This is a genomic window from Pleurocapsa minor HA4230-MV1, assembly GCA_019359095.1.
GTDB lineage: Bacteria > Cyanobacteriota > Cyanobacteriia > Cyanobacteriales > Xenococcaceae > Waterburya > Waterburya minor.
In genome coordinates, this window is sequence record JAHHHZ010000030.1 from 1 (window position 1) to 56,632 (window position 56,632).

The following is a 56,632-nucleotide window of genomic DNA, read 5'->3' on the forward strand; positions in this document are numbered from 1 at the left end:
CTATCCAGAAGTATTGGTTGAGATTGAGGCAACAGCAGCACTGACGTGACCCATCACGGCGATAAACTCGATTGGTGTAGCGATCGCCAATTCATCCGTGTGCCGATTGACCAAGACTGCTAGTTCTACACATTTATCGCTCGCTTGCTGGGGTGGCAAAATCTCTCCAATGGTAGAAGCATCGAGCGCAAGATCGTAATTCAATATTTTGATTGTCATGTTGCACTCCTGACTGCGAATTAAGTCTAGGATGGACTTTTGTCACAGGCTGAAAAAATCAGAAGCGTTTATTGTTTAGGCTAACTTGTACAATTAGATGAAGATAAATCCAATGACCAATACCCTTCTTAAACCCAGTGAACTGAGCCAACGACTCAATAGAACCTCGGCGCTGTCTAGTCAGCAGTTAGGCTGGAATGGCATTTTGGTTGAGCAGCACCAATATTCTTCAATTCCTGACAAAGCAGAAGAAAAAGAACTTCCTGCCTTATCCGATCATTGGCTGATCTTACCCCTAGGACATCCTAGTTACTTGAGCCAAAAATCGGAGAATTGCTTGCATGAATCCTTCTTTCAAAAGGGAGACAGCCTTTTAGTTCCTGCTCAAAAACCAACCTACTGGCGCTGTCCAGCAAGTCAGTTACCCTCGACAGAACTAAATATTCATATACAGCCAGAATTGATCGCACAAGTTGTTAAATCCTCTCAAATTGATACAGAGGAGATAGACCTCGCGAATAATTTTCGTAAGCAAGACTTGCAGCTTCATCAGATCGCAATGCTACTTTTAGCTGAGTTGCGATCAGGTGGCATAATGGGACGATTGTATGTCGAATCATTGACTCAAGCATTAATCATTCATCTGCTGCGACATTACTCTGAGGTCGCACAAATAATTACATCCCAGAACAGAAGCTTAACTAGCGTTCAGTTGCGGCAAGCAATCGATTATATTCACACGAACCTCGATCGCGATTTATCACTGGTTGAACTAGCAAGCGTTATCAATATCAGCCCAACTTATTTCGCGAGTTTGTTTAAACAAGCAATGGGAATTTCGCCACATCAGTATGTAATTGAACAGCGAGTGGAACAAGCGAAATTGATGCTCTCTAAAACGGACTTAGCGATCGCGGACATTGCCTTACAAGTTGGTTTCTCCAGTCAAAGTCATCTGACACAACAGTTTAAGCGATTTACTGGCATGACACCAAAGCAGATTCGCCCTCGATCGTAAGAATTTGAAAGAAGTCAAGCATTAAAATTCAGTAAGCTGTAGTTGTTATGCTTTTCCACGCAAGGACTTAGACACGATGAGAGAGCAACTGATTAATCCACCACAACTCTATGATGGAAGACTGCACGGACTCGGGGACACCTCACGTTTTTGCTGCTACCGGGGATCAGCCAGCACGGGGATTAGTCGTAGCTGCGCCCAGTGCCTTTGCTCGATTGGTTGCCACAGTTGAAACCCAAGAAAGGGCAGATACACTGGATATGGAGTTGTTTGATCGCATTTCTGCCGAGATCGGCGACGAGATTTTGGGACCGCCTGGAACCTTACCCCCACTGCTACAGAAATATAGTCATTGGAAAACCTTCAAAAAATCTACCCAGAAGCTTTATTTTCTAAAGTTTGGCAAGTGATATACTTTGGGAGAAGGCCGACAGTCCCTCGTCTGGGGAGCGTTTAATGATTACCCTGCCTAGAATGATCCATCTCGACCAATTAATTGCCACGTTGATGCAGGTGGTGATAGAAAATGCAGGAGCCGAAACTGGCGCTCTGGTTCTCTTGGAAGATGATCGACTCACCGTGGTTGCTCAATGCAGCCGAAATAGACAATGTAACCTGGAAAAGCTTGCTGTTGCTGACTGTGCAATGATTCCTGTCTCTGTCATTCACTTGGTAGAACGCACTCAAGAAGTTCTGGTGTTTGATGATGCAGTCAGCGAATCGTCTTTTTCAACTGACCCTTACATTCAACAGCAACAGACGCGATCGCTCCTTTGTATGCCAATTCTCAAGCAAAGTCAGCTGCTCGGCATCCTTTATCTGGAGAACAATCTTAGTATCGGCGTGTTTACCAGCGATCGCTTACAAGTCCTCAAACTGTTGATTTCTCAAGCAGCGATTTCATTAGAAAATGCTCGGCTACATGAACAGTTAGCAGACTATGCCAAAACACTGGAAAGGAAGGTAGAAGAGGGAACGCAAGCCTTACAGCAGCAGATCGCTGAACGTCAACAAACCGAAGCTACATTGAGGCAAAGTGAAGCAAATTATCGCAACCTGCTACAAACTGCGAATTCAGTCATCATTCGTTATGATCCGCAAGGACGGATTCGATACATCAACGATTATGGGATAAAACTCCTGGGCTATGAAGAACATCAGATTGTAGGGCGAACCGTATTTGAAACCATCATTCCAGAAGCCGAACTCTCTGGACGCGATATGAGACCCTTTGTCCATGATTTACTTCGCAATCCTCAATCGTACCCGAAAGGCGAGGGTGAAAACTTGTGTCGAGATGGGCGGCGAGTTTGGATGGAGTGGTCGAATCAAGCCATCTTCAATGAGCAGGGAGATGTAGTCGAAATCTTATCAGTGGGCAATGACACCACCCAGCGGAGACAAGTAGAAGAAGCATTACAACGCAGTGAAGCCAAGTTTCGCAATATTTTTGAAAACTCCCAGGTCGGCATATACCGCACCCGCACCTGTGATGGATTAATTCTCAATGCCAATCAACGCTTTGCCGATCTGCTTGGCTTTGATTCGCCAGAAGAGATCATTGGGCTTGAACACACTACAGACTTTAATGTAAATTCCAACGATCGCCAACAATTCATTGAGGTGCTGAAGCGGGATCGGGAACTGCGAAGCTATGAAATCCAGATGCGAAAACGAGATGGTACAGTGTTCTGGGGACTTTTTTCTTCTTATCTCAATGCAGGCGATGACTACATCGAAGGGGTGATTGCCGATATTAGCGATCGCAAACAAGCAGAAGCCGCTCTACAAATGAGTGAAGAGCGACTGCGCTTAGCCTTAGCCGCTTCAAATCAAGGACTCTACGATCTCAACATCGAAACTGAAGAAGTCGTGGTTAACCCAGGATACGCTTTAATGCTGGGCTACGATCCAGCAACATTTCACTTGACCAAATCTACGTGGATTGAGAGTTTGCATCCTGATGACAGAGAATCAATGGTTGCAATTGACAATGGTTTTATTACTGGAGAAGTCCCCAACTATCGAGCAGAGTACCGCCTGCGTACCCAGGATGGTCAGTGGAAATGGATTTTTTCTGTCGGCAAAATTGTTACCTGGAATGCATCCGGTGAACCCATCCGAGTGTTGGGAGTTTGTATAGATATCGATGATCGCAAACGAGCAGAAGCAGCGTTGCAAGCCTCTGAAGCAGAACTGCGAGCACTCGTTTCAGCCATTCCCGATCCGCTGTTTGTCCTTACTGCTGAAGGGCGACTGGTCGAAGCAGTCGAAGTGAAACCGAATCAGTTGTATCGACCTATTGAGGAGCAGATTGGTCAAACACTGCACCAAATTTTTGAAAAAGAACAAGCCGATGAATTTCTGGGTTACGTTCGGCAAGTACTGAGAACCCAACAAATGCTCACAGTTGAGTACAGCTTGCGGACAGCCGAACAAGAAACCTGGTTTTCGGCTCGCATTGCCCCGATTCGGCACGAACAGGTGATTTGGCTGGCACGAGACATCACCGCTTGCAAACGGGCAGAAGCCGCTTCAATTTTGTCAGAACGCAACCGCATGGCACGCGAAATTCACGATACACTCGCTCAGGCGTTTACAGGTATTTTGGCTCAGGTAGGTGCTGCAAACCAGGTGCTAACGGATGATTTAGAAGCAACTCAGGCACACCTGGATCTGATTAAAGAATTGGCACGAACTGGACTGTCTGAAGCGCGGCGATCGGTCGTCGCGCTTCGTCCTCAGCTTTTGGAGGAAGGCAGTTTGCAGAGTGCGCTACATCGTCTCGTGGCTCACCTCAGAACTGCCGCATTGGATGCCACATTATACTATGAGATCGAGGGTGCAGTGTATGCTCTACCCAGTGAAGTCGAGAGTAATCTACTGCGGATTGGGCAGGAAGCATTAACGAATGCTACTAGACACGCCAATGCTGACGAAATCAGAGTGGAGCTAGTCTACAATCGCGATCGGGTTTGCTTGTGTGTCAAAGACAATGGACGAGGCTTTGGAGTTGGGAGTATTCCATCTTCTGAGGGTTTTGGTTTACTCGGCATGAGCGAACGAGCAGAGCGCATCGGCGCACAACTCACGATTCGGAGTCAACCTGGACAAGGAACAGAGATTATTGTCACCGTCAATCGGGAGTAGCACGATGAGCCAAGCCACGACCATTCGGATTCTGATTGCGGACGATCATGCCATTTTTCGGCAAGGATTAGCCACGATTATTAACCGTGACCCAGATATGCAGGTGATTGCCCAAGCTGAAAATGGGGAACAAGCGATCGCGCTATTTGAGCAATACCAACCAGATGTTACGCTCATGGATCTGCGAATGCCAGAAGTGGAAGGAGTTGCCGCCATCAGTGCAATTTGTGCGATCGCTAAATCTGCTCGGATTATAGTCCTGACCACGTATGATAGTGATGAAGACATTTATCGGGGATTGCAGGCAGGCGCAAAAGGATACCTGTTGAAAGAAACTGAGCCTGACGAACTGCTGAATGCCATTCGTACCGTTCATCGGGGTCAGAAGTATATTCCGCCCCATGTGGGAGCAAAGTTGGTACAGCGCCTCAGCAATCCAGAACTGAGTGAAAGAGAATTAGAAGTACTCCGCTCACTGGCACAGGGGATGAGCAATGCCGAGATTGCTGATGCTTTGAGTATTGGTGAAGGCACGGTTAAATCCCATGTCAATCGAATTTTGAATAAATTAGATGTGAGCGATCGTACCCAGGCGGTGATTGTTGCGGTTAAGCGCGGTATTGTCAGTTTATAGGGTTGTACTTTCGATCAGATTTGGATTCTAACTTAAGTTAGAGCCAGCCTTCTACTCTACGATGGCAGGGTTACTCTATCAATTTGTACTGTAAAATTTTTAACTTGCTATAGACGACAGCTTGAAGGCGATTGCTTATATTGAATTTATACAAACACTGTAAGAATTTGAGAGAAGTCAAGCATTGGAAATTAATACACTCTTAGATAGATAGAGCCAGGAGAACTCAACATGGTTAAACAGCAATCTGTAGACAACCAAACTTCTTTACAGGCGATCGCCAACCTAACACCAGCCCAGGAGGTTTTGCAAGCAGTCTGGGAAGCGCATGTGCAGTCCGAGTTTGTCAGTCACAACACTGAAGATGCCCTCGCTACTATGGTTGAGGATGCTTACGTTAACCACATTCCGGTTATGACTGGGGGAGTCGGGAAACCAGCAGTAGGCGAGTTTTATTCCAAATACTTCATCCCACAGATACCGCCAGACTTGGAGCTAATCCCGGTTTCGCGCACGATTGGAACGGATCAACTCGTCGATGAAATGGTTGCTAAGTTCACTCATACTATCCAGATGGACTGGATGCTACCGGGTGTTGCTCCGACCGGGAAACGGATTGAGGTGCCAACGGTCGCGATTATTCGGTTCCGTGACGGCAAGTTAGCCCATGAGCACATCTACTGGGATCAGGCGAGTGTACTGGTTCAACTCGGCTTGCTTAATCCTGGTACGCTGCCCGTTGTGGGCATTGACAGTGCGCGTAAGGCGCTCGATCCGAACTTGCCCTCAAACACATTAATTCATTGCGCCAGCGATGGCGACTCAGGATGAAATACAACACCGGCATTTCTCACTAACAGATTAGTAACCTGGTAGTAGTGCCATCCTAGCTGTCTTGCGCCAATTTCTTGAAAACAACACACTGTCTATTTTGACTTAGCAGTCAAAATAGAGTTAAACATAAGCTCTATCTAGCTTTCAGTGATTGGGATCGCAAAACTTGTGAGCAATGCGGGTGATAGCACTGTGGGGGAACAACGGGCGGTGCTTGAAACACATCGGCAGGAGGTTAAGGAGCGACTGTGTGAACTCAGTTGCCATTTGGAAGCGATTGAGAAAAAAATCAATCGCTGTAAACAAGAGGAACAAATTAAGTACTTTAAGGAAATTGAAAGAAGTTAACTATGAATGTGCTAATTGTCTATGCTCATCACGAACCCAAGTCCTTTAATGGCGCACTGAAAGACATCGCTGTTGAGGTTTTGACCGAGGTAGGCCACCAAGTAAAAGTGTCGGATTTGTATGCCATGAATTTCAAAGCCATTGTCGACCGGGCTGACTTTAAGGAGATGCTAGAGCCCGACTATTTGAAGTACGGGATTGAGCAGCGACATGCTTACGAGAACGATGCGCTAGCTGACGATATCAAGGCTGAACAAGAAAAGCTGCGTTGGGCAGACTTGCTAATCCTCCAATTTCCAATTTATTGGTTCTCGGTGCCCGCCATTCTCAAGGGCTGGGTGGACCGGGTGTTCACGACGGGCTTTGCCTACAGCAAAGGTATGTCTTACGACACTGGCGGATTGAAAGGCAAGCGAGCAATGCTTTCGTTCACTACTGGCGATCCGTTCGATACCTTTGCCCACAACGGTCGTCATGGTGATATAGACATAGTGCTTTGGCCAATTCAGAACGGTATTCTCCGCTTTGTCGGCTTCGATGTTCTACCTCCATTTATTGCTTGGTCTGCTGCCAGCGGGGGTCAAGAGATTCGTGAGCGCCACTTGGTTGACTATCGTGGCAGACTTCTTGCCCTAGACAGGACGGAGCCGCTATTTTTTCATTTAGCAGAGGATTACAACGAGTCGTGGCGGCTTCGACCAGGCATTGAAGCACGTACACCGGGGCAGAGAACGATGACCCGAGATGAGTGTGTAAGCTTACGGAATGCTCAAGTCTTGCAACTAGGAAGTTCGCTTCTTGCAGAATAGCAATATCCGCGCAACTCTCGATTTAGCCCAATCCCTTGAAACCTTTGAGAAAGCTGTTGTCTTAGCTTTAGTGCTTAGAGATATATCTGAGTAGGATGGGCGAATACTCAAACAACGAGAACAGCAGATTAGACAAGCAGCTGGCATACTTCACCAAAGGACATAAACAGTAGCGACTGAATTATCAAAAGGTGGCTACAAGGTTCCATGTTTGATGCAGATGTATAAAAATGAACGACGATCGCAGTCACAGTTCCTTACTTGTCCCACCTTCAACCCAAGATTGGATGCAAGGTGTGCTGAGTGCCAAGGTCGTGCTGGTGATGTATGGAGATTATCAAGACTCCAAAAGTGCGGACATTTACAAGATGATTAAAGCGATCGAACGAGAGCTTAATGCTTCTTTAGGAGAGGATTATTTATGCTTTATCTTCCGCCATTTTCCGCAAACACAGATCCATCCTCATGCTCAACGGGCAGCCCAAGCTGCCGAAGCCGCCGCTGCCCAAGGACAGTTTTGGTTAATGAATGATACTTTATTTACCCATCAACGCAATTTGGAGAATGGTTATCTTGTCGAGTATGCCAATGATTTAGGGCTTGATATCCCTCAGTTTCTCAAAGACCTGTCTAAGCAGGTGCATATCAATCGTATCAATGAAGACATCAAAGGTGGAATACAGAGTGGAGTAACGACTGCCCCAGCCCTATTTATCAATCACATTCGATATACCGAACGCTGGAAAATGACAGAGTTGATGACAGCTATTGTTGCTGCAAGTCACTAAGCTCTATTCATATCTGACTTGTTTGTTAATGCTAGTATCCGCGATCGCCCTTACTACAAAAATCAGGAGGTTACACCAACATGGTTCAAGAGCAAACTGTAAATAAACCAGAAAATGTACAAGAAACTCCCAACCTGACACCCGCTCAGGAAGCCTTGCAAGCAATCTGGGAAGAGCACTTGGGGTTCGAGTTTGGCACTCACAGCACCGAAGATGCTCTCGCTACGATGGTTGAGGATGCTTACGTTAACCACATTCCAGTAATGACTAAGGGAGTTGGGAAACCAGCACTACGGGAGTTTTATTCTAAATACTTTATTCCACAGATGGCACCAGACACCGAGCTAACTCCGATCTCACGCACGATCAAAACGGATCAACTCGTCGATGAAATGGTTGCTAAGTTCACTCATACTATTCAGATGGATTGGATGCTACCAGGTGTTGCTCCGACTGGGAAACGGATTGAAGTGCCAGTGGTCGCGATTATTCAATTTCGTGACGGCAAGATAGCCGATGAACATCTCTACTGGGATCAGGCGACTGTCTTGGTTCAAATCGACTTGCTTGATTCTGAATTCTGAGAATTACAGATGATTAAATCCATGATTTTAGCAGGGACATATTGACATGGAAAAAGGAAGATTGACAGCATTCAGTGATGGTGTCATCGCCATCATCATCACGATTATGGTACTGGAACTGAAAGTACCCCACGAAGATAATTTAGCTACATTACGTCCGCTAATTCCCGTATTTCTAAGCTACATTCTTAGCTTTATCTATTTGGGAATTTATTGGAATAACCACCACCACTTATTTCAGGTAGTGCAGTATGTTAATGGTCGAGTTTTGTGGGCTAATCTGCACTTACTGTTCTGGTTGTCACTCATTCCCTTTGTCACTGCCTGGACGGGGGAAAGTTACTTCACCGCTTTACCCGTTGCCTTTTATGGTGGTGTGATGTTGTTCAGCGCAATTGCTTATTTGATTCTGACTGTGACTCTGATTGCTCATCACGGTCAACATTCGGCGATCGCGATCGCGATCGGGAGAGATTTTAAGGGCAAGGTATCAGTGGTGATTTATGCCGTATCGATTCTCCTCGCCTTTGCTAATTCATGGCTAGCTTTTAGTCTTTATGTATTGGTGGCAATGATGTGGTTGATTCCAGATCGTCGGATTGAAAAAGCAATGCGCTGATTAAAGTATCGTCAGACTGCCATCTATGCCAATAACCTGCAAGATTGACAATGAGGCTCAATCGCATAGACTCACGCAATTTGCCCATCTCAGAGGTAATCAATGACTACCACAGCACTCCATCTCATTCACGATTTCAAACGTACTCAACAAAGGAACACAATGAATAAACCAAAGTTTTTTGTCACCCCTGGTTATGGGGAACATATGCTGAATGAATTGCATTACTCGCAAGCGGTAAAAATTGGCGATCGCGTAGAGACATCAGGACAAGGCGGCTGGGATGACAATCTGCAAATTCCCGAATCGCTTGCGGACGAGATTGCTCAGGCGTTTCGGAACGTAGAGCGAACCTTGGCAGCTGCCGGTGCAGGTTGGGAGCATGTTGTTCATGTCAATTCTTACCATGTTGGAGGGTTTCCTCCAGAGGTTAACGATGTGATGGTCAAGCTATTTCGTCATTACATGCCCAACCATGCCCCAATTTGGACAGAGGTAGGAGTTGCAGCTCTTGCACTTCCAACGATGCGGATTGAAATCCGCGTTACTGCAATCACGAGCTAAAACTGATAAGGACGCGCTGAGAGAGAAACTGATCCGTTAAAGTATCCACTTGAACCAAGGAGAGATTCAAATGTCAGAGAAAAATAAAGCAATTTTATTAGAGGGAAATGCGGCGATCGCTGAAGGCAATAATGAAGGATTTTTGTCGTTCTGCGCCGACGACATGGAATGGACGTTTGTAGGCGACAAGACTCTTCAAGGAAAAGAAGCTGTTCGCCAATGGATGACAACGACATACCTAGAGCCGCCAAAGTTTATGGTCGCGAACTTAATCGCTGAGGGTGATTTCGTCACGGCAGTTGGCAACATCACAATGAAGGACGAAGACGCGAAAGCGGCTCATTACTCATACTGCGACATCTGGCGCTTTCACGGCGGTCAGATTATCGAATTAAGGGCTTTCGTCATCAAAACGGAGGTCAAGAATGAAACCAGCAGCGCGACGTAAATAATCTGCAGAAGATTACGTAGAAGTCATTCGTCAACAAACAAATGGACTGGGTGTGGATTTAGTTCTAGATACGATCGGCGGAGAAACAATTCAGCGTAGTCTAGAAATCATTCGTCTCTTCGGTAGGCTTATAAGCATTGTAGACATTGCAACACCGCAATCGCTTCTTGAAGCATGGAGCAAGAATCTGACGATTCATTTTGTTTTTTCACCCCAGTACCGAGCAAAATTAGAGGCTTTGACAAAACTAATCGAGCGTCATCAGCTTCGCCCAGTGATTGATTCAGTATTTTCTTGGGATCAGGTCGTTCTGGCGCATCAGCGTATAGAGCAGGGAGGAACACGGGGCAAAGTTGTGCTGAAATTTACAGAAAATTAGACCAGCTTTACAGCGTTGGTAATTGCTAAACGGATCGGAGTTTGATTGTGTGCTGAAGGTCAATATTGATTAGAACAGGAGAAACAGAATGATACTACAAGATAAAGTGGCTTTAGTTACTGGGGGAACATCAGGAATTGGCAGAGCAACTGCGATCGCTTATGCCCAACAAAAGGCAAAAGTGGTTGTTGTGGGTCGTCGAATTGATGAAGGTGAAAAAACGGTTCGATTGATTCAGGATGCTGGCGGAGAGGCTATTTTTGTGCAAACAGATGTCACGAAAGAAGCCGATGTTAAAGCAATGGTTGATAAAGCGGTTGGCGTTTTTGGTCGGTTGGATATTGCCTTTAATAATGCAGGAATGGGCGGCGAAAATCCCTCATTGATTGAGCAAACAGAAGCTGAATACGATCGCACTATGAATGTCAATGTCAAAGGTGTTTGGTTGTCGATGAAATATGAAATTGCTCAGATGTTGAAACAGGGAAGTGGTTCGATCGTCAATATGGCATCTGCGGTTGGAGTCGTTGCACTTCCTAACATACTCCTCTACACCGCGAGTAAACATGCGGTAGTAGGCTTAACAAAAGCTGCTGCGCTCCAATATGCCAAAGCGGGTATTCGCATCAATGCCGTTGCACCAGGGTCAATCCAAACAGATATGTTTGAAGCTGCTGCGCTCCAATATGCCAAAGCGGGTATTCGCATCAATGTCGTTGCACCAGGGGCAATCCAAACAGATATGTTTGAAGCAGTTACAGATGAAGCCAAAGCTTACTTGACAGGACTTCACCCGATCGGACGAGTTGGCACACCGCTTGAAGTTGCAAATGCAGTCCTGTTTTTATCATCTGAGATGGCATCGTTCGTAACAGGTGAAACGTTGATGGTAGATGGTGGGTATGTAGCGCAGTAGTCGATCGGCAGTGCGAGATGACAACACTTGCAGGCAAAGTTGCAAGCTGTAGCCAATTAGATTAGGACACAGACTATAAGTCAAGATAGTCGCCGTAAAACAACCATCATTAATCACGTAACTAAAAAGGAGTTTGCTTGTGCAGAACATCACACTTGACACTATCACTGAAGCCGTCATTAATCATGGCGATCGCGGCAAATCTCACCCGCGACTCTATGAAATTTACACGAGCTTGGTTCGACATTTGCATGACTTTGTGCGTGAGGCGAATCTAACTGAATCAGAATTGCAGCAGGGACGTAATTTTCTCAACCAGGCAAGTCATCACACTCAAGAGATTCCCACTGGAGAGATCCATATGTTGACGGATCTACTCGGAATCTCAGAGTTGGTAGAATTGCTGCACGATGCCCATCGTAGTACAGAAAGCAATTTAGAAGGACCATTGTATGTGCTGAATGCACTAGAACGGCAGATGGGCGATCGCTTGGGTATTGATACAGAAGGAGATTCGCTTTTCCTGTCAGGCAGGGTTTTAGATTTGAACGGTCAACCGATCGCCAATGCTCTGATTGATGTTTGGCAACCCAATTCCCAAGGATTATATGATGTCCAAGAGCCATCTCAGCCGTTGGGGAATTTTCGCGGACGTTTCAAAACGAACAAGAGTGGAAAGTATATGTTTGAAACCGTCGTGCCACTAGGTTACAAAGTGCCAAGCAGTGGTCCATGTGGCGAGTTGCTAGGACTCTTGGGACGGCATCCCTGGCGGGCGGCTCACATCCATTTCAAACTCAGTGCTCCGGAGTACACTCCGCTGACAACACAAATTTTTATTGCTGGCGATCCTCACCTGGATTCAGATACGACCTTTGCAGTGCGATCGGCGATCGTTCAATTGCAAAAGCACGAAGCACTAGACGAACTCAAGGCACACAATCAAAGTAAACCGTTTTACACGACTGAGTTTGATTTTGTGTTGAAACCCGCTACTCTCTAGGGGAGAATCATCAAGCAATGGTTGCACATTATGTCTACACCATCAATCCAGAACAATCTGCTAATTGGCATTTGGAAGTTAATTTCTGCAACTGCCATTTACGCTGATGGAACGGTGACTCCAGACGTGTATGGAACTCATCCGGTTGGCTACATCACTTACACATCAGATGGTCACATGATGGTGATGTTTTCTAGGAGCGATCGCTCACCGCTGAGTCAGGAGGTCAGATCACCGCTAACTCCCCAGATGCAATCTTTACCCGTGGAAGAGCTTGCTCAAGCATTTACAACATTCAATGCTTACGCTGGAACTTATACGTTGAGTGGCAACACAGTAACTCACCAGATCAAAATTGCATCAATTCCTAATCGCGTTGGTACAACGTTAGTTCGCACCTTTACTCTGAGTGAGAGCCGAGTGACGCTGAAAACGTTGCCAGTTTTGAGTGATGGTGTTGAGGCGGTTTTCGAGTTGGTGTGGGAGCGCATTTAATTGCTTTGTCATTTTTTGTCTAAGTCTTAACAAAACCGAACATTTGCAGGAGGTCTAATGTTTATCGATTACCTTACACTCATGCTGATTAATCTATCGGCTGGACTCGCTCTGTTAGCTGCCTATGTGTATTTTGGTCTTGGTACTTCAAATCAGAAACGCTGGATTCCTGGTTTTGGTGTAGTCGGCGCGATCGCTTTAGTCACTGGCTTACACATGACTTTTACCTGGCCCGTTATTGGTAGTTTCAATGTTGCCTTTGGTGAAACAACTGTTCTGTTTGGCATTTTGTTTGTAGGAACTTCCCTAACTCTGGCAATGGGTTGGGAATTATTTACCCTGGGCATTTATGGATTCTTTGCAGGACTGGTATCGCTTCTAATTGGCTTTCGTATCATAAACCTGGGAATAACACAACTTCCTTTGCTGTCAGGAATTGGGTTCATTCTCGTTGGCTTAGGAGGAATTTTTTCTGTACCAACCCTCTCTCTCAAATCAACCCGGCTCTTGCGAACTATTGGAGCAATTATGTTAGGTGTGGCAGCTCTCATCTTTGCTTATATCGGATTGACTGCCTACTGGGCACATCTTGCGGACTTTTCGGAGTGGACACCCCTGCCAAGATAGTCGCCGTAAAACAACCATCGTTAATTCTGAATAACATGCCTACACCATTGATTCAAAATAACCCGCTAATTGGCATTTGGAAGTTAATTTCTGCAACAGCAGAATCAAAGCCATCTTAGAGGCGGCAAACGATGCAACAGACAAAAACACATCATCAATTTACAATGGAGAAACCTCTCATGCCTTACATTACCGTTGGCCAAGAAAACTCTGCAACTATCGATCTCTACTACGAAGATCTTGGGGCAGGTCAACCGATTGTTCTGATTCATGGATTTCCATTGAACGGACATTCCTGGGAAAAGCAGGTCTTAGTGCTGCTAAATGCAGGGTATCGAGTGATTACCTACGATCGCCGAGGATTTGGTGCTTCTAGCCAACCTTCGTTTGGCTATGACTACGATACGTTTGCAGCAGATTTAAATACACTCATGACCAAGCTTGATTTGCAAAATACCGTGTTGGTCGGCTTCTCAATGGGGACAGGTGAAGTTACGCGCTATCTTGGCAAATATGGCTCAGAGCGGGTGCAGAAAGCCGTGCTGATGGCTCCAGTGCCGCCCTTCTTACTGAAGACCGATGACAATCCTGAAGGCGTTGACCAAAGCGTTTTCGATGGCATTATGAAAGCGATCGTTAAAGATCGTCCAGCTTACTTTTCTGAATTTTTCAAAGCGTTCTTCAATGTAGATGTGTTGCTTGGCGATCGCATCAGCAATGAAGCGATTCAGGCAAGTTGGAATGTGGCAGCAGGGTCTTCTGCTAAAGGGACTTTAGATTGTGTCCCGTCCTGGCTCACCGATTTCCGCGATGATCTGCCTCGCATTGATGTCCCAACCCTGATCGTTCATGGAGATAGCGATCGCATTTTGCCGCTTGAGTCCACCGCAGCAAGACTCCCGAAGCTGATCGAAAACAGTCAACTTGTTGTCATTCCTGGCGGGCCGCACGCCATCAATTGGACTCATGCCGATCGGGTCAACCCCACGTTGCTGGACTTTCTTCAGCAGAAATAATCGCTAACCTGCCGCATTTCTAACTTGTGAAAAAACTCTGTAATTCATCAGTTGAATCAGGCTCACACGCGAGGACGTGTCTGCAAAGTAAATATTGAATCTGAGAAGTATTAAATTATTTTTACACTCAAAAAATTTAGATAACAATGTCAAAACAGCTAAAACAAATAACTGAAAATCAGTGTCAAAATGCACCAGCAAAATATGACGACCTCAAGGCTCTTTTTTTAAACTGCACTCTGAATAGAACTCCTATTTTATCTCATACTGAGGGTGTAATTGATATTGCTAAAAACATTTTTGAAGCTAATGGAGTTCAGACTAAAGTCATTCGACCTGTAGACTACGAAATACCCGCAGGACTTGGGCTAGATATGTCCCAAACAAATGAATGGAATCGAGACGATTGGCCCATAATTCAACAAGAAATTGATGAAACTGATATTTTGGTATTGTGTACCTCAGTTTGGCTTGGAGAAAAAAGTTCTGTTTGTAATCGAGTTTTAGAAAGAATGTACGGTTACACTCATGTTTTAAACGCAAAAGGACAATATCGAGATTATGGAAAAGTCGGTGCAACCTTAATTACTGGTAACGAAGATGGAATTAAACATTGCGCTATGAATATTTTATTTTCTCTTTCTCATATTGGTTATACAATTCCTCCCCAAGCTGATGCAGGATGGTTAGGAGAAGTCGGTCCTGGTCCTTCTTATCTAGATCCTGGTTCTGGTGGCCCTGAAAACGATTTTACCAACAGAAATACAACTTTCTTAGCTTGGAACTGTATGCATTTGGCAAGAATGTTGAAAGATAATGGCGGAATTCCCCAATACGGAAACCAACCTGAAGTTTGGGATGCAGGTTGTAAGAGTGATTTTAAAAACCCAGAACACAAAGTATAGGGAGTTTTATTCTCAAAAGAAGACCTGAGTAATAAGTTGCGAGCGATCGCAATTATTGAATAAGCAGTACAAAGACTCAATCGTTTTTTTAGGAGTTAAAAATGAACAACGAAACTATTAACCATCTCATTCACGATCGCAATTTACGAGGTCTATCAAAAATCGGCTGGCTTGATAGCCGACATACTTTTTCCTTTAGTAGTTTTTACGACCAAAATCGGCTGGGCTTTCGCTCTTTGAGGGTGATTAACGAAGATCGGGTCACTCCAGGAGCGGGATTTCCCGCCCACAGCCATACTGATATGGAGATTATTACTTATGTTCTTGAAGGTGCGTTGGAACACAAAGATAGTTTGGGTACGGGGTCGGTTATTCTCCCAGGAGATGCTCAAATTATGAGTGCAGGCACGGGTATTACTCATAGTGAATTTAACCATTCTCAAACTGAACCAGTTCATTTTTTGCAAATTTGGATTGAGCCTAACGTTACGGGTATCGCCCCAAGATACGACCAGCGTACCTTTCCAGAAGCAGAAAAATTAGGAAAACTACGCCCAATCATCGCCCCAGACGAACGAGATGGAGCGATAAAAATCTATCAGGATGCTTATCTGTATGTTTCTGTACTCAAACCTGGAGATAAAATTGACTATGAAGTTCAACCCAATCGTTACACTTGGCTTCAGGTGGCTAAAGGCATAGTTTTACTCAACGAAGAATCCTTGAGAGCTGGTGATGGGGTGCAAATTAGTACCCCAGAACTGCTGAACCTTAGTACAGAAGTTGGGACAGAAGTTCTACTGTTTGACCTTGCTTGAAACTTTTTAGAAAACAACCATAAACAATATTAAATAGCAAAAATACTGATGAGCAAAATTGAACTTTTAACTCCTCAAAATTCCACACTATTAATCATCGACCATCAACCTCAGATGGCTTTTGGGGTGGTCAGTATAGATCGACAGACTTTGAAAAATAACGTTGTCGCACTGCTAAAAAGTGCCAAAGTATTCAAAGTTCCGACAATTCTTACTACTGTAGAAACGGAAAGCTTTAGCGGTTATATGTGGCCCGAAATTTTAGCAGTTTTTCCCGATCATGATGTATTGGAAAGAACCAGTATGAACTCTTGGGATGACCAAAAGGTTAGAGATGCTGTAGCTGCAACTGGTCGTAAAAAATTAATTCTTTCGGGATTATGGACGGAAGTTTGTATTAATATGTGCGCCTTCTCCGCTATGGCTGATGATTATGAGCTGTATGTCGTGGAAGATGCTTGTGGTGGGACGAGCGAAATGGCTCATCGTGCGTCTATGGATCGGATGATTCAGGCAGGAGTCGTGCCAGTAACCTGGCAACAAGTACTTTTAGAATGGCAACGAGATTGGGCGCGAAAAGAAACTTACGACACAACTCTAGCTGTAGTTAAAGAACACAGTGGAGCTTATGGAATGGGCGTGGATTACGCTTACACAATGATACACAAAGCACCCCAACGCGACAAACCTACGAACAAGATCCTTAGATAATAAATAATGGATAATTATCACAAGACTAAAAGACGTGATTTTTTTAAGTGGGCTTTAGCAGCGGGATTTTCTACTTATTTACTAGATCGAGGTCAATCTTGGGCGCAAAACCCTCCCGATCCCGATACCAATAAAGCCGATTTAATTCTTCACAATGCTACTATTGCTACCCAAAACGAACGACGATCTCTTGCCGAAGCTTTGGCAATCAAAGGTAATCGTTTTCTGGCGGTGGGAACAGAGAAGGAAGTGATGGCTTATCGGGGAGATAATACTGAAATTATCGACCTCAATCGCCGAACGGTAATTCCTGGGCTGAATGATACTCATACCCACCTGATTCGTGGCGGTTTGAACTACAACATGGAACTGCGCTGGGATGGTGTCCCTTCCCTAGCGGATGCCCTAAGAATGCTTCAAGAGCAAGCTCGTAGAACTCCAGCACCTCAATGGGTAAGAGTAATTGGAGGCTGGAGTGAATTTCAGTTTGCCGAACGGCGAATGCCAACTTTGACTGAAATTAATGCCGTTTCTCAAGATGTTCCTGTCTTTATTCTCAATCTTTATAATCGTGCCTTGCTCAACGGTGCTGCTTTGCGAGCTTTAGGAATCGATCGCAATACCACACCCCCTCCTGATTCTGTAATCGAGAAGGACAGTAATGGTAATCCGACAGGGATGCTAATTGCCAAACCTAACGCCACAATTCTTTATGCTGCGATCGCCCAAGGTCCTAAACTAGGTTTAGAAGACCAGTTAAACTCTACTCGTCACTATCTGCGGGAAATGAACCGCCTGGGAATCACCAGCGTAATTGATGCGGGAGGAGGAGGGCAAAACTATCCTGACGACTATCAAATTATGGATCGACTCCATAAAGCAGGGGAAATGACGGTAAGGGTGGCATATAATCTGTTCACCCAAAACCCAGGCGAAGAACAAGCTGATTTTGAACGCTGGATTAAGATTGCTAATCCTGGTCAGGGTGACGATTTTTATCAACTTAATGGCGCGGGAGAAATGTTGGTTTTCTCGGCTGCGGATTTTGAAGATTTTGCCGAACCTCGTCCCGATCTCAATCCGAATATGGAAGGAGAACTAACCGATGTTATTAAGCTTCTTTCTGCTAACAAATGGCCTTTTAGACTTCATGCCACCTATGACGAATCAATTACTCGGTTTTTAAATGTATTTGAAAATGTTAATCAGGAAGTTCCCTTTGCAGGGATGCACTGGATTTTAGACCACGCTGAAACAATTAGCGATCGCAACATTGAGCGCGTTAAAGCTTTGGGAGGAGGCATTGCCATTCAACACCGTATGGCTTTTCAAGGGGAATACTTTATAGACCGTTATGGAATAGAGGCTGCAACTCATACTCCGCCGATTAAAAAAATCATGGCGATGGATGTTCCCATATCTGGAGGCACAGACGGAACAAGGGTGGCTAGCTACAATCCTTGGGTGGGTTTGTACTGGTTGGTTTCGGGTAAAACTGTTGGCGGGACATCTCTATACTCTGAAGCAAATCGTCTAGACCGTATGGATGCTTTAAGAACCTATACTACTGCTGCTTCTTGGTTCTCCAATCAAGAAGGTAACAAAGGCTCGATTGTGCCTGGTCAACTGGCAGATTTAGCAGTTTTGTCAGAAGATTATTTTTCCATACCCGAAGAGAGGATTAAACATCTCGAATCAGTATTAACTATTGTCGATGGCAAACCCGTATACAGTTCGGCGGAATTTAATCAGTTGTCTCCTCCACCCTTACCTGTCAGTCCAGACTGGTCGCCCGTTAAATATTTTGGTGGTTATCACAATGATTCTAAGATAAGTTTATCCTCTCCCAAGCAGACGGCTAAGTATATTGGTTCTTACCATCAGCAGAATTTGAATTTATCTTCTCTGGGTACTGGCAGCCTATCTCGTTTTTGGGATGGCATAGCTTGTGCTTGCTGCTTTTAAAATCTAATATTTTGCTTCGTAGCTGAATTGAGAAAAAGTAATGAATACCGAAACAAATCTTCAAAATAAACAGGTTACAGCCGTAATTTCCCATTATATTCGTCCTGGTCGCGAATCAGGTTATGAAGAGTGGCTTGAGGGAATTTCTCAAGCAGCTAGTGAGTTTGAAGGTCATAACGGAGTAACTATCCTCAGACCAAAATCTAACTCTGGTGGTGAATATGTAATTATTTTACGTTTTAATAATTATAATAGTCTTCGTCAATGGATGCGATCGCCCGAACGTCGAGATTGGATCGAGCGAGCTAAACCCTTAATCGAAAAGCCCGAAAATGTTCAAGTTTTAACAGGATTAGAAGCCTTAGTATCTCTGCCAAATGTCGCCTCAACTCCGCCTCCTAAATATAAGACTGCCTTTGTTACCTGGATTGGGGTTTTTATATGTGTATCTACTCTAGGTCATTTTGTTGCCCCGTACTTGGCAGGTTTACCCTATCTATTGCGTCAGGCAATTATTACGGGAATAGTAGTTTTGTTGTTGGCTTATGTAGTAATGCCCAGATTAACCCGCCTGTTTCATAAATGGCTTCACCCATCATAAGATTTTTATTTAAGATCGAGTAATCTATACCTGCTGTTTGTTCTTATGACTAATATTACTCAAATACTTACTCCCCACATCAAAGATTTAGGCGGATTCAGCGCTCGTCGTAGCTTACCCCATGACGAACGGATGATGGTTGGCCCGTTCATTTTCTTCGACCATTTAGGTCCTGCCGTATTCCTCCCTGGCGAGGGGGTAGATGTGCGTCCTCACCCTCATATCAATTTAGCAACGGTTACTTATCTGTTTGAAGGAGCGTTGTTACACCGCGATAGTCTTGGTAGCGTCCGTGAAATTCAGCCTGGTGCAGTTAACTGGATGAGTGCGGGAACGGGAATCGTTCACTCGGAAAGAAGTCCAGATCGCGATCGCGCTATTAAAAGTACTCTTCATGCAATTCAAACTTGGGTGGCTTTACCCGAAACAGATGAAGAGAGCGAACCTTGGTTTCGTCATTACCCTAGTGCAGATATTCCAACCTGGACGGAGAACGGGGTGAAAATTACTCTCATTGCAGGAGAAACAAAAGATAAGATTTCTCCCGTCGAAACTCTCTCCCCTACTATTTATCTCGATCTAGTTTTTACTTCAGGAGGCAAATTTATGCTTCTTGCCGAATACAGCGAACGAGCAATTTATAGCGTTACGCCAGGAATTATTATCGATGGCAAAGAGCTAGAACAACACCGAATGGCAATCCTTGCCCCTAAAAATGAAGTCGAAATAACTGCCAAGACCGATGCTAGATGTATAGTTATTGGTGGTGAACCTGTAGGAGAACGCCATAAATGGTGGAACTTTGTCTCCAGTCGCCGAGAGCGAATCGAACAAGCTAAACAAGATTGGCAATCGGGTAAATTTTCTCAAGTACCACAAGAAACCGAATTCATTCCACTTCCTGAAGAAGAAACTGCAAGACCGCAACCTTTGAGCTAAGAGCGTTTATTAAATAACGTTATTTCATTGAGAATAGCCTTATGACGCATTTAATACTACAGCATGAAAATGATTTCGAGCCTGAGGGATAACCTCAGACTGATTTTCTCCATGACTCTAACGTTAATTATGCCCTGATTGCGATCGCGCAAGAAGTCGCTGAGTTGCTGAAGCAATCCTATCCAGGGGGAAAGCCGAGATACGTGTAAAAAAGTGCAAGATAGCCCTCAAGATCTTACTCAGACTGAGTTTCAAAAATATCAACTGGTAGATTAATCGCCCCCTCAAATGGTTGAGGAATGTTCTTCAAATCCACCACGTAATCCCCGTACCGCTTGAGATTGCGGTTGATATAAGGACTCATAGTTGCCAGCATTCGGCGAGTAATCTTAAATCCCTCTGCACTCAAAGAATGAATTACTCTGGTCATATCTACCGTATTCTGGAGAATTACGGCACTAGCGACTAAATCTAGATATTTTAATCGCTTTTCTTGTTCCACAGGGTCATTGTCTGTAATGACTTCATCTTTGCCAAAAAATTCATTAAACCCAATAATCCCGTTTTACGAATGGTACGACTGGTAACAAATTTTATTTCTTCAATCGTTGGGGTGTAAAGTTCGTGAAGCTCTTTATGGTCAGAATAACGTTTAAACTGAGGATAGGCCATTGGTCACAAGTTAAGGAAATAAGCAGAAAGTCAAGAGAGAGCAAGAATCGTGTGAAACTTAGAATTAACAAGTAATTGAGCGATTCTAATCTCTATGAGTAAGAGCAAAAAACTCAACATGTAGTGGCAGATTTGTATCGTAAACGATGGCGAATTGAACAGGCTTTTAATACTGTTAAAAGGTTACTTGGTTTAAGTTATTTATGGACTGGTTCACTGAACGGGATTAAATTACAGATTTGGGCAACTTGGTTGTTTTATGCTGTTTTAATAGACTTAGGTGATGCTGTCCTAAAGGACGACGCGAAGCTAGTCCTAAAGGATAAGCTCCGCAAATGCTTTAGCATACCGCTCCGCATATAGCTGATGAACTAGCCTTACCTGTTGACTGTATTTCTTTAGAGATAATTTATCGAGGTCTTTATCATTTTTCTGTAGCTAGTCAAAAAGGTTTAACTAACGACCCGATTAAATATTTTGCTGCACCAGAGAATCAGGATTTGGGCGTAGTTAAATCAATACGAAAACCTCCTGTTCGACTGATTATTGCTCCGTTTCCTGACCGACAGAAAAATTCAGCCGATTTCTTCTTTGCGCCAAATTCTCAAACCCTCTTGACAACTGCTATTCAAGCTTAACTTGTGACCAATGGCTCCAAACTCATTTTTGCTACTTCAATATTTCAAGGACTTCAGAAATTGGCCGACGAGGTTTTTGCGGCCAGTTTCGATCGGTGGGATATCCGACAGAAACTAACATGACTGGAATTTCATTTTTTTTTTAGGCCAAATTCGATTGATACAGCATCCCGATCGAATCCTATCATTGGCCCGGCTCCAAGACCCATACCTTCGGCCGCCAACATAAGCGTCATTGCACCTAATAAGGCACTTCGGACGGCTTCATCGCGTTGTCGCCAGCTTTGATTTAAATAAAGACTGCCAGCACCTGCTACCCAACCCTCAATCATATTTTCAGGCATAATCTTAGCATCTACTGCCGGACGAAGACGTTGAGGTAATGTCTTCTCATCTGCCATTTGACCACAAATTATAAAAGTGACAGCTGCTTCGGTTATCTTCGCTTGGTCCCAGGAAATCTTACGCAATTTAAGTTTTGCTTCATCACCCATAACGGCAATAAAACGCCAATTCTGGAGATTAAAAGATGTGGGGGCTTTTGTGGCGAGACGAATTAGCTCTTTAATCTGCTCCTCGTCTAATTTTTTTGTTTGATCGAATAAAGCCGTTGTTCTGCGGTTATCAATTAATTTCAAGATTTGATTGTTCATTTTCATCTCACTTTAAATTTTAGGTCTTGTATTAGGGATGGGTTGATTTCTTTGACCCCGATCGCTTGAAATTTGATGCTTTTGTAGGGTTTGAGTTGGTCGCGCCCAATGTTCAGCAGTTCATGGGGGCTGATGCCGTCGCGGGTGAAAAAACTGTGCGACTCGTGGGCGGCAGCATTGCGGGGATTACCTTTGTCGCAGACTAAGACTCGATGGCGACTTCTGCCCAAAAGCAGTGCCGCACTGAGTCCGGCGGAGCCGCCACCGACAATGACACAATCGTAAATCTCCTAATTTCTTCTGTCCTGATTTGCAGGACGATGCTAGACAATCGATCGCACCACGCCGCCATCGACTCGCAGTGCAGCACCATTAATCGCAGATGCCAGAGGACTGGCAACAAACGCCACCAGTGCAGCGACTTCAGATGTTGATGCAAATCGCTGGATCAACGAAGAGGGACGCATCTTGGCGAAAAACTCTTTCTCGACCTGTTCAGGCGTTGCGTGTTGCTCCCTGGCTAATTCCTGGATAAAGCCTTCTACCCCTTCAGAGCGGGTGGGACCCGGCAACACCGAATTCACTGTGACATTACTACCAACTGTGGTTTCAGCTAAACCACGAGCAAGAGCCAACTGTGCGGTTTTTGTGACACCGTAGTGAATCATTTCCATTGGAATATTCAAGGCAGATTCACTAGAGATAAAAATAATGCGTCCCCAGTTCTGGTTCAGCATCAGCGGCAGGTAATGGCGAGAGAGTCTGACACCGCTCATGACGTTTACCTGGAGAAATTTCATCCATTCGTCATCAGAAATATCTGTAAAGGCTTGAGACCCATAAATTCCCAGGTTGTTCACCAATATATTGACTTCTGGAACCTGCTGAAATAGCGCTTCGGCTCCCGCTTGGGTGCTGAGATCCGCTACGACTCCCTGCAACCTGGCATTGGGTGCGCTTTGCTTAATTCGATCGATGGCATCACTAACGCGCTCTTGACTGCGGCCATTGATCATTACCATTGCGCCTTCGTGGGCAAGAGTAGTGGCGATCGCCAGCCCGATACCCGCTGTTGAACCACTCACCAGAGCCGTTTTGTTCGCTAACTGAAAGTCCATAACTTAAGTTCCTTTATCCTTCATTTCAAATCGTTTCGAGTGGTAGAGTCTAACAGATGTATCTGGGTTGAGGCGACAGCAATAAATAGGACGACAATGCCCAAGATTCTCGTACTGCTAATCGGTTTGCTAGCAACCCCAAACCAGCCAAACATATCGATTGCAACTGACATTGAGAGTTGTCCAAAAATGGCAGCTAACAAGCTAGCTGCAAGCCCCATCTGAGAAATTGCTAACAAACTAAACACTACCCCCGCGCCACCCGCCAAACCACCGCCAAACATCCACCAAGGCTGTGTTGGTAGCTGATTCAGTTCTGGAAACTCGATCGCTCCAATGCCAAACAAGATGAGAAGAAACAGAGATCCACCCGCAAAATTAATCGACGCGGCAGCCAATGAATTGTCTAAGAAACTGCGAAGTCGACTGCTTGCAGTCAAAGATAGCGTGATGCACACGCCACCTAAAATCGCTCCTGCTAACGCCAGTAGTATTGCCATAATGTCCTGTCCTTATAAAAGTTCTGGTAGAGTCAGCAAACCGATGGCAAGACAAATTAAGATTGTCTTGTTGCCAATAATCCAGCTAGTGCTGAGCTTGCCACTAGCCCTGACACAAAAGCAGTAAAAGGAACCGATTGAGTCGCATGAGCAAGTTGGGCATTCAGTACAGCCTGAACAGGGACAAGTGCACCACTTACTAGAGCAAAAAGAATTGCAATCATCAGAACTTACGCAGTGAGAGGAAAAAAGATTCGGTAGCAGCCCCTCTAAATTGAGGTATGAGCTTTACGCCCTTTTATTTCCCAAATAAGAGGTAGTCAACTGAAAGAATTCCAGGACCGATAAAAACAAACGCGATCGCGATCGCCAAATCGATAATGGCTGGCTCATAGGTTGAGCCTGGGGTGTTATACGGTTCCTTTACAAACACGCTGTGGAACACGGTTAGATGAATGAACAATGCGACAGCCATTGCTCCTGCTAAACCTAAAGCGGCAACTGGTGTTAGGAAACCAGCAGCGATCGCAATCCCACCAAAGAAGATGCTGAAAGCGCCAATGATTTGCCAAATAGCAGGATAGCTGGGCAGTTTTCCTTCCTCCATCCAATGCTGTGGATTTTTGACCATGGGTAATCCATGCAGGGTCATGGCAGTACCCCAAATGATTCGGAGCAACAGAAGTGCCCAGGCCGCAAAGCCATCCAAAAATGGTGGTAAAAATTGTGTCAGAGTCTTGAGTTCCATAGTAAATCTCACAAGTAATGGATTCATATTCATCAAAACGTGGAACGATTTTTGAACGTTGTACAAGCGATATTAGGGAATCAGTCTGCAACTTGAGCAGATCGAGCAAGGCTTGTTAGTTTTCAGGGTCGATCGTTATTGAACACATCGATCGACGTCGCAACCCTACTGTTGACTTGAGTGGTTGCCGGAAGGTGTTGGGTAGCCATTAAGAGGTTCTCCAGTTTGAAACGTGAAACCGAAAGATTTTAGGGTGTCTATTCAGGCTTTGTGGTAACTGTTTTGAGTGTAGCGATCGCCTTGAGGCAAAAATTTTCCCAATTGATGTCCCTTTTCACTGCAAGATGAGATTACTGTAGTCCACTAACCTTTTGTGCAACATAGTTGAGCGCATAATTCAAGTGATGGCTGAGAGCATCTAAATCATCTAGACAATGAAAAAAATTACTTGACATCTATAGGAGCATCAACGCCCTCACTAGGCTTGAAGAGTAGACTCAGGAACCCAATCGCCATGAAAACCAAAAGGAACACGCTGAGGTAATCTGACTTCAGCAACGGGTGCGGCAGTAAAATCCAGCGCATCTAAAATCACTAAATCTGAGGTGTTAGTATTGCCGTCATACACAAACGTCAAAATCCATCCATCGTCTTCGCTCTTTGCATCTTGTCTGGGTATGAAGACTGGCTCACCTGCTGAATACCCCTCTCCATAGTTGTGAATTAGAGCAGTTCCCGTAACCAGATCCTGCTTAATTGTGCCAGCGTAGGAGCTTCCCTCTCCAAACGTTGCAAGATAGGCATATTGGTAAGGCAATGAGAGGTTGTGTGGATTGATTCTAGGGAACTCTTGATAGCGCTCGTCGAGTCGAGTTTCAGTCATTTTTCCATTACTAGGATCAAATCTCCATCGATCCAAAGTGGATAGAGAATCACCAAACGGTCCGTGTAAGTCTCGATCGAACATCCGTTCATAGCGACATACATCCATAATGACGCTACCATCCTCAGCATCGTAGGCGTTGACAGGATGATAAACATAACAAGGGCTGACTTCAAACCATTGAATGTCTGTAGCAAAACCCTCTCGCGGCATGAGTCCAATTCGTGCGCCGTAGTCATTGTTCCAGCGAAAAGGATTGGGATGTCCCGATTGCGCCATCTGCAAATTCAGTAACACTGGGAAATCAAACACGATCGCATATCGCTGAGTTAGCCCCATAGCGTGAAGCATGGTCATTCCCGGCAGTGAAATATTCTCCGTTCGACGTACCCGACCATTGTTACCAACGACAACGTACTGCACATAGTCCCAGGTGTCCCAGGAATAACAAAGAGCATGAAGCTCGCCTGTTTTGGGATCTAACTGAGGATGGGGGCTGAAAGCACCAGGTAAAGTACCGAAGAAATTGTTGCGGCAAACGCTGTTAAGTTCTCGATCTAGCTCAATTGGGTAAGTTCCTCCTTCGACTAATGCCCACAGCTTTCCTGCGAAACCGATGATGTTGGTGTTCGCAGCAAAATCATGGGCGTGAACCGGACCACCAATGTCAGATTCATCTAGAACCGCTCGTACCGTATCCCCTCTAACCCATCGATTGCGGTACCAAAGCGCCTTACCGTTTCTGAGGCAAACACCATGCACCATGCCTTCGCCCGCAAAATTGTGATAAGTGCTGGGTTCGGGTTTGCCGATCGCATTAGGACCATTCCGTAGAAATAGCCCATTCAGTTCGTCGGGGATCTTGCCTGCGGTCGGTAAATCAACTGCCGTTTTTTCCTCTTTGACGGGAGCGAAATTACCTTCAAGGTAGTGGTTGATGAAGTTTGCGATATCCATTGTAAAAGGCTCCTTTTTCTACTTTTTTCACCGCCAGTTCGCTTTCCGACGCAGAGCGACAGGAACGCGACTGGCTCACTTGTCCCTTTCTCAACATGTTCATGATTTTGTATCCTTTTATTGTTTGTCTTGCCGTGTTGAACAACCCAAATCCCGAATACTACTAACTTGGCAAAAGTACAATCGCACGAATCTCTAGGATCAGCCCTTCAAGAGCCAGTTCGGTGATCCCGATGGCTGTCCAAGCTGGGTTCCAATCGCGGAAAAACTTCTTTTTCTCTGTAGTTACCAGCAAAAGATGTTCTCGCAAGCCGACATGATAGGTGGTGATATCAACAACATCTCGCGGGCTGGCGGGAATTGCCTTAATGATCTCTCCCAAGTTAGCAAAGGCGCGCGCAATCTGTGTTTCCGCATCCTCACTCACGCTTCCGTTTTCTTCCACTCCACCTTGGCCGGAGATAAAGGCGAATCTGCCAGATGTATTTACACCAGGAACATAATCAAAGGCTTCGTAATTGGCTTTGTGATGATCGGTTTTGATCCATTGGGGTTGCATTGTTAAGATCCTTTCTTGATGAATAAGCTGATTGCCTAACGGCGGTGAATTATAGGTGGAACCCTCCACTCGCCTCAATGTATTGTCCAGTCATCCAATGACTATCGGGAGAAGCAACGAAAGCAACAACATCAGCAATGTCCTCCGCTTGACCAACCCGACCCAGCGCCGTCATGCTGGCAATGGATTGCTGTGACTCTGGTTGACGCAACCAGCTTGCGTTCATATCGGTGTCCGTCGCACTTGGCGCAACTGAATTAACGGTAATCCCGCGTGAACCCAGTTGGGCTGCCAGTGTCAATGTCAGCGTATTGATTGCACCCTTCGTCAAGTTATAGGCAGCAATACTTGGAGCTGCAACCCGGGTTACGGTTGAGGAGAGGTTGATGATGCGTCCACCATCTCGCAGTCTGGGTAATGCTTGTTGAATCAGGAAAAATGGAGCCTTCACATTAACGGCGAACGATTGATCGAAAATTTCCTCCGTTGTGTTTTCTATCGTGGCTCTGAGGACAATGCCTGCATTATTCACCAAGATGTCAAATTGTGCTATTCCTGTTTTCTCGATCAAAGCTGCATCAAGTGCATCATACAGAGCATATACACCTTTAAGGGTATCGAGTTCTGCCCGGACTAAAAACGCTGTTCCACCATTAGATGTAATGGATTGAACAACTTCATTCGCTGCATCCTGATTGCGACCGTAATGAACCGCAACCTTAGCACCGTCTTTGGCTAATCGCAGGGCGATCGCTCGACCAATGCCTCGACTTGCACCCGTGACCAGCGCTACTGAACCATGAATAGTCATATCTATCTCCTTATCATAAAACTAACGGAGTGAGAGAATCTTTGAATCTTTATACATCAAAGGTTTGAGGTTAACTGTGCAAATCAGCGTTTCACGGTTTAGAACGCATTACCTTTTGCGACACAACCCGCTAAACTCCCCCTGGTAGAACTGGTTGAAACTTTGCCTTCTTAGCGCCACAGACTGGACAGACCCAATCTTCCTGCAGATCTTTAAAAGCGGTTTCCGGAGCAATTCCAGACTTTGGATCGCCCTCTGCCAGATCATAAATGTGACCACAGACCTTACATCTATATCGTTCCATCAGTACCCCTTGAGTAGTATTAAAAAAGCTTGGAAGATTTGTCATTTGTTAACCGTCTAGTTCACTAACTTGATGGCGAATCCGTTGCAGCAGAAACTTAGCCTGTCGATCGGGTTGGAGTCGTAAAACTGGATTACTGCTAGAAATCGGGGAATTGTGCAGGTTATTATGCCGTTAGCGGTAGGAGATAGTGGTTTGCTAATTCCTTTCCCTTACGCCTTTGAACTTGATATCACTACATTAGGGCAGTTTTTTGAATTTGTCGTTACAGGAAAATTAAGGACTTTAGTCCCCTAGAATTAAGTTATCACTAAGTCTAAATACTCAGTTCTACCTTAACTTTCGATCTGATTTTGCTCAGCCTGGAGAAGCTGTAGCCCTCACTAGTACTCGATTGTGAACAATGTAATGCAGGATACCAAAAGTTAAGGTGAGTCGCGGTAAAATCGGGCAGTACTGATCAATCGGGTTGGGCAGCGATGGAGATTGAGCAGATGCTACAGATTGCCAATTCAGCCATGTTTGCCCACAACGGCAGACGACTCAGCGAAGTGGAAGCGGCACTCTTGCTTGGCTCCATACAGCGGCAGCCTTACGAGCAAATTGCCGAAGCGTCTGGGTATGCCGTCAGCTATCTCAAGCATGATGTGGGTCCCAAGTTCTGGAAATTGTTAGGGCAGGCACTTGGAGAACCTGTCAGCAAAACCAACTTTCGAGGGGCATTAGAACATCAATGGCGGCAGTCGCTGATTGGTGTGACCCAAACCCAGGCTCTAGCAGTTGAGCCGACTGCCTTACCTCCAGCCACCGCTGCTCAACCCGTCCTGCATCAGCCCCAGGCTGACTGGGGAGAAGCGATGGATGTCACCCAGTTCTATGGGCGAACTGGGGAACTGCAAACCCTAGAACAGTGGATTGTGACGGAGCGCTGTCGAGTCGTGGCACTGCTGGGAATTGGTGGAATTGGCAAAAGCGCCCTGGCTGCCCAACTGGGGCAGCAGATTCAAACTCAGTTTGAGGTGGTGGTGTGGCGATCGCTGCAAAATGCTCCGCCGTTTGAGGAGTGGTTAGAAACAGTGCTGCCTATCTTGCTCCAGTCACAGGGAGAGGACATCGCTGTGCCGAGTAGCCTGGATAGGAAACTACTGAAGCTAATGCAGGGGTTGCGTCAAAAGCGCTGCTTACTGGTTCTGGACAATGCTGAGACGATTTTGAGTGCGGGGCAAACCGGACAGTATCGAGCGGGCTACGAGGGATATGGTCAACTGTTCAAAGAGATTGGGGCGGTGTCCCATCAGAGTTGCTTGCTGCTCACCAGCCGCGAAAAGCCCAGAGAAATTGTGCCACCAGAAGGTCAGGAACAATCGGCACGAACGTTGCTACTGAAGGGACTGAACCCAGAAGCCGGACGAGAACTCTTTCGCTCCAAAGGAAACTTTGCGGGTACGGCATCGGAATGGGAACGATTAGTGGCACACTATCGCGGCAACCCCCTGGCGCTGAAGCTGGTGGCAGCCACGACTCAAGAACTGTTTAATGGCAGGATTGCTGAGGTATTGAACTATCTCCAGCAAGGGTTAGCTGTCTTTGATGACATTCGAGACTTGCTCCAAAGACAGTTCGATCGCTTGTCTGAGATTGAGCAGGAAATGATTTTTTGGTTAGCGATCAACCGGGAACCGAACTCGCTGCCTGAGTTAAATCGAGATATTGTCACCACGCTCTCCAGGCGCAGACTTCCAGATGCAATGCAGTCTTTGTTGCGGCGATCGCTGATTGAAAAGGAGGGTGAGCGCTTCTTTCTCCAACCTGTCGTGCTGGAGTATGCGACCGATCAGTTTGTTCAGTGCGTCTCTGAAGAAATTGCCAGACAAACACCAGAGCGACTCAGAACCCACGCGCTGATCAAAGCCCAGGCAAAAGACTATGTCCGAGAGATGCAGAAGCGGTTGATTGTCGAGCCGATCGCTGAACAATTGCTGCTCCAGTTTGGCAATTCACAAGCCCTTGAGCAGCAGTTGAAAACCCTGTTGGCGCAGCAACAGCAAGCACCTCAGCCAAACTATATTGCGGGTAACCTACTCAACCTGCTGGTGCATTTGCAAAGCGATTTACGAGGCTGTGACTTTTCGGCTCTCACCGTATGGCAAGCCGACTTACGGCAGGTCAACCTGGCAGGGGTCAATTTTCGCAACGCTGATTTGGCAACCTCTGTGTTTGCAGAGACCTTAAGTGGCATTGTGTCAGTCAGCTTGAACCCAGATGGCAGCTTGCTGGCAACCGGCGATGTGGATGGTAAGCTTTCCCTCTGGCGAGTGATCGATAGTCAACAGGTTTTGACATTGCAAGGACATTCTGGTTGGAGAACAGTCACCTTCAGTCCCGACGGAAAAACGCTAGCCAGTGGCAGTCATGACTCGTTGATTCGGTTGTGGGATGTGCAGCACCTCGATCTTGAGCCATCCAATCCTGCAAACCTGGCTGAAGTGAGTGATTCCAGCCCTCTCCCAGTCACCTGTCTCAAAACACTGCGGGGTCATTTTAGTCGGGTTTGGACGATCTCGTTCAGCCCCGATGGTCAACTGCTGGCGAGTGGTAGTAGTGACCAAACGATTCGGCTTTGGAATGCCCGCGACGGAACCTGCCTAAGGGTTTTGCAGGGTCATACGGGTGAGGTCACTTCTGTCAGCTTTAGTCCGAATGGACAGATGCTGGCAAGTGCCAGTGAAGACGCCTCGATCCGATTGTGGAGTATTGAGCATGGAACCACCCTCAAAACATTGCAAGGACATATCCGTTGGGTTTGGGCAGTCGCGTTTAGCCCGGATGGACAGACCCTCGCGAGTGGTGGTGACGATCGCACGATTCGACTGTGGAAGGTGGAGACGGGCATTTGCCGCAAAACACTGCAAGGGCATACTAGTTGGGTCACCTCACTCAGCTTCAGTCCCAATGGTCACAGCATTGCCAGTAGCAGCGAGGATGGCTCAGTGCGGTTGTGGAGTGTGCAGGATGGAACGTGCTTCAAACTGTTGCAAGGTCACAGCAGTTGTGTTTGGGAAGTTACATTCAATCCAGATGGTCAAATCCTCGCGAGTGGCAGTGCAGACCTTTCAGTTCGGTTGTGGGATATCCAGGGTGTCACCTGCCTCAAGACGTTTCAGGGACGAACCAATGGGGTTCGTTCAGTCAGCTTTAGTCCGGATGGCTCTATGCTAGCCAGTGGCAGTCATGATGCTCTCGTGCGGCTATGGGATTGGCAGCAAGAAACTTGCAAGGCTTTACCAGGACACACAAATTGGATCTGGGCAGTTGCATTTTACCCGAATGGTCAAATGGTGGCGAGTGCCAGTCAAGATCAAAGCATTCGGCTGTGGGATGTGCAGAACAGCACCTGCTGCCAAACATTGCAGGGACACACGAGTTGGGTTTGCTCGGTCAGTTTCAGCCCCAATGGACAAATGTTAGCGAGTGGCAGCCATGACGACTCAGTGCGGCTGTGGGATGTGCGAGATGGCACCTGCCTCAGAACCCTACACGGTCATACGGGTTGGGTTTGGGCAGTCGCCTTTAGCCCAGATGGACAAATGTTAGCGAGTGGCAGCAATGACGACTCAGTGCGGCTATGGGATGTGCGAAGTGGCATCTGTCTCAAAACCTTACAAGGACATACGGCTTGGATTATGTCCGTTGCCTTCAGCCCAGATGGTCAGACGCTAGCAACTAGCAGCTCAGACTTCTCAGTTCGATTGTGGAATGTGCAAGACGGAACGTGCTTAACAACGTTACACGATCATACCAGTGAAGTTGGCTCAGTTGCCTTCAGCCCCAATGGTTGTATCCTGGCTAGTAGCAGTCTCGACCAAACTATCCGGCTATGGAATGTCCGAGACGGCACCTGCCAGAAAGTCCTGCAAGGGCACACCAGTGAGGTCTATTCAGTTCAGTTTAGTCCAGTTGACGTTAGCCTGCCATCCGGTACAGGTCCGATTCTGGTCAGTGGGAGTCAGGATGAAACCATTAAGCTGTGGAATCCGACAACAGGTGAGTGTCTCAAAACGCTGAGAGCCGACCGCCTTTATGAGGGCATGAACATTCGGGGTGCTCAAGGATTAACAGCCGCGCAGCAAGCCACGTTGAAAGCATTAGGGGCAGTCGAAGCCTAAAGAGACGGCTTACGGCTGTCGCTTCTGTGCGATCGTTCTAGTAGTCTGTCAAGTTTGAAATGAGGGATAAAGTCGCTTCAGCTTAATCCGAGCATCCGCTGTGGTAGGCGTATGACCACGATTCGTGAATTAAAGGGTCATATCAACCTCAAATCAGCAAATAGCAATAGTTTTAGATGTAACATCTAGTGCAGAAGTTATCGGTAGTAAAAATAATTTTGAGTTGAAAAAAGCTTGATTTATATATAGGACTTACGCAAGAATCATTTCGAGAACAGTTTCACTTTATGTTCTTGAGGAAAACCTTTAACTTTGATTATTTTGCCTTTGCTTAGTTCTTCGTCATCCCACTCCAAACTATCAATCCTTTGATATAAATCAATCCCAGCAGAATCATCTACTTGACGATTATTTTTGAGAGGACAATAATAATACTTAGAGAGTGATTCAATCAATAACATTACTTTTTTCGTTGCGTACCAGGTATCCATCAAAACTCCTAAAAATGGAAGTTGCTTGTATGACATCTCCTTTAACGTTGACTTTTTTGGTAGCTTTCTTTTCAGTTGCAACCATTTTTGGCTCAACAACTTCAGAAACAACGGATTGAACTTTAGCTTTAAGAGTAATAGTAGAATTAGTCATGAGTTTAATACCTATTTTGATTAAATGTTTAATTTTAGTTTTTAATTCTTACCCGAAGGGTTCTTAAAAAGCTATTAATTATTCACGGGTAATTGCTTATTCTTCAAGCAGATCGGAAATTTCTGTTTTTAGTTCTCGAACAAATTTTGTTTCGATAGATAAATGACCTTGGGTAAGCCCTTGACCAATGTGTTTATTGAGCAAAGACTTGGTTAGTTTTTCCAAAGACTTGCTATGGTTAACTTGATTCCAGCTTGAACCGATTAACCAGTAAATTTTCAGTTCGTTGTTCTGCCAGAGCCACACTTCTTTGACGTTAAGATTTTGATATTTATCTAAATCCGTTATGCCACCACTGGAATAGATTACTTCAACAGCTAGATCTGGTATGTCCTTTTCAGTATTGAAGCAGTACTGAGCATCGGGTTGCTTGGCGCTATGAGGTGGATTTCGGATATCTGTAGAGCCTAAAGCAAAATATTCAATCCCGAACGCCCTGCAATAGGCATTAATTAATATAGTTATGGTTTGGGTAATACGTTCGTGGTTCCGACTTGGGGACATTAATGTAATTACTTGTTCATAATAAGAAATGCGATAATTTGAATTATTATTATTCGCCAACGACTCATAATCTTCCCAGGTCATATCTGAGAGAGCGACAGTGGTATCTCTTTCTTTGATATTAGGTTTTGATAACGGTAAATTTATTTGAATATCAATCATATTGCTTTAAAGTTTTTTACGTTGCCAATGCGCGATCGCTAGGAATATTATTAATATTGTAAGCTTTGCTTATGAATCTGATGAATCAAAGCTAGGACTCATTTATAGTGTTGTTAAGATGGTTTGGTACATATCTTGGTAACCAGCATTTTGACGAGAGCTTATCATTTTTCCCTGAAAGGATTGATTAATTTTTAGATTGTCAGCAATTTAGTTAAGCTACACTGAAACAATTAAATTGAGCATTTATTAGGACTTTTGCTGTGGCGATCGCTAACACCAAATCTAAAGCAGAACAACTTAAGCAAATTCAGGTACTATTATCTACGGCTACTAACTCTAGGCAGCGTGTGATGTACGAAGGAATGCTATCTAAGTTAAAAAGTCAAATAAAAGAAGAAGAGGCTGCGAAAAAGTTACAGCAGTCTGAGGCGAAGGTTAAAGCAAAGTTAGAACCCAAGCAGCAGGGGATAATTCAGTCAAAGGTTGCTGTTCAAAAAGAGCCTCAAGCAGACGATAATCGCGGAAGGCGGGAACGTAGAAGCCTTGGCTTTCAAAGCCAGGGAACGAGTGACCAGAAAGTCAAAAACAAGGGGAATAAAGCTTTAGAGAGAGCGTCCAAAGTTATTAAAGATTTGGCGTTGCTGAATGAGTAATGATTTAGGCGCTCGCGGTCACAGTTTTGAACTTAAGATAGTGGAGTAATAGACGAATCGAATATTTGAGCATTTCAATTGATTTTGAGGAACACAAAGTCTTTCGGTGCTTGCCCTTGCCCATGAGGGTAAACGAGCCAAATAGTGTCTAAGTCGAGTATTTTCTCCTTCGACCTGCGAAAGGCAGGCGGACGGCGCACAGCTTGAGGTCACCTCAAGCTTGCGTACCGCTCTTGTCATGTAAGTTTTACTCACAAGATGGTCTTCTGGTTGAATAAAACAAGGATAAACAGGATAACCATCGCTCACGTACCAAAAACTCTGCCAACATTTGATAGTCAACCAAAGACACTTAAATGTTTCGCTACTGCGATCGCCGACTGTCCATAATCGAATACCTGGTTGCCAATGATTCACCACAGTCCAAATCCAAACCTTTGGTAGTAGCAGTAAGTCTGATTTCATCCTTACCCGAACTAGGTGAAATATCACACAAGTCAATCTCTTATTTAGCGGGTTTAGCACCTCTTAACAAGGACAGTCCTAAAGGATACCGCTTCGCATATGGTAAATTCAGCGGTAAGCGAAGAATTTATGGTGGGCGAGCTAAAATTCGCTGTCCTAAAGGATACCGCTACGCATATGTATTGTATATGGCCGCTTTGGTGGCAGTTCGATTTAATCCTGTCATCAAAGCTTTTTATGAGCGTTTACTTGCTCGAGGTAAGCTCAAAAAGGTGAGGGGCTGTCGCCTGGGGTCTCCCCAGGCGTTTATAAGCCCCGTAGCCCTTACAGCTTGTATGCACAAGCTTTTGATCATTTTAAATGCCATGATGAAAAATAATCAAACTTGGGCAACTTCAAATAATTAACCGATTTTAACTGGATTCACTAATATCCACACATCAAAAAAACTTTGATGTTAAACTGCGATGTCTGAAAATCCAAGCAAGTTTAATTTAGCGATCACCTGAAAAGACAAATTAAACTTGACATTCAAGACAATCGCTTTAGGACTTTATCCACTGAAGCTAATGAACAACCCAAAACTAATGAAGTATTGGAAACTGATAGAAATAACCCTAGGAAAACTATAACCCCCAGTAAAAAGCGAAAAAAGGGTTATGGGACTGGATACATCGAATGTAAACCTATTCAACGCGGTGGCAAGAAGTATCAACAGTATTGGTATCACTATGAGGAATGGCGGTCGGGCGATCGCCTGACGAAGAAATCTCGTTATATTCCCAAGCGTTTGTTGGCACGAGTGGAGAAGTTGGAGGCGGAGAAAGCACCAGTGAGGGCGATTTTAGAGGTGTTGGGGATGAAGGGGTAGGGCGATCGCTCCGCGCAATCGCCAAGGCTTTTATTTCGGGAAGATATGTCGTCTAAGTCCAATACCTGGATTGAAAATACCTGCCACATCCTCATCAGACAATTGGCTGAGTTGAGCCTCTAAATCTTCGACCTTCAAGTCATAGCCTCTAGCTTTAGCCAGCTTAATGAAAGCTTTTGGATTGCCAAGGGCTTTCTGTCTTTCTTGTTGAGCATGGGCTTGTTCTACTTTTTTATAGATTCGAGTAGCATTTTCCTTAGCCATGATTGTGCCTCCTTTTGCAAGGATGAATTGTATAGGTTTTTCGGACTTTTCACACTTTGATTTAATATAACTAAAAATTATATTAAACATAATTTATTATAACTCAGAATTATTTTATAACTAACTTATTGTTGAACTTTGATCAGAATCGCACTAATTGGCATTTGAGTAGCAAGTGTGCAGATAATTACTCTAAGCCTGAAAGTTCTTGGCTCTCCAGTGTTCTAGAACTCAAAGTGGCGATCGCCCGTGGAAAATAGAGCGATCGCTGGTTGAAAGTTTTACTTCATCAGTAATTTGTAGAAAACACTAATAGCTAGAACAAAGCAAGTCAAATCACCAACACTGGTATTACCAGGAATGGGAATCGACGGGTTTTGTCCTTCAGAGAGTTTAGGATTAACTTCCACTTGAGCTATTAGGTTTTCTTTATTAATTTTTTTCATAATTTAAAAAATAATTGTTATTTAACAAATGATTGCTATTCAATATTGATAAGTTTGAAATAGATATTTATTTAAGCTTGGCGGATGATTACTCATACAAAATGTGCAATCTTTAATTTCCATTTCATTCACTACACTAAATAATCGATTCTCGCCCTTCAAACCCCATTTCAGAGTTTCGCCAATTCAAAAATACAAAAAGCCAAAAATACGGAAATCTAAAAATTTAACAATTTGCCAAGGTACAAGATTCGGCAAGTGACTATACACTTAGATGTCTGCAAACATTGAGGTATTCAAGTTGTTAATTACTGTGGCTGGATTCAAAGGAGGAATCGGCAAAACTACTACTGCCGTCCATCTTGCCTGTTATTTCTCTGGTTTAGGGCAGACTTTGTTAGTTGATGGCGACCCTAACCGCAGTGCTACGGGCTGGAGTAAACGGGGTGCTTTTCCCTTTAAAGTGGTGGACTTGATGCAAGCTGCTTTGTACAGTCCCAAATATGAGCATATTGTCATTGATACGGCTGCTCGTCCCGATGAAAATGAATTACAAGCTTTAGCTGATGGTTGTAATCTGTTAGTCCTGCCTACTTCTCCCGATGCCTTGGCGGTTGATGCCCTGCTGCAAACTGTGGATTTACTTCAAGAACTAGAAAGCGATCGCTATCAAATTTTACTAACAATGGTTCATCCTAAGCCCGTCAAGATGGCAGAACAAGCCAGATTAGCTTTGTCAGATGTACCGTTATTTGACACGGAGATTAGGCGGTTAATTGCCTATGAGAAAGCAGCACTGATGGGTGTACCCGTATACGAAGTTAAAGACCGTATGGCAAAAATCGCCTGGGGTGATTACGAGCAAGTGGGTAAGGAGATTATGTCATGAGCGATCCAACAAATATGTTTAAAAAACTGACTGAGGGGCGTTTGAAATCTACACCAGCTAAAACTGAAGAGGAAAGTAAGCCAGTAGATAAATCTAATCCTCCTGAACCATCTCCAGAAGAAAAACTACCAGAACCAGAAATTACGACCGAAGAATCTACTCCTAAGCGCGGTAGACCAGCTACAGGTAAACGCAGTGACCCAGACTGGATTGGCAGAACTTACTACGTTCGCAAAGAAACTGACTTTGATGTCGAAGATGAACTAGTCAAGCTTAAACGGGCAGGTATCAATTTAGATAAATCCGAATTGGTGGATTTTCTCCTGGCTGCCTGGGTGCGATGGCGAAATGGTGAAAATATAGATATTCAAATGTCCGAAATTTCACCAAGGCGAAAAGATGAATTGCCGTAATTACAGTTAATAACCCTGCCAAACTATGAATAAACAAATGTAATTTACTGTATTGCTTTTGTGTTTATTGCTGGATTAACTCCCAAACTTTAGATATTAATATCTTGATTTATTAAAGCGATCGCATTGATTTAGATTGCCAACAAAAAGATTGAAGCTAAAAATTAAAGCTGCCTTTTGACTAAGTTCCAACCTAATCCTGGAATTCCAGACTGATATCACAGAAAAATTTATTTGAGCGTTTCATAATATGGATACCGAATTAAAAAAAAAATTATATGAGCGACCAGAATTCCAGCCCAGATAACATTGTCCGTCCAGAGGACTTGATGGTTGAACTAAACCTAAAAAAAGTCAACTTACTATGATGACTTAAACTATCTGGGTATCAAAGCTGATAAGGATGAAGAGAAAAAAGTTTATCTAATTACTTGACTGGAGAACTGACGGTAGATTTTCCAGAAGATGTGAAGATTCCTGTTGAACCGAATCAAATGGTTACGGCTGAGTTAGTGGGGAGTAGTTTGAAGTTGAATTATTGTGAATTGGAGAGAGCGATCGCATATTTGAAAGAGCAGTATGCGGTGGGGACTGTGGAGATTAAGGTGGTGCAGCCTCAACCATTTTAAGGTTAGCGTTACTCTGCTGGTTCAAAATCTGATTGTTCTGCCCCACAGACAGGACAGACCCAATCTTCTGGTAAATCCTTAAAAGCTGTCTCTGGTTCAATGTCGCTATCTGGATCGCCTATATCTGGGTCGTATTCGTAGCCACAAACCGAGCAAGTATATTTCATGACGTTTCTTTTCTCACTATTTGTCATACTAGAAGAGATAATTTCAAGAAAATATTAAATTTAATTAAATTTCCAACGGTGCTAGTAAGATGCACGAGTTGATTAAGAATGGTGCTGCCACACTGAGTTTTTGATTTACCAACCCGTCCCCGAACTCAGATCGCACCCAAACATCACCCAATAGACTATGACAGTTAACAGAAGACCAATCTTGGTGAACTGTGATGAAGAGAATCAAAAACCTGTCTGTGTATAATCTATTGGGCTACCTCCTTTTTGGCATCGCTGCCTATGCCTTTGTTAATGCCAGCAATACCGATGTTATAGCTACTGCCCCAATCGCCCCAATCGCCCCAATTGCCCCAGAGCCTACACAATCTACCCCAAATCGTCACACCATCACCCTAGTTCTCAACCAATTGTCAGACCTCAAGGTAGAAGAAGGACAGAGAATTAATGTTGGAGATATCATCAGCGATCGCACCTCCGAAAAAGCCAAGCTACAAGCCAAAAAACAGCGATTAGTAGACGGACTCACTAGAGCTAAATTACCCCTCAACGAACTAAAACCCGTCCCAGTACCTCAGTTTCAGACAGAACTGGCGAACCTCAAACAGGCTCAGTTTAATCTAGATGCGATCGTTCAGCAGATAAATAACTTTGACCAGAAAATCTATCATAAAGACGACTGGCACGTTCAAGTATTTGAATCTGAGAAAGTGCAGGAATTAGCTGACCTTAAACGTAAAGAGTTAGAAGCTTCGATTAATTTAGAGAAAGCGATCGCCTCTCTTGATGAAGCTAAACTCAACTACCGTCGTCAGCAGTACGAACACTCTCTTAAAGTATCTGACTATCAAACCCTGATCTCTAAGCAGCAGGAGCAAGTTAACTCGCTACAAACTCAGTTAGATACAGTTGATGATGAATTAGATAAACTCACATCGGTTTATTCGCCTTATCGAGGGAAAGTACGACGGGTGAAGATACTCGGACAGAATGAGAGGTCAATTACTGCCGAGGTGACGCTAGATATTCGGGGTGAGAAGTAAGGGCTACGCTGAGTCTACGACTTGCTCCACAACCGCGATCACACCATAAAACTTATCGTTCATGTCAATAAATTATTAATTAAAATAAAGATATAACCAATATAAATTAGCGAATCTTTTCTAAGTTTAAAAGAGAAAAAACCTAGCTAAAGTTTGAAGTTTCAGTGTGGAGTGAGAGTGGTATAAGTTAAGTTATCATCACCTTGCTGGTGTTTAAAACCATGTTGAAAGCTATTATTTTTTTGGGCTTCATGATATTTTTCATTCTGTTTTGGCGTTGGGTGCTGTCGAATGATAACTAACTTGGGTGGTAGCTGATTTATCACCCAGCCAAACTAAAATCAACTCGCGATCGCATTGGGCATTAGTAACTTTGTTCTGACTAGTCATTAATACGGACGTATTGAATAATGTGCATCAATATTGGAGCTTTTGATGTATGTTCCAGGATTAATTATATTCATTCGTCGGATTGGGGAAAGTTAAGATTGTCATCTTTTTTCTTAGATACATGAAAAAACTATTTAACAGTACATGCGGACAAGTCCTTTGTGGCGTACTAATTGGTCTAATTTTGGTCTTGGTTGGAGTTCTTACTAACAGGAAATCTATTAGTGGCTCAACCGAGAAAGCGATCGCTAATGTCTTATTTAAAGATAATTATGCCGAACAATGGCAAGTCAAACCAGGATCAATCTATGATGGCGATACTCTACGAGTCGTCAGAGGTCAGGAAGAATTAAAAGTTAGACTCTGTGGCATCGATGCTCCAGAGATTAAACAACCATTGGGCATCGAATCTAGAGATTACTTGCGATTAGGCTCCGCCTAGCCGAAGGCATCGCTCATTGCCAAAAGCGACGGCAGAATCTATGTTTTACCTATTGAAAAAGACCGATATGAACGCACTGTAATGGGAGTCATCAGAAGCCTTGGGAATTTAGAGCATCTATAAAAGCTAACAAGTAGGAATGTCTTTTACTATTAAGGAATAAATCATCTATTGAACTTGGGGCAATTATGGATGACCGAGAAAAAGCCGAATTAAACAAGCAGAAAAAGTTAGTAGATTGTGTCAGTCATCTAAATTCGGTTTTAGAAGCATTCGAGCGTCTTGAAAATTACAAAGCCACAGTTTTGCCTATAATTGATGGGTTTGACCTGACTCATTCTGATACATATTTAGAGCTAACTGAAAATATTAAACGAGAGCTATTTTATATTAAGTTTTTTTCGAACACGCTACTAGCCAATTATTTAAATATCGCCGATTATGTCATCCAGAACCAGATATTTATAGTATTAAAGACAAGAAAAATCGAGAAAAGTATGGATTAAAACCTTTAGGAGACTGGAAAAAACAAAGCGAAGAGACACAATGTATTCTCAACGAGTCGCAAAAAAAGATAGACGAAATGCCTGCCAAACGAAATGAAGACAATTTAGACGAAGTAAAGCTTAAAGACTTAAAATATCTTAAAGAGAAATTAGATCTAGCGTCTGAAAAGAACCGAAAAAATAGTAAAAATTGAATCTAAAATATTGAGATTATAATGGGCAATGTTTCTTATATTTCTTTTACAAATTGCTATTTTTAGCAAAATAAGTATCAATTAAGACTTTACAATCCCTGGGAATTTAGGAGTAAAGTTAATAAGTAGGAATGTCTTTTAATATAAAAAAATAAATTATCTTGGCTTCTGAGTCATGAAGATATCGCCCTAGAAAAAAGCTGGTAAAAGAAAGCATGATTAGAGTTTATCTAGATACAAGTATTTATAATCGTCCTTTCGACAATCAGACCCAACCTAAGATACATTTAGAGACACAGGCGGTAATTTTGATTTTACAGATGGTCGAAGCCAAATTAATTGAATTAGTTAACTCTTCCGTCTTAGAGTATGAAAACAGTCGCAATCTCTGGACTTTGCCACAGCAAGCGATGAGTAGATATTTACAAATGGCTGGCATCAAACAAACAGTTGATGAAACTATTAGACAAAGGGCAGAGCAACTAGAGGGTATTGGAATCAAAGCAGTAGACGCGCTACACGTTGCCTGTGCTGAAGCATCGAATAGCGATTATTTTTTAACCTGCGATAAGCGATTAATCAATCGTTGTGTCGAGTTGCCAGTAAAAACCTTAAATCCAGTTGATTTTATTTTGGAGATAGAAGATGAAGATCGAGGTAATTAGTGAACAGGAAGTTTTACAAGAGGGATTGCAGGTATTGATGACTCATTTAGAACCATCCAAAGTTCTTCGTTTTTGGGCTGCTTGTAAGCTGAGTGAGGGGGATTATCTCAAACTCAAAGAACAGTTATTTGGCGAAGATTCTGTTGCTAGTCTTTATGAAAAGATAAAAGCTTTTCAGGACGAGACAAATAAGGAGTTGTAACTAGAATTACCAGATAAAAATAGCTAAAACAATTTTAACTGACCCTCACTAACTGAACTATATCTACCTCGATGTAAATTCAGATGGCAAGCAGCACAGACCGACAGCGTGCGATTCGTTTAGTGGGGAATCACGGTAACCAGTCCGTAAATAGCCACTAGAGTCAAGTCTCCTAAGACTACGGCGGCTTTTTTGTATACCACAAGGGTACAACGTGAATCTTCACACAAAAAACGCGCCGAACTTAACTGTTCTTCTGATGAGGGTGCAAGTCCCTCTCTCGAAACTCACGAGTAACTCCTTATCTGCCCACGCCGAACAGACTCGGAATTCTGTAGAGCGAAGCTGGGAACAGGACGCAATCAGACATTAATTGCAAATGACACTGGCGTTAACAGGGAGTCCCCATGATGAAACAGAACCTAGAAAAACAACCTAGTCTGAGGCAGACGCAATCCAAAGTCTGACCTCACCAGAGATTAGTATCCCGCAGCGCGTGTTGTCAGCAGCTGCAAGAGTAAGGGGTTCTGGTGGTTGAATTGGTTACATCTAAAGGGACGAACAACAGATATCAATCTGTATCAAAAGGACGGAACGAATAAAAACGAATCTAAGGTCTGTGGTCAAGTCGAATCCACGGTAGACCAGACGAGAGGATTAATTCCTTAGATTTGGGTAGGACAAGGCGTAATTGCCTTGAGGTATTCAGAAAACACAACTCGGAGCAGACTATGGTTAGACACAGCTTAAACGCTAGTGAACTTTGGGAAAATCAAGATTGGAAGAAATTCCATCAAGACCTTTTCAGGCTACAAAGACGAGTGTTCAAAGCAGTTCAAGTTGGCGACAAGCGCAAAGCTCAGTCACTTCAAAAACTGATTCTCAAATCCCAGGCTGCTAGATTTCTAGCAATCCAACAAGTAACACAGTTAAACACTGGTAGTGCGACCTGAAAGGTCAACTAAACTGAGACTCCGAAGTCTCTCTGGAATTTCTACTCCAGACCTTCATAGAGGAATCCGTAGGAAATACGGTACGTCACGGCTTAGTAGGCAACGAACCAGTCGGAGTGCAGACGCTAAAAGTAGCCGTAGCTGCCAGGGTTAGGCGGTGAGGAGCAAGAGGGAAATGTAGAAGGACGAACATAGACTAAGGTATTGATTAAATCACGTCACTTTAAAACAAGCTAAATAACTCCTGGTCTAAGGCTTGAAACCAAAATGGTAAATAGGTGGCTGTTACGTTTTCCAGTCGTAACAACGTAGAAACACAACTCCTATCGTGAAATAGATACCCGCCCTAACTACATTGGAAACTTTAGTTGATACAACAGGACAAATCCTACAGAGTCTAAAAGACAGTCGAATCTTCTAGTAAGCAAGCGAGCAATCAAAGCCGAATTCTCTGGAGGACAAAGGATGAGTGAAAAAGCAAAAGTCATCTTGTAATGAGGTGAATAGGGATTCAAGATTTGTCCCTGACCGAAAGGAAAGCTGAATTAACTTGGGTCATATACGGAAAGGAAATTTATCAAAGGAATGAACCCTCATGACAAGTTGGATACATCAAATTGATGTAAATGGACATAGGGAACAACTTTCAGACTGGAATCAAGTTAATTGGAAGAAAGTAGGAAAGATTGTTAATAACCTAAGAAAACGGATATTTCGTGCCAGAAAACTTGGGCAATGGAAGCAGCTACGCAGGTTGCAGAAATTGTTATCAAAGTCTTACGCAAATCTACTACTTGCAGTACGACAAATTACTCAAATAAACAAAGGAAAGAGAACAGCAGGAGTTGATGAGGAGGCAATTAACACTCCTGAAGAGAGAGTAAAACTTGTCAACAGTTGGAAAGAAATAACAGCCTCTCCTACAAGAAGAGTATATATTCCTAAATCCAATGGCAAGAAGCGTCCCCTCGGTATTCCCACCGTCAGGGATAGAGTCATGCAAGTAATAGTTAAAAACTCCTTAGAACCCGAATGGGAATCACAATTCGAGCCAAATTCTTACGGCTTCAGAATTGGTAGAAGTTGTCAAGATGCTATAGCGCAATGTTTCAATAAACTAGTAAACAATCCACGCGGAGCAAGACACACTTGGGTTCTAGACGCTGACATATCAGGATTCTTCGATAATATTGCACATGAATCCATCCTGAACATGATTGGTACTCATCCATCAAGAGAATTAATTAAAGGATGGTTAAAAGCTGGATACGTCTATCAAGGAATCAAAACTCCCACAGACAAAGGCACACCTCAAGGCGGGGCGATAAGCCCACTTTTAGCAAACATAGGGTTGCATGGTCTTGAAGAAGTAATCGAAGCAATCAAACTACCCAAAGATAAATGGGGAAATAGATTAAAGCTCGGTTTTATCAGATACGCGGATGACTTTGTTGTCACATCCAGAGAACGAGAAAACCTAGACAGTGCCTTAGTCCAGATTAAACAATGGTTATCAGAAAGAGGACTAGAAATCAGCGAGGAAAAAACCAGGATAGTTCACATACAAGATGGATTTAACTTTCTAGGATTTAACTTTCTAGGATTTAATCTACGCCAATATAAAGGCAAACTACTAATTAAACCTCAGAAAGAAAAGGTTCTGAAATTCTGCAAAGAATTAGGAAAAACCATATCTGAATGCGCCACATGGACGCAGCAAAATCTTATTGGCAAACTAAACCCGATTCTCCGAGGATTTGCTAACTACTACAAAGGAGTTGTTAGCAAGAAAACATTCAGTTACATCAATCATCGAGTAACAATGTATTTATATCGTTGGGCAAAGCGTAGGCATCCCAACAAAGGCAAAAGATGGGTGAAAAACCGATACTTCCACCTAATAGAAGGGAACGATTGGACGTTCGCCCGTCAAGGAATTGATAGCAGAGGAAGGAAAAGATTTTACTCCCTCTGCAACGTAAGTCATATTCCTATCATAAGGCACGTCAAAGTTACGGGGAGTAATTCCCCAGACGACTCAGAACTTAATGAATACTGGGAAACCCGTAAAAACAAACTAGGAAAGCAATACTGGGCAAAAGGCTCGAAATACGAGCCTTTTGCCAAAAACCAAAGCTTTAACTGTACAGTTTGCGGAACAGCCCTTTTTAACGGTGAAGAAATCGAAACCCATCATATAGTACCTGTGGCAAAAGGCGGACGAGACGACATCGAAAACCTAATGCACTTACACACAATGTGTCATAAGCAGTTACACAACACCAAGTTAAAGGCTTGAAGTATGGCTTGAGCCGTGTGAGGCGATGAGTCTCACGCACGGTTCTTAGGGGGGTGCGGACTGGTAACAGTCCAATCCTACCCGACAGAAAACGGCAGGAATAGATGGTCAAAAGTCTCTCACGTTTGAAGAACGCTTTGAACTAGAAGAGAAATTAGCCAAAAATTACGCCAATTGGAAACACAAAGGCTTAAGAGAAATCCCCATCCCTAAAAAGGATGGAACTATCCGAATGCTCAAAGTGCCAACAATAGCAGATAGGGCGTGGCAATGCCTCGCCAAATACGCGCTCGAACCAGCACACGAAGCAACTTTCCACGCCCGAAGCTACGGGTTTAGAACAGGACGGGCAGCACACGATGCCCAGAAAACTCTATTCAACAACCTCAGCAGCAAAGCCAATGGAAAAGATAAACGAGTAATCGAACTCGACATTGAAAAATGCTTCGACAGGATAAACCACTCAGCAATCATGGATAACCTAATTGCCCCTTCAAGGCTAAAGCTTGGCATCTTCAGATGTCTCAAAGCTGGAACTAATATAGGTTTCCCCGACCAAGGAACGCCACAAGGCGGAGTAGTTAGTCCTCTGTTAGCCAACATCGCCCTCAACGGAATCGAAAGTATTCACAAATACAAAGACTCAGGAGGAAAGATTAAAGAACCATCAATCCGCTATGCGGACGATATGGTAGTCATAATCCGACCTCAAGATGATGCAAAGGCAATACTTGAAAGAATCAGCGAATTTCTAGCAGCAAGAGGAATGAAAGTCAGTGAAAAGAAAACCAAGCTAACCACCACGACAGATGGATTCGACTTCCTAGGCTGGCACTTTAAAGTCCAGAAAAACGGTAAATTTCGTAGCACCCCCTCAGTGGATAACTACAAAGCATTCCGCAAGAAGGTAAAAACCATCGTCAACAACTCGAACTATGGTGCGACTGAAAAAGCTAGTAAACTAGCTCCCGTCGTTAGAGGCTGGAGACAATACCACAAGTACTGCAAGATGGATGGGGCAAGGAATTCTTTATACCACATCGAAAGTCGTGCATACAAGGTATTTAATAAGGAAACAAATCAAAGCCGCTACACTAGCAAGAAATTGCTAGATATAGCATTCCCCAAAGTTCCTTACTCCCAAAACAAACATGTTAACGTCAAAGGAAAGAAATCACCCTACGACGGAGATATAGCCTACTGGAGCAAGCGTAACAGCATACTCTATGACGGTGCAACCTCTAAAGCCCTAAAACGGCAAAACCATTCATGTGACTCCTGTGGATTGAAATTTCTGGGAGAGCAGAGAGTACATCTACACCATGTAGACGGAAATCACCAGAATTGGAAAGAATCGAACCTTGTAGCAATACATCAAACGTGCCACCAATTCATACACATGAAGCAAAGCAAAAGCTAAGAATATCGGGAGCCGTATGCGGTGAAAGTCGCACGTACGGATCTAACAGAGAGGGGCGAAGGCTAATACCTTCCCTCGACTCTACCAGATTGGATAGCCGATTATCCGTCGTGTCATGGTTGCGATGATGCACCTGTAGAATGTCAGCCGTCCACTCTGAACGGGTTAAATCATCTGGTCTTAGATGCGGCGAACTATGCGCCTTTCTCTTATTTTGTAGCATCTTTTTCCACAACATTAACACTGCCACTGAGCAGCTTCTTTTACTTTGAGTGCTAGGCTGTTCCAATTATCGGGGTAAAGGCTCGAATCTATAGGCATTTTGTTCGGTGATCGCTGATTGAAATTATCTTATCGCATCGCTTTGACAAGAGAAACTCAGATATTAGACTTTGTTACGCCAGCGTAAGCTATTGAGGTTTAGCTTAGGCGGCTTTTCTGCGGGAAGCTACATGCGGACAAGTCCTTTGTCACAGAAAACGCGCCGTGTTGTATGTAGCTATCGGGACGATCGATTATCGCTTCGGCAACAAAGATTGCTTCTTGTAACTGCTCTACCGATAGCTGTTTGTAAGCTACACCTTTTTGGCGGTCAATCACCTCATACCAGCAGCAACCAAACAAGTTATGACGCGCTTTGCGAGATGCGAAGCGAATCCTTTAGGGCTAATTGTAGCGACCCAGAATAAGAATCATTCCGACCCGAAATAACAGCGTTTTTCGACCCACATTAAATTAAGAATAAAACTTACTCAAACCCACATTAAACGAGATGGGAATTTATTTCTGATTCGGTTTCAGGTCAGAAGAAATGGCATCAATACTGATAGGGGCCATGTAACTGCACCGCCAGGATTGCTCAAGAGAACAACCGTCAACCGCTATTTAAAAGAATGGGGATATGACAAAGAAAAACTATCTCGCCAACCACCCGCAGTACGTTTTGAAGCTGAATATAGCAATCAGTGTTGGCATTTTGATTTAAGTTCTTCCGATCTCAAGCGATTAAAAAATGCTGTTGAACTAGAACCAGGTCAAGGAAAGCCATTACTGATGTTGTACAGCATAGTCGATGACCGCAGTGGCGTGTCTTATCAGGAATACCATGAAGTATACGGTGAGACCGACTCTAGAAGAAATTGGTGGTCGAACCCAAACTTTTGCCTTGGAAGGTATTCGAGGTCATCAATCCGAATATATTAATTGGCTTTTAACTCAAGCAACTAACGGTACTTAAACAATTAATTGATGACTCAGGACATAGAAAAAGCGGGAATTTTACAGCAGGAGTAGGCCGTCAATATATTGGTGAAATAGGTAAAACTGATAATGGGAATGTGGTGGTAACAACTCATCTTTATGATGGCAAAAAAAGTCTACCTTTAGACATAGAGTTATATCAACACGGTAATTCATTACCTTTGGGCAAGAAAGACCCATTGTTCAAGAAAAAGCCAGAGTTAGCTTTAGGATTAATTGATCAAAGTTTAGTCAAAGGAGAGCAACCAGAAATAGTCTTGATTGACTCAGGATATGGTAACAATACAACTTTTCTAATGGAACTAGAAAAAAGAAAATTAAAGTATTTAGGAGGAGTTGCTAAAAATCGAATATTCGAGCAAAAGGTTCAAGTAGAAGAAGATGATGTTAGTTTAAATTTACGACGAGTGGTAATTCAATTGCATCAACCAACAAGACATGGAGATACAGAGGTAACTCTACTGACACATTTGTCACCATCCGTAGCTGATGCACCAACTGTAGCTAGACTTTATCTTCAAAGATGGAGTAAGGTTAATCTCAAACGCTTTTCTTCTTCTCCTAGAGGACAAAAAAAGCCCAAACCCAAACCGACTTATGACCCTAAACACCTTCATGTCTCTACCTCTCGCCTTTTACGGCAGCCAAGTCAGTACAAACGTTCACCTTAACAGGGGTAGAGCTTAGAGCTAAAAGCTAAGAGCTTAAAACATGATTCTGCATAACCTTTTCTAAGGCAGCCTGGAGGCGATCGCGGTTATTAAAGTGATCCATTTTTTGAATTGGTTTGCCATTTTGAAACAGTATAATCGTCGGCAAGTTGCGGATGCAATAATGATTAGCTAGTTTAAAATTTTCGTCGGCATTGATGGAAATTAGTTTAATTGAGCCTTCTTGTTCTGTAGAGAGTTTCCTTAATATGGGTTCAATTAACTTACATAAACCACACCAAGGAGTCCAAAAATGTACCAAAACAGGTTGGTCAGATTCAATCACTTCTTGCTGAAAGTTGGTTTCGTTCACTACAGAGATCATATTAAGTGAATAAGTAAAAAGGTTTAATAAAAATTTGTTTTAAATGCTTTGAATTATGCTACATCTAATCGGGATCAACTGAAAAGGCTAGATCTAACAGTTCCATCATAAATTTACGGCGAGTTTTGCGAGTCAACCCTAAAGCATACATCTGCGGATATTGTTTAGGGCAGATCGTCGTTTGACAGCAACTTAGATGCTCTGTGTTCGCAACGACTGACGAGGTTGAATAAGAATCCTCTTACCAATATACTTTTGAGGTTGCCTGCATCAGCCAGGGATGCCCCCACCAAAACAACATCACAAAAGCTGCTATCCCTAGATAGGCTGGGCGTAAATACTCTTGCCATTTAATTGTTTGACGACCATCAAGAATCGCCAAAAATGGGATCACAGAAGTGCGCGCCTTGACCTGTTCAAAGGCTTCTCCGTATCTTTTACTTAAACGGCGATCGCCATGCCAAACAGCAAATAAATGATGGGCAATTAAGCCTACTGAGGTCACAATGGTAAAAGTCGTTCCGAGCCAAAGAGTGTGGGCAATGCACCAGATGACCTGTCCGACCATTTGAGGATGACGAGTAATGCGAATAATCCCTGTTTCAAAGAGATATACTTGGGGTTTTTGTACTGCTGCAATCTCTAACAGGTTAAAGGTTGCGGGATAAAGAAAGATAAACGAGATCGCCGATAAAATCCAGACTAAAGCTTGAACTCCTGGCACTCCCTGCACCCGCCATAATTGCACTCCATCATAGCGATGGTTGAAAAAATAAATAATTAAAATAGTGGCAAAAGGAATACTGACCAAAGCGAAAATTACTCGGTATAATCTAGCACCAATTTTTGTTTCTGCCCACGGACGCAGGGCAGCCATGCCACTATGGGCGATCGCAAATCCCAGCAGCAAGCCCACCATAATTAAGTGGCTGTTAGCCAGCCAGTTGAAGTTGCTTAAAGAAATAGTCATATATGTCATATATGTATTATTAATCACTTTAGCTAGTAGCAATAATTAAAAGTTAATTGCGCACCCCAATTGTGATACTGTGCAGATAAATAAAAAACACGAAAATTATTAAATATTTAGCAGTATTAATAATACGTTTAAATAACACTCGAACAACCAACTTTTTTGTAAACTTGCTAATGGGATTGTATGTCTGATATTCCTTTTACTCTAGATCAACTCCGAATACTTAAGGCGATTTCTACAGAGGGAAGCTTTAAACGGGCTGCGGACAGCCTCTATGTCTCTCAACCCGCCGTGAGTCTTCAAGTGCAAAATTTAGAAAAGCAATTAAATGTTCCTTTATTTGACCGTGGCGGAAGAAGGGCGCAGTTAACCGAAGCAGGGCATTTACTATTAACCTATGGCGAAAGAGTGATCTCCTTGTGTCAGGAAACCTGTCGGGCGATCGAAGATTTACAAAATCTTCAGGGGGGTACTTTAATTGTGGGAGCATCTCAAACCACAGGTACATATTTGATTCCCTGGATGATTGGTTTATTTCGGGAAAAATATCCTGATGTTTCGGTGCAGCTTCAGGTTCATTCAACCCGCCGTACTTCCTGGGCTGTGGCTAACGGACAGGTTGATTTAGCAATTATTGGTGGCGAAGTACCAACAGAGTTACAGGACGTACTCAATGTTATTCCTTATGCTGATGATGAACTGGCTTTAGTATTGCCCCCCAATCATGTCCTAGCACAAGAAGAGGCGATTCAAAAAGAAGATTTGTATAAGCTCAAGTTTATTACCCTAGACTCACAATCGACGATCCGCAAGGTAATTGATAAGGTTCTCACGCGCTATGAAATCGATCCCAAGCGCTTAAAAATTGAAATGGAGCTAAATTCGATTGAGGCGATTAAAAACGCCGTGCAGTCAGGGTTGGGAGCAGCTTTTGTCTCCACCACGGCGATCGCCAAAGAATTAGAAATGGGAGTCTTGCATCAAGCCAAGATTAAAGAGGTTGATATCGGCAGAACTTTAGCTGTGATCGTTAATCCCAATCGTTATTGTTCCAAGGCTGCTGAAGCATTTAGTAAAGAGATTCTGCCTCAGTTTACCACCAGAGAAGAGTTTAAAAACCTGGAGAGCCTATACAAAAATATTATAGAAGTAAGCTAAAATCTTGGGCGATTTGCAAATTCCCTCAGTACAATAAGCAAATACTGCTCTTGGCTGATAGCTAACACATCAAATCAAGTTTTACTAATCCCTCTAGACGGGGATAACTAGATGTAGGATGGAGGATGTGGGGCTAACAGCTAACAACTAACAGCTAACAGCTAATAGCTATTGACTGAGATTGTATGGAAATTATTTGTACTCGCCCTAGTTGTGCTAAACCTCTTAATTCTTTTAGCGATCTGGATACAGAAGCCAAGATTAGAACAGTACAGCAAAGATACTGTAGCACCTGTGGAATGCCCCTGCTGTTAGCCGATCGCTATCTCCCTTCAAAATTACTCGGAGAGGGTGGATTTGGGGCAGCTTTTTTAGCTTGCGATCGCTATAAACCAAAGTTTCCTTTATGTGTCGTCAAGCAGTTTAAGCCTTCTAATGATCTTGATGCTCATGAGCGAGCAGTTGCCCAAGAACTATTTGAAAGAGAAGCAGTTGTTTTAGAAGAACTCGGTCAAAAACATCCCCAAATTCCCAATTTATATGCTTTTTTTACGCCAATAGTCCAGAATACGCAGCATACAGGCGAAGAACAGTATTTTTATTTGGCACAAGAATTTATCGATGGACAGGATTTAGAACAAGAATTAGCCGACAAAGGTAAGTTTTCTGAAGCGGAGGTGACCGAAATTTTAATCGAGATTCTCAAAATATTAGAGTTCGTTCACGCAAATAATACGATCCATCGAGATATCAAACCGTCTAACATTATGCGCAATAAGCAGGGAGTTTTATATCTGCTAGATTTTGGTGCAGTAAAGCAGATTACAGCAGGGGGTGGTAATCCTAAAAAATCCACAGGCATCTTTTCGATGGGGTTTGCTCCTCCCGAACAAATGTCAGGTGCGCAAGTATATCCCTCAACAGACATTTATGCTTTAGCTGTTACCTGCCTTAATTTACTGACGGATAAAGAAGTAGAAGAACTGTATGATTCATTTAACCATACTTGGCAATGGCATAATTTTGCCCCAAATATCAGCGATCGCCTGAAGCAAATTCTGGATCGAATGCTCTTGCCAACTCCCGCTCACCGTTTTCAGTCGGCTAGTGTGGCTTTAGCGGCTTTGACGGTAATATCTAAGCAGATTAATCCTGTTACCCCACCAACAAAACTAACTCAAATACCCAAACAAAATCAACCAATTAAATCCCCTGTATCGAACACGCTGAACACACCTACGCTAATAAATACAGTAACACCTCCTCCTGCTGTTTCAAATTCTACTCCGACACCTGATCTTGCTACATCTGTACCTCAGAAAATACGGCAAAAAAGAACAAAACGCCCTTTTTCTCTGACAGAAGTTCTTATTAGTGCTGCCTTTATTGGTTTTGAAGGAGCATTGATCTCGATTGGTTTGATTAGCTGGCTTGCCTTTTCTGGAGAAAGTGTGGGGATTATTGGCGCTGTAATGGGTGGAATTATGTTTGCTCTCCATCGTCGCGCTATTGAAAAAGTCGATCTGGCAATTTTTGCCTTAATTACCACTGGCATAGTGATTTTTATCCCCAAATTCCATGGCAGTTTAACCATCCCAAATGTTCTGCTCATTGCAACCATATCCGCTGCTGCTGCGATCGCCATTACCGCTTTTTTTCGTTTGGTGTATCAACTACTATCACGTTTGCTTTAATACGACATTGCCTAATTAGCAACGCCAATATAAATAATACTTATGAAAATTGTTCAAGAGATTTCTTTGATTAGTGTTGGGAGCTTTGAAGAATCCAGTGATTGGGAGATTATCCGCTCTGAAGTTCGTGAAGCGATCTCTTTGATCGTGTATCCTCCTGGTACATCCAACTTCACAATCAATCCTACAAAGCATGGTAACGGTGTAAAGCCTATTAAAGAAGCTTGCATGATTGCTTTAAAAGATAGATTTGGATGGATGCTCGAAACCCAAACTAACTACGCAACCCGATCACCTGGAAAAGTCGATGCTACAAAAGTCATTGATGACCATCTTTTTGCACTTGAATGGGAGACTGGAAATATATCTTCAAGTCATCGGGCAGTTAATAAGATGGTTCTTGGATTAATACGTGGTGTCTTTCTAGGCTCTGCTTTGGTACTCCCAAGCAGGAAACTTTATCCTTATCTGACGGATCGAGTTGGTAACTACGAAGAGCTAGAGCCATACTTTGATGTTTGGCGGTCAGTCCTAATCAAAGACGGATTTCTTGCGATCTTTGTGATTGAGCATGATCAAGTGGATAGCAATGTACCAAAAATTGCTAAAGGCACTGATGGACGTGCATTGATCTGAAATTTATGGCTACAAACTTATGTAGAGTAAGGACTTGGCAGTTGTGAAGCAGTTGTCTTGCGTGACTTCGATTTTGTACGTCCTCTTGCTGATTCCCATTCCTCTACTATTCCATTTGTCAAGTTGGTTAATCGTTCTATTGCTGGGTCTGTATCCCCAAGTTCTGAACCAATCCAATAGCGGTGTAGTTTTTCTGCTGCATAGAACGTAGTGCCAGAGCCTCCAAACGGATCGACTACAATCTGTCCTGGATTAGATGCCATTGCAATAACCCGCTCTAGCATGATGGGCGCAAGTTCATTTGGAACTCGTTTTTTATGTCGACGGTGCCGAACTGGTGGAATATCAGTCCACATCTCCTCGGCTAATGTCCATAAAACTTTGGTAGAGTTAGCTTCAGAAGCATCTTCCCAAACATCTTCTGGCGTATCCCAAACATCCATTAAGTTTATTCCCTTTTCATTGAGGCTTTTGCGATGCCCTCCATAGTCACGAATTTCTCCATTACAGTGTCTACAAACTTGAATAGGTGTATAGACTTTGTTGAAGACCGCTGGTTCTCCTTTGGTGTAATAAAGTAGCCCGTAGTGAGCAGGAGACATCTTTTTCCCTCTAGGAAAAGCTTTCGGCATTCGGCAAGCAATCCAGTGCCGAAAACACATTCCTTTTCGACTTAGATATGCACCATACTCTATACACCACTTGGGCAGGTTAAAGACAAATAAACTACCTCCAGGTTTGAGTACGCGAATGCTTTCACTAAGCCATTTTTGCGACCAGTCTATATATCTACCTAGCTCCATCTGATCATTCACTCCTTCACCGTACTTTTTGCCAAGATTAAAAGGTGGATCAGCAAATACAAGATCTACAGATTCATCAGGCAATGCCGATAAAAGCTGAAGGCAGTCGCCTTGATAGAGGATGCCATGCTTACTCATGTAAATTTGTTGCAATTTTTTTCGATCTGCAACATCAGTTGAAATCAATTGAAAAGGGAGCATTTATTTATCTATTAGTACATTAGTATAACATGAGTCTACAGACTCTATTGTTATTTGTCAATAGAGTTTTCTTCAGAAGTTGTACTTCTTGGCTGATAGGGTTTTCCTATGGGTTGATTCATGTATCTTTCGATCTCAGTAGTCTCTATGTAGTAATAATGCCCAAGTTTTCGGGCTATGATTTGACCATTCTTAACTAGGTCATGTACTCGTTGGCGAGTTACGCCAAGTACCTGAGCAGTTTGCGTTACAGAGAGTAATTCAGGACTGTCACTGGAGCCGAAGTTTGTCATACGATGGGCCTAGGGGGCGTTGATGTCCAAAATTAGTTCTCAATTTTACACCCTCAATCGTACCTCAAGTTCTGCAAGACGAAGCACATAAACAGATTCACGCCAGCCAGCTAAGACGATGCTAGTATTTATCAATACAAATTCATTGATTGAAATTTGCCAGCGGTAGAATTTACACTATACGTAATAAAGAAAAAATCCCCGCACTTAAAATTGCAGCTACAGGTATAGTCACGATCCAGGCTAAGGCTACAGATTTAATCGTCTCCCATTTAACATCTTGATTCCGCGAGGCTAAACCAATCCCGATCACGCTACCAACTAAAGCATGGGAAGTAGAAACGGGTAAACCAAGTCGAGAGGCAATTAAAATTGTACTGGCGGTAGCTATTTCGGCACAAAAACCTGTACTGGGGACAAGAGAAATAATATTTTCCCCCACAGTAGTAATTACTTTTTTTCCCTGTACTGCCAAACCCCCAACAATACCGACTCCACCTAAAACTAAAATCCACAAGGGAATATCTAAACTGTCAATTGGCACAACGCCAGTATTGAAGATAAAGACAATCACGGCTAAAGGAGCGATCGCATTGCCTACATCGTTAGAACCATGAGCAAATGCGACAAAACAGGCACTTAACACTTGAAACTTGCCCATTACCCGTTCCAGAATCCGTATTTCTATTTCTTGCTGGCGATAGCTTTTAAACTTGTACCAAGAGTAATTAATAATAGCCCCTGTTGCTAAGAAGCCCATACCTAAGCCAATTGTTCTTTCAGGTAAGGGAATATAGTTAAATACTGGTAGCTGCACCACTGTGGGGAAAACAATCACGCCAAACACGGCAATTAAAGCTACACTCAACCAGGGAATCCATTCTAGTAGCTGCTGTAAAGTATTATCCTGCTCAAATAGCCAATAGCGCAGCAAACTATATAGACTCGCTGCGACGAGCGCACTGACAATCGGCGTGATTACCCAACCCAAACAAATCAAACCAATATTATCCCAGGCGATCGCCTCTTTCCCAATGGCTACCCAGCTAAATCCAGCGATCGCACCTACGACTGCATGGGATGAAGCTACGGGTAAACCTTGACTCGTAGCCACCTGTAACCAAATACCACAGGCAAGCAATACGGCAATCATTCCCAATAAAAAAATCTGGGGAGTTTCCGCAAATAGACTCGGATTAGCCACCTTTGTCGCCAAAGTAGCAGATACTTGCTTACCAAAGACTACCGCCCCAGTAAACTCTAAAATACCTGCGACAATAATTGCTTGAGTTAGGGTGATTGCTTTTGAGCCAACGGATGTACCCATCGAGTTCGCAACGTCATTTGCCCCCAGATTCCAGGCAACATAACCAGCCAAGAGAGAAATAAGTGTTAGGTAGATTAAAGTGTTAGACAAATATGTTAGGGGATTAGCTCAGTAATTACAAAATAGCTAGTTTCGGCTTGAGAAACAATATATAAATAGATTTTGTCTGAATAGATTAACTATAAAATAAATAAATAATGACAAGATAGATGAATAGATAATACTAAATCATAAATGAATTTTTTGCTTAAGCCAGGCTCAATATTTCGTCGCTTTGTTGGCATCATTGCTAATTTAAAACTAGCTATTATTCTCTTACTGGCGATCGCCGTTGTCAGTATTTCAGGAACAGTCATTGAACAGGCAGAAACTCTCTCTTTCTATCAACAAAACTACCCTGAATCTCCTGCTTTATACGGTTTTTTGACCTGGAAAGTGATTCTTGCTTGGGGACTAAATCATGTTTATAGTACCTGGTGGTATCTTTCCCTGCTGATTTTATTTGGTGCAAGTTTAACCGCCTGTACCTTCACGAGACAGTTACCCGCCCTTA

Annotated in this window: 68 protein-coding genes and 4 pseudogenes (1 of these 72 cut by a window edge); 46 read left to right on the forward strand and 26 right to left on the reverse strand. The window is 43.5% G+C overall.

From position 1 onward, the window contains the following. Positions 1–219: a hypothetical protein gene (locus KME09_21370; protein MBW4536489.1), complete on the reverse strand. Its 219-nt coding sequence runs from the start codon at positions 217–219 to the stop codon at positions 1–3. Positions 220–331: 112 nt separating this feature from the next. Here KME09_21370 and KME09_21375 point away from each other — a divergent pair, with 112 nt between their 5' ends. The 24 genes from KME09_21375 to KME09_21490 all read left to right on the forward strand — a co-directional run bounded on the left by KME09_21375 (position 332) and on the right by KME09_21490 (position 20,393). After that, positions 332–1,237 (forward strand): AraC family transcriptional regulator, encoded by a 906-nt coding sequence (locus tag KME09_21375; protein MBW4536490.1) that lies wholly within the window; start codon positions 332–334, stop codon positions 1,235–1,237. A gap of 110 nt (positions 1,238–1,347) precedes the next feature. Next, complete coding sequence (locus tag KME09_21380) at positions 1,348–1,647, forward strand: hypothetical protein (protein MBW4536491.1); 300 nt, start codon at positions 1,348–1,350, stop codon at positions 1,645–1,647. 46 nt (positions 1,648–1,693) lie between these two features. Next, on the forward strand, positions 1,694–4,387 hold the full coding sequence (locus tag KME09_21385; protein ID MBW4536492.1) for a PAS domain S-box protein: 2,694 nt from the start codon (positions 1,694–1,696) through the stop codon (positions 4,385–4,387). 4 nt (positions 4,388–4,391) lie between these two features. Then, complete coding sequence (locus tag KME09_21390) at positions 4,392–5,021, forward strand: response regulator transcription factor (protein ID MBW4536493.1); 630 nt, start codon at positions 4,392–4,394, stop codon at positions 5,019–5,021. Positions 5,022–5,252: 231 nt separating this feature from the next. Further along, on the forward strand, positions 5,253–5,852 hold the full coding sequence (locus KME09_21395; protein ID MBW4536494.1) for an ester cyclase: 600 nt from the start codon (positions 5,253–5,255) through the stop codon (positions 5,850–5,852). 171 nt (positions 5,853–6,023) lie between these two features. Beyond that, complete coding sequence (locus KME09_21400) at positions 6,024–6,203, forward strand: hypothetical protein (GenBank protein MBW4536495.1); 180 nt, start codon at positions 6,024–6,026, stop codon at positions 6,201–6,203. Between the two features lie 2 nt (positions 6,204–6,205). After that, entirely contained in the window at positions 6,206–7,012 is an 807-nt protein-coding gene (locus KME09_21405; GenBank protein MBW4536496.1) for an NAD(P)H-dependent oxidoreductase, read from the forward strand. Between the two features lie 230 nt (positions 7,013–7,242). Then, positions 7,243–7,800 carry a thioredoxin domain-containing protein gene (locus KME09_21410; protein MBW4536497.1) on the forward strand — a complete coding sequence of 186 codons (558 nt, stop codon included), beginning with the start codon at positions 7,243–7,245 and terminating at the stop codon, positions 7,798–7,800. A gap of 80 nt (positions 7,801–7,880) precedes the next feature. Beyond that, positions 7,881–8,384 carry an ester cyclase gene (locus tag KME09_21415; protein ID MBW4536498.1) on the forward strand — a complete coding sequence of 168 codons (504 nt, stop codon included), beginning with the start codon at positions 7,881–7,883 and terminating at the stop codon, positions 8,382–8,384. 46 nt (positions 8,385–8,430) lie between these two features. Next, positions 8,431–9,003 (forward strand): DUF1211 domain-containing protein, encoded by a 573-nt coding sequence (locus KME09_21420; protein MBW4536499.1) that lies wholly within the window; start codon positions 8,431–8,433, stop codon positions 9,001–9,003. 162 nt (positions 9,004–9,165) lie between these two features. Continuing rightward, positions 9,166–9,567 (forward strand): hypothetical protein, encoded by a 402-nt coding sequence (locus tag KME09_21425; GenBank protein ID MBW4536500.1) that lies wholly within the window; start codon positions 9,166–9,168, stop codon positions 9,565–9,567. 70 nt (positions 9,568–9,637) lie between these two features. Continuing rightward, positions 9,638–10,015: a nuclear transport factor 2 family protein gene (locus KME09_21430; protein MBW4536501.1), complete on the forward strand. Its 378-nt coding sequence runs from the start codon at positions 9,638–9,640 to the stop codon at positions 10,013–10,015. A gap of 55 nt (positions 10,016–10,070) precedes the next feature. Then, complete coding sequence (locus tag KME09_21435) at positions 10,071–10,397, forward strand: zinc-binding dehydrogenase (GenBank protein ID MBW4536502.1); 327 nt, start codon at positions 10,071–10,073, stop codon at positions 10,395–10,397. A gap of 88 nt (positions 10,398–10,485) precedes the next feature. Then, a complete protein-coding gene (locus KME09_21440; GenBank protein MBW4536503.1) occupies positions 10,486–11,313 on the forward strand; it encodes an SDR family oxidoreductase in 828 nt (275 codons plus the stop codon). A 139-nt stretch (positions 11,314–11,452) separates the two neighbouring features. After that, complete coding sequence (locus KME09_21445; GenBank protein ID MBW4536504.1) at positions 11,453–12,316, forward strand: hypothetical protein; 864 nt, start codon at positions 11,453–11,455, stop codon at positions 12,314–12,316. Positions 12,317–12,346: 30 nt separating this feature from the next. Beyond that, positions 12,347–12,811: a lipocalin-like domain-containing protein gene (locus KME09_21450; GenBank protein MBW4536505.1), complete on the forward strand. Its 465-nt coding sequence runs from the start codon at positions 12,347–12,349 to the stop codon at positions 12,809–12,811. An 81-nt stretch (positions 12,812–12,892) separates the two neighbouring features. Further along, positions 12,893–13,438 (forward strand): DUF981 domain-containing protein, encoded by a 546-nt coding sequence (locus tag KME09_21455; GenBank protein MBW4536506.1) that lies wholly within the window; start codon positions 12,893–12,895, stop codon positions 13,436–13,438. A gap of 179 nt (positions 13,439–13,617) precedes the next feature. Next, complete coding sequence (locus KME09_21460; protein MBW4536507.1) at positions 13,618–14,454, forward strand: alpha/beta hydrolase; 837 nt, start codon at positions 13,618–13,620, stop codon at positions 14,452–14,454. A 146-nt stretch (positions 14,455–14,600) separates the two neighbouring features. After that, a complete protein-coding gene (locus KME09_21465) occupies positions 14,601–15,359 on the forward strand; it encodes an NAD(P)H-dependent oxidoreductase (protein ID MBW4536508.1) in 759 nt (252 codons plus the stop codon). 101 nt (positions 15,360–15,460) lie between these two features. Then, entirely contained in the window at positions 15,461–16,177 is a 717-nt protein-coding gene (locus KME09_21470) for a pirin family protein (protein ID MBW4536509.1), read from the forward strand. A 48-nt stretch (positions 16,178–16,225) separates the two neighbouring features. Further along, the gene (locus KME09_21475) at positions 16,226–16,888 is read left to right on the forward strand and encodes a hydrolase (GenBank protein ID MBW4536510.1); all 663 of its coding nucleotides are present in this window, start codon (positions 16,226–16,228) and stop codon (positions 16,886–16,888) included. A 6-nt stretch (positions 16,889–16,894) separates the two neighbouring features. Next, complete coding sequence (locus KME09_21480) at positions 16,895–18,853, forward strand: amidohydrolase (GenBank protein ID MBW4536511.1); 1,959 nt, start codon at positions 16,895–16,897, stop codon at positions 18,851–18,853. A 40-nt stretch (positions 18,854–18,893) separates the two neighbouring features. Next, positions 18,894–19,454: an antibiotic biosynthesis monooxygenase gene (locus KME09_21485; GenBank protein ID MBW4536512.1), complete on the forward strand. Its 561-nt coding sequence runs from the start codon at positions 18,894–18,896 to the stop codon at positions 19,452–19,454. A 45-nt stretch (positions 19,455–19,499) separates the two neighbouring features. Then, on the forward strand, positions 19,500–20,393 hold the full coding sequence (locus KME09_21490) for a pirin family protein (protein ID MBW4536513.1): 894 nt from the start codon (positions 19,500–19,502) through the stop codon (positions 20,391–20,393). Positions 20,394–20,628: 235 nt separating this feature from the next. Here KME09_21490 and KME09_21495 read toward each other — a convergent pair whose 3' ends face one another. Next, complete coding sequence (locus KME09_21495) at positions 20,629–20,895, reverse strand: transposase (protein MBW4536514.1); 267 nt, start codon at positions 20,893–20,895, stop codon at positions 20,629–20,631. Beyond that, positions 20,874–21,065: a hypothetical protein gene (locus KME09_21500; protein ID MBW4536515.1), complete on the reverse strand. Its 192-nt coding sequence runs from the start codon at positions 21,063–21,065 to the stop codon at positions 20,874–20,876. The genes KME09_21495 and KME09_21500 overlap by 22 nt, the downstream gene beginning before the upstream one ends. A gap of 117 nt (positions 21,066–21,182) precedes the next feature. Here KME09_21500 and KME09_21505 point away from each other — a divergent pair. Then, positions 21,183–21,703 (forward strand): annotated as a pseudogene (locus tag KME09_21505) (transposase). A gap of 131 nt (positions 21,704–21,834) precedes the next feature. Here KME09_21505 and KME09_21510 read toward each other — a convergent pair. The 10 genes from KME09_21510 to KME09_21555 form a co-directional block, all read right to left on the reverse strand. After that, positions 21,835–22,356, reverse strand: coding sequence for a nitroreductase family protein (locus tag KME09_21510; protein MBW4536516.1), 522 nt, complete (start codon positions 22,354–22,356; stop codon positions 21,835–21,837). Positions 22,357–22,358: 2 nt separating this feature from the next. Continuing rightward, positions 22,359–22,643: an FAD-binding protein gene (locus KME09_21515; protein MBW4536517.1), complete on the reverse strand. Its 285-nt coding sequence runs from the start codon at positions 22,641–22,643 to the stop codon at positions 22,359–22,361. 36 nt (positions 22,644–22,679) lie between these two features. Beyond that, positions 22,680–23,474, reverse strand: coding sequence for an SDR family oxidoreductase (locus KME09_21520; protein ID MBW4536518.1), 795 nt, complete (start codon positions 23,472–23,474; stop codon positions 22,680–22,682). 20 nt (positions 23,475–23,494) lie between these two features. Further along, entirely contained in the window at positions 23,495–23,974 is a 480-nt protein-coding gene (locus KME09_21525; protein MBW4536519.1) for a DMT family transporter, read from the reverse strand. A gap of 56 nt (positions 23,975–24,030) precedes the next feature. Further along, positions 24,031–24,198: a DMT family transporter gene (locus KME09_21530; protein ID MBW4536520.1), complete on the reverse strand. Its 168-nt coding sequence runs from the start codon at positions 24,196–24,198 to the stop codon at positions 24,031–24,033. 74 nt (positions 24,199–24,272) lie between these two features. Continuing rightward, complete coding sequence (locus tag KME09_21535; protein MBW4536521.1) at positions 24,273–24,626, reverse strand: DoxX family membrane protein; 354 nt, start codon at positions 24,624–24,626, stop codon at positions 24,273–24,275. Positions 24,627–25,200: 574 nt separating this feature from the next. Further along, the gene (locus KME09_21540) at positions 25,201–26,562 is read right to left on the reverse strand and encodes a carotenoid oxygenase family protein (protein ID MBW4536522.1); all 1,362 of its coding nucleotides are present in this window, start codon (positions 26,560–26,562) and stop codon (positions 25,201–25,203) included. Between the two features lie 163 nt (positions 26,563–26,725). Further along, positions 26,726–27,121, reverse strand: a complete 396-nt coding sequence (locus KME09_21545; GenBank protein ID MBW4536523.1) for a hypothetical protein — start codon at positions 27,119–27,121, stop codon at positions 26,726–26,728. A gap of 49 nt (positions 27,122–27,170) precedes the next feature. Beyond that, complete coding sequence (locus KME09_21550) at positions 27,171–27,932, reverse strand: SDR family oxidoreductase (GenBank protein ID MBW4536524.1); 762 nt, start codon at positions 27,930–27,932, stop codon at positions 27,171–27,173. A gap of 130 nt (positions 27,933–28,062) precedes the next feature. After that, on the reverse strand, positions 28,063–28,236 hold the full coding sequence (locus KME09_21555; GenBank protein MBW4536525.1) for a rubredoxin: 174 nt from the start codon (positions 28,234–28,236) through the stop codon (positions 28,063–28,065). Positions 28,237–28,715: 479 nt separating this feature from the next. Here KME09_21555 and KME09_21560 point away from each other — a divergent pair, with 479 nt between their 5' ends. Continuing rightward, positions 28,716–32,402 (forward strand): NACHT domain-containing protein, encoded by a 3,687-nt coding sequence (locus KME09_21560; protein ID MBW4536526.1) that lies wholly within the window; start codon positions 28,716–28,718, stop codon positions 32,400–32,402. 263 nt (positions 32,403–32,665) lie between these two features. Here KME09_21560 and KME09_21565 read toward each other — a convergent pair whose 3' ends face one another. From KME09_21565 to KME09_21575, 3 genes are all read right to left on the reverse strand, one after another. Then, on the reverse strand, positions 32,666–32,863 hold the full coding sequence (locus KME09_21565) for a hypothetical protein (GenBank protein MBW4536527.1): 198 nt from the start codon (positions 32,861–32,863) through the stop codon (positions 32,666–32,668). Further along, positions 32,850–33,047 carry a hypothetical protein gene (locus KME09_21570; protein ID MBW4536528.1) on the reverse strand — a complete coding sequence of 66 codons (198 nt, stop codon included), beginning with the start codon at positions 33,045–33,047 and terminating at the stop codon, positions 32,850–32,852. Before KME09_21570 ends, KME09_21565 begins: the two co-directional genes overlap by 14 nt. 96 nt (positions 33,048–33,143) lie before the next feature. Further along, positions 33,144–33,773 carry a Uma2 family endonuclease gene (locus KME09_21575; GenBank protein ID MBW4536529.1) on the reverse strand — a complete coding sequence of 210 codons (630 nt, stop codon included), beginning with the start codon at positions 33,771–33,773 and terminating at the stop codon, positions 33,144–33,146. 263 nt (positions 33,774–34,036) lie between these two features. Between KME09_21575 and KME09_21580 the strand changes: the two genes are divergently transcribed. Continuing rightward, on the forward strand, positions 34,037–34,429 hold the full coding sequence (locus KME09_21580) for a hypothetical protein (GenBank protein ID MBW4536530.1): 393 nt from the start codon (positions 34,037–34,039) through the stop codon (positions 34,427–34,429). A gap of 4 nt (positions 34,430–34,433) precedes the next feature. Here KME09_21580 and KME09_21585 read toward each other — a convergent pair. Then, a pseudogene (locus tag KME09_21585) lies at positions 34,434–34,867 on the reverse strand (hypothetical protein). Positions 34,868–34,869: 2 nt separating this feature from the next. Here KME09_21585 and KME09_21590 point away from each other — a divergent pair. Next, positions 34,870–35,301 (forward strand): annotated as a pseudogene (locus KME09_21590) (transposase). A 188-nt stretch (positions 35,302–35,489) separates the two neighbouring features. Further along, positions 35,490–35,765: a hypothetical protein gene (locus tag KME09_21595; GenBank protein MBW4536531.1), complete on the forward strand. Its 276-nt coding sequence runs from the start codon at positions 35,490–35,492 to the stop codon at positions 35,763–35,765. A gap of 30 nt (positions 35,766–35,795) precedes the next feature. Here KME09_21595 and KME09_21600 read toward each other — a convergent pair whose 3' ends face one another. Together KME09_21600 and KME09_21605 are read right to left on the reverse strand one after the other, a co-directional pair. Beyond that, positions 35,796–36,029, reverse strand: a complete 234-nt coding sequence (locus tag KME09_21600; GenBank protein MBW4536532.1) for a Nif11-like leader peptide family RiPP precursor — start codon at positions 36,027–36,029, stop codon at positions 35,796–35,798. A 281-nt stretch (positions 36,030–36,310) separates the two neighbouring features. After that, the gene (locus KME09_21605; protein MBW4536533.1) at positions 36,311–36,475 is read right to left on the reverse strand and encodes a hypothetical protein; all 165 of its coding nucleotides are present in this window, start codon (positions 36,473–36,475) and stop codon (positions 36,311–36,313) included. Positions 36,476–36,776: 301 nt separating this feature from the next. On the opposite strand from KME09_21605, the gene KME09_21610 reads away from it, so the two are divergent. The 3 genes from KME09_21610 to KME09_21620 all read left to right on the forward strand — a co-directional run bounded on the left by KME09_21610 (position 36,777) and on the right by KME09_21620 (position 38,406). Next, entirely contained in the window at positions 36,777–37,364 is a 588-nt protein-coding gene (locus tag KME09_21610) for a ParA family protein (protein MBW4536534.1), read from the forward strand. Further along, on the forward strand, positions 37,361–37,777 hold the full coding sequence (locus KME09_21615) for a hypothetical protein (GenBank protein MBW4536535.1): 417 nt from the start codon (positions 37,361–37,363) through the stop codon (positions 37,775–37,777). The genes KME09_21610 and KME09_21615 overlap by 4 nt, the downstream gene beginning before the upstream one ends. Positions 37,778–38,208: 431 nt before the next feature. Further along, entirely contained in the window at positions 38,209–38,406 is a 198-nt protein-coding gene (locus tag KME09_21620; GenBank protein ID MBW4536536.1) for a hypothetical protein, read from the forward strand. An 8-nt stretch (positions 38,407–38,414) separates the two neighbouring features. On the opposite strand, the gene KME09_21625 is transcribed toward KME09_21620, so the two are convergent. Next, a complete protein-coding gene (locus tag KME09_21625; GenBank protein ID MBW4536537.1) occupies positions 38,415–38,573 on the reverse strand; it encodes a rubredoxin in 159 nt (52 codons plus the stop codon). Positions 38,574–38,797: 224 nt separating this feature from the next. On the opposite strand from KME09_21625, the gene KME09_21630 reads away from it, so the two are divergent. The 8 genes from KME09_21630 (at position 38,798) to KME09_21665 (ending at position 46,696) form a co-directional block, all read left to right on the forward strand. After that, the gene (locus tag KME09_21630) at positions 38,798–39,625 is read left to right on the forward strand and encodes a hypothetical protein (protein MBW4536538.1); all 828 of its coding nucleotides are present in this window, start codon (positions 38,798–38,800) and stop codon (positions 39,623–39,625) included. 511 nt (positions 39,626–40,136) lie between these two features. Next, positions 40,137–40,457 carry a hypothetical protein gene (locus KME09_21635; protein ID MBW4536539.1) on the forward strand — a complete coding sequence of 107 codons (321 nt, stop codon included), beginning with the start codon at positions 40,137–40,139 and terminating at the stop codon, positions 40,455–40,457. 188 nt (positions 40,458–40,645) lie between these two features. Next, the gene (locus KME09_21640) at positions 40,646–40,963 is read left to right on the forward strand and encodes a hypothetical protein (protein ID MBW4536540.1); all 318 of its coding nucleotides are present in this window, start codon (positions 40,646–40,648) and stop codon (positions 40,961–40,963) included. 409 nt (positions 40,964–41,372) lie between these two features. Next, positions 41,373–41,822 carry a PIN domain-containing protein gene (locus KME09_21645; protein MBW4536541.1) on the forward strand — a complete coding sequence of 150 codons (450 nt, stop codon included), beginning with the start codon at positions 41,373–41,375 and terminating at the stop codon, positions 41,820–41,822. Next, the gene (locus KME09_21650; GenBank protein ID MBW4536542.1) at positions 41,803–42,024 is read left to right on the forward strand and encodes a hypothetical protein; all 222 of its coding nucleotides are present in this window, start codon (positions 41,803–41,805) and stop codon (positions 42,022–42,024) included. The genes KME09_21645 and KME09_21650 overlap by 20 nt, the downstream gene beginning before the upstream one ends. A gap of 731 nt (positions 42,025–42,755) precedes the next feature. After that, positions 42,756–42,977, forward strand: a complete 222-nt coding sequence (locus KME09_21655) for a reverse transcriptase N-terminal domain-containing protein (GenBank protein MBW4536543.1) — start codon at positions 42,756–42,758, stop codon at positions 42,975–42,977. A gap of 595 nt (positions 42,978–43,572) precedes the next feature. Continuing rightward, positions 43,573–45,276, forward strand: a complete 1,704-nt coding sequence (ltrA, locus tag KME09_21660; GenBank protein ID MBW4536544.1) for a group II intron reverse transcriptase/maturase — start codon at positions 43,573–43,575, stop codon at positions 45,274–45,276. A 232-nt stretch (positions 45,277–45,508) separates the two neighbouring features. Continuing rightward, entirely contained in the window at positions 45,509–46,696 is a 1,188-nt protein-coding gene (locus KME09_21665) for a hypothetical protein (protein ID MBW4536545.1), read from the forward strand. On the opposite strand, the gene KME09_21670 is transcribed toward KME09_21665, so the two are convergent. Beyond that, complete coding sequence (locus tag KME09_21670; protein MBW4536546.1) at positions 46,668–46,934, reverse strand: HNH endonuclease; 267 nt, start codon at positions 46,932–46,934, stop codon at positions 46,668–46,670. The genes KME09_21665 and KME09_21670 overlap by 29 nt on opposite strands. Before the next feature lie 617 nt (positions 46,935–47,551). On the opposite strand from KME09_21670, the gene KME09_21675 reads away from it, so the two are divergent. Further along, entirely contained in the window at positions 47,552–47,899 is a 348-nt protein-coding gene (locus tag KME09_21675) for a hypothetical protein (GenBank protein MBW4536547.1), read from the forward strand. Between the two features lie 38 nt (positions 47,900–47,937). Then, positions 47,938–48,306: pseudogene (locus tag KME09_21680) on the forward strand (transposase). Positions 48,307–48,652: 346 nt separating this feature from the next. Here the strand turns inward: KME09_21680 and KME09_21685 are convergent. After that, on the reverse strand, positions 48,653–48,991 hold the full coding sequence (locus KME09_21685) for a thioredoxin family protein (GenBank protein MBW4536548.1): 339 nt from the start codon (positions 48,989–48,991) through the stop codon (positions 48,653–48,655). 241 nt (positions 48,992–49,232) lie between these two features. Next, positions 49,233–49,961 (reverse strand): hypothetical protein, encoded by a 729-nt coding sequence (locus KME09_21690; protein ID MBW4536549.1) that lies wholly within the window; start codon positions 49,959–49,961, stop codon positions 49,233–49,235. 189 nt (positions 49,962–50,150) lie between these two features. On the opposite strand from KME09_21690, the gene KME09_21695 reads away from it, so the two are divergent. The 3 genes from KME09_21695 (at position 50,151) to KME09_21705 (ending at position 53,455) form a co-directional block, all read left to right on the forward strand. After that, positions 50,151–51,125, forward strand: a complete 975-nt coding sequence (locus KME09_21695; protein MBW4536550.1) for a LysR family transcriptional regulator — start codon at positions 50,151–50,153, stop codon at positions 51,123–51,125. A gap of 185 nt (positions 51,126–51,310) precedes the next feature. After that, a complete protein-coding gene (locus KME09_21700) occupies positions 51,311–52,819 on the forward strand; it encodes a serine/threonine protein kinase (protein ID MBW4536551.1) in 1,509 nt (502 codons plus the stop codon). 42 nt (positions 52,820–52,861) lie between these two features. Continuing rightward, positions 52,862–53,455, forward strand: a complete 594-nt coding sequence (locus KME09_21705; GenBank protein MBW4536552.1) for a hypothetical protein — start codon at positions 52,862–52,864, stop codon at positions 53,453–53,455. 17 nt (positions 53,456–53,472) lie between these two features. Here KME09_21705 and KME09_21710 read toward each other — a convergent pair whose 3' ends face one another. The 3 genes from KME09_21710 to KME09_21720 form a co-directional block, all read right to left on the reverse strand. Next, on the reverse strand, positions 53,473–54,396 hold the full coding sequence (locus KME09_21710; GenBank protein ID MBW4536553.1) for a site-specific DNA-methyltransferase: 924 nt from the start codon (positions 54,394–54,396) through the stop codon (positions 53,473–53,475). Positions 54,397–54,509: 113 nt separating this feature from the next. Further along, positions 54,510–54,752 (reverse strand): helix-turn-helix domain-containing protein, encoded by a 243-nt coding sequence (locus tag KME09_21715; GenBank protein ID MBW4536554.1) that lies wholly within the window; start codon positions 54,750–54,752, stop codon positions 54,510–54,512. Between the two features lie 172 nt (positions 54,753–54,924). After that, a complete protein-coding gene (locus tag KME09_21720) occupies positions 54,925–56,169 on the reverse strand; it encodes an inorganic phosphate transporter (GenBank protein MBW4536555.1) in 1,245 nt (414 codons plus the stop codon). Positions 56,170–56,313: 144 nt separating this feature from the next. Between KME09_21720 and KME09_21725 the strand changes: the two genes are divergently transcribed. Next, a protein-coding gene (locus tag KME09_21725; GenBank protein ID MBW4536556.1) for a cytochrome c biogenesis protein crosses the window boundary here: on the forward strand, positions 56,314–56,632 show its 5' portion. 1,046 nt of this gene lie beyond the right edge of the window; 319 of the gene's 1,365 nt are visible here — the first part of the coding sequence; it begins with the start codon at positions 56,314–56,316; the stop codon falls past the right edge of the window.

Bases quoted from the DNA above. Each gene is read 5' to 3' on its own strand.
- KME09_21665 (MBW4536545.1), top strand. From the start codon at position 45,509: ATGCTCAAAGTGCCAACAATAGCAGATAGGGCGTGGCAATGCCTCGCC.
- KME09_21555 (MBW4536525.1), bottom strand. From the start codon at position 28,236: ATGGAACGATATAGATGTAAGGTCTGTGGTCACATTTATGATCTGGCA.
- KME09_21645 (MBW4536541.1), top strand. From the start codon at position 41,373: ATGATTAGAGTTTATCTAGATACAAGTATTTATAATCGTCCTTTCGAC.
- KME09_21485 (MBW4536512.1), top strand. From the start codon at position 18,894: ATGAATACCGAAACAAATCTTCAAAATAAACAGGTTACAGCCGTAATT.
- KME09_21685 (MBW4536548.1), bottom strand. From the start codon at position 48,991: ATGATCTCTGTAGTGAACGAAACCAACTTTCAGCAAGAAGTGATTGAA.
- KME09_21385 (MBW4536492.1), top strand. From the start codon at position 1,694: ATGATTACCCTGCCTAGAATGATCCATCTCGACCAATTAATTGCCACG.
- KME09_21600 (MBW4536532.1), bottom strand. From the start codon at position 36,029: ATGGCTAAGGAAAATGCTACTCGAATCTATAAAAAAGTAGAACAAGCC.
- KME09_21690 (MBW4536549.1), bottom strand. From the start codon at position 49,961: ATGACTATTTCTTTAAGCAACTTCAACTGGCTGGCTAACAGCCACTTA.
- KME09_21550 (MBW4536524.1), bottom strand. From the start codon at position 27,932: ATGACTATTCATGGTTCAGTAGCGCTGGTCACGGGTGCAAGTCGAGGC.
- KME09_21650 (MBW4536542.1), top strand. From the start codon at position 41,803: ATGAAGATCGAGGTAATTAGTGAACAGGAAGTTTTACAAGAGGGATTG.
- KME09_21605 (MBW4536533.1), bottom strand. From the start codon at position 36,475: ATGAAAAAAATTAATAAAGAAAACCTAATAGCTCAAGTGGAAGTTAAT.
- KME09_21460 (MBW4536507.1), top strand. From the start codon at position 13,618: ATGCCTTACATTACCGTTGGCCAAGAAAACTCTGCAACTATCGATCTC.
- KME09_21525 (MBW4536519.1), bottom strand. From the start codon at position 23,974: ATGGCAATACTACTGGCGTTAGCAGGAGCGATTTTAGGTGGCGTGTGC.
- KME09_21390 (MBW4536493.1), top strand. From the start codon at position 4,392: ATGAGCCAAGCCACGACCATTCGGATTCTGATTGCGGACGATCATGCC.
- KME09_21510 (MBW4536516.1), bottom strand. From the start codon at position 22,356: ATGAACAATCAAATCTTGAAATTAATTGATAACCGCAGAACAACGGCT.
- KME09_21470 (MBW4536509.1), top strand. From the start codon at position 15,461: ATGAACAACGAAACTATTAACCATCTCATTCACGATCGCAATTTACGA.
- KME09_21715 (MBW4536554.1), bottom strand. From the start codon at position 54,752: ATGACAAACTTCGGCTCCAGTGACAGTCCTGAATTACTCTCTGTAACG.
- KME09_21615 (MBW4536535.1), top strand. From the start codon at position 37,361: ATGAGCGATCCAACAAATATGTTTAAAAAACTGACTGAGGGGCGTTTG.
- KME09_21670 (MBW4536546.1), bottom strand. From the start codon at position 46,934: ATGTTGTGGAAAAAGATGCTACAAAATAAGAGAAAGGCGCATAGTTCG.
- KME09_21425 (MBW4536500.1), top strand. From the start codon at position 9,166: ATGAATAAACCAAAGTTTTTTGTCACCCCTGGTTATGGGGAACATATG.
- KME09_21415 (MBW4536498.1), top strand. From the start codon at position 7,881: ATGGTTCAAGAGCAAACTGTAAATAAACCAGAAAATGTACAAGAAACT.
- KME09_21530 (MBW4536520.1), bottom strand. From the start codon at position 24,198: ATGATTGCAATTCTTTTTGCTCTAGTAAGTGGTGCACTTGTCCCTGTT.
- KME09_21465 (MBW4536508.1), top strand. From the start codon at position 14,601: ATGTCAAAACAGCTAAAACAAATAACTGAAAATCAGTGTCAAAATGCA.
- KME09_21535 (MBW4536521.1), bottom strand. From the start codon at position 24,626: ATGACCCTGCATGGATTACCCATGGTCAAAAATCCACAGCATTGGATG.
- KME09_21710 (MBW4536553.1), bottom strand. From the start codon at position 54,396: ATGAGTAAGCATGGCATCCTCTATCAAGGCGACTGCCTTCAGCTTTTA.
- KME09_21520 (MBW4536518.1), bottom strand. From the start codon at position 23,474: ATGGACTTTCAGTTAGCGAACAAAACGGCTCTGGTGAGTGGTTCAACA.
- KME09_21630 (MBW4536538.1), top strand. From the start codon at position 38,798: ATGAAGAGAATCAAAAACCTGTCTGTGTATAATCTATTGGGCTACCTC.
- KME09_21700 (MBW4536551.1), top strand. From the start codon at position 51,311: ATGGAAATTATTTGTACTCGCCCTAGTTGTGCTAAACCTCTTAATTCT.
- KME09_21370 (MBW4536489.1), bottom strand. From the start codon at position 219: ATGACAATCAAAATATTGAATTACGATCTTGCGCTCGATGCTTCTACC.
- KME09_21475 (MBW4536510.1), top strand. From the start codon at position 16,226: ATGAGCAAAATTGAACTTTTAACTCCTCAAAATTCCACACTATTAATC.
- KME09_21625 (MBW4536537.1), bottom strand. From the start codon at position 38,573: ATGAAATATACTTGCTCGGTTTGTGGCTACGAATACGACCCAGATATA.
- KME09_21540 (MBW4536522.1), bottom strand. From the start codon at position 26,562: ATGGATATCGCAAACTTCATCAACCACTACCTTGAAGGTAATTTCGCT.
- KME09_21560 (MBW4536526.1), top strand. From the start codon at position 28,716: ATGGAGATTGAGCAGATGCTACAGATTGCCAATTCAGCCATGTTTGCC.
- KME09_21695 (MBW4536550.1), top strand. From the start codon at position 50,151: ATGTCTGATATTCCTTTTACTCTAGATCAACTCCGAATACTTAAGGCG.
- KME09_21655 (MBW4536543.1), top strand. From the start codon at position 42,756: ATGGTTAGACACAGCTTAAACGCTAGTGAACTTTGGGAAAATCAAGAT.
- KME09_21575 (MBW4536529.1), bottom strand. From the start codon at position 33,773: ATGATTGATATTCAAATAAATTTACCGTTATCAAAACCTAATATCAAA.
- KME09_21420 (MBW4536499.1), top strand. From the start codon at position 8,431: ATGGAAAAAGGAAGATTGACAGCATTCAGTGATGGTGTCATCGCCATC.
- KME09_21405 (MBW4536496.1), top strand. From the start codon at position 6,206: ATGAATGTGCTAATTGTCTATGCTCATCACGAACCCAAGTCCTTTAAT.
- KME09_21545 (MBW4536523.1), bottom strand. From the start codon at position 27,121: ATGCAACCCCAATGGATCAAAACCGATCATCACAAAGCCAATTACGAA.
- KME09_21430 (MBW4536501.1), top strand. From the start codon at position 9,638: ATGTCAGAGAAAAATAAAGCAATTTTATTAGAGGGAAATGCGGCGATC.
- ltrA (MBW4536544.1), top strand. From the start codon at position 43,573: ATGACAAGTTGGATACATCAAATTGATGTAAATGGACATAGGGAACAA.
- KME09_21490 (MBW4536513.1), top strand. From the start codon at position 19,500: ATGACTAATATTACTCAAATACTTACTCCCCACATCAAAGATTTAGGC.
- KME09_21395 (MBW4536494.1), top strand. From the start codon at position 5,253: ATGGTTAAACAGCAATCTGTAGACAACCAAACTTCTTTACAGGCGATC.
- KME09_21635 (MBW4536539.1), top strand. From the start codon at position 40,137: ATGAAAAAACTATTTAACAGTACATGCGGACAAGTCCTTTGTGGCGTA.
- KME09_21450 (MBW4536505.1), top strand. From the start codon at position 12,347: ATGTCTACACCATCAATCCAGAACAATCTGCTAATTGGCATTTGGAAG.
- KME09_21705 (MBW4536552.1), top strand. From the start codon at position 52,862: ATGAAAATTGTTCAAGAGATTTCTTTGATTAGTGTTGGGAGCTTTGAA.
- KME09_21380 (MBW4536491.1), top strand. From the start codon at position 1,348: ATGATGGAAGACTGCACGGACTCGGGGACACCTCACGTTTTTGCTGCT.
- KME09_21500 (MBW4536515.1), bottom strand. From the start codon at position 21,065: ATGGCCTATCCTCAGTTTAAACGTTATTCTGACCATAAAGAGCTTCAC.
- KME09_21640 (MBW4536540.1), top strand. From the start codon at position 40,646: ATGGATGACCGAGAAAAAGCCGAATTAAACAAGCAGAAAAAGTTAGTA.
- KME09_21375 (MBW4536490.1), top strand. From the start codon at position 332: ATGACCAATACCCTTCTTAAACCCAGTGAACTGAGCCAACGACTCAAT.
- KME09_21570 (MBW4536528.1), bottom strand. From the start codon at position 33,047: ATGACTAATTCTACTATTACTCTTAAAGCTAAAGTTCAATCCGTTGTT.
- KME09_21480 (MBW4536511.1), top strand. From the start codon at position 16,895: ATGGATAATTATCACAAGACTAAAAGACGTGATTTTTTTAAGTGGGCT.
- KME09_21565 (MBW4536527.1), bottom strand. From the start codon at position 32,863: ATGTTATTGATTGAATCACTCTCTAAGTATTATTATTGTCCTCTCAAA.
- KME09_21440 (MBW4536503.1), top strand. From the start codon at position 10,486: ATGATACTACAAGATAAAGTGGCTTTAGTTACTGGGGGAACATCAGGA.
- KME09_21455 (MBW4536506.1), top strand. From the start codon at position 12,893: ATGCTGATTAATCTATCGGCTGGACTCGCTCTGTTAGCTGCCTATGTG.
- KME09_21410 (MBW4536497.1), top strand. From the start codon at position 7,243: ATGAACGACGATCGCAGTCACAGTTCCTTACTTGTCCCACCTTCAACC.